At 68.8% G+C, this 56966-nt stretch carries 53 protein-coding genes (2 of these 53 running past the window's edge); 28 read left to right on the top strand and 25 right to left on the bottom strand.

The features are described 5' to 3' along the window. Both ACV22W_RS17550 and ggt read left to right on the top strand, forming a co-directional pair. Window positions 1–306 carry the 3' portion of a LysR family transcriptional regulator gene (locus tag ACV22W_RS17550; protein WP_448020743.1) on the top strand. Its footprint begins 657 nt before the window's first position, so the window shows 306 of its 963 coding nt (coding positions 658–963); its start codon lies off the left edge, out of view; it ends in the stop codon at window positions 304–306. 70 nt (window positions 307–376) lie between these two features. Beyond that, complete coding sequence (gene ggt / locus ACV22W_RS17545) at window positions 377–2260, top strand: gamma-glutamyltransferase (RefSeq protein WP_448020741.1); 1884 nt, start codon at window positions 377–379, stop codon at window positions 2258–2260. A gap of 43 nt (window positions 2261–2303) precedes the next feature. Here ggt and ACV22W_RS17540 read toward each other — a convergent pair whose 3' ends face one another. The 6 genes from ACV22W_RS17540 to ACV22W_RS17515 form a co-directional block, all read right to left on the bottom strand. Continuing rightward, the gene (locus tag ACV22W_RS17540) at window positions 2304–3257 is read right to left on the bottom strand and encodes an ABC transporter permease subunit (RefSeq protein WP_448020829.1); all 954 of its coding nucleotides are present in this window, start codon (window positions 3255–3257) and stop codon (window positions 2304–2306) included. Next, on the bottom strand, window positions 3257–4054 hold the full coding sequence (locus tag ACV22W_RS17535; protein WP_059524014.1) for a taurine ABC transporter ATP-binding protein: 798 nt from the start codon (window positions 4052–4054) through the stop codon (window positions 3257–3259). Before ACV22W_RS17535 ends, ACV22W_RS17540 begins: the two co-directional genes overlap by 1 nt. 48 nt (window positions 4055–4102) lie before the next feature. After that, window positions 4103–5119 (bottom strand): taurine ABC transporter substrate-binding protein, encoded by a 1017-nt coding sequence (gene tauA / locus ACV22W_RS17530; RefSeq protein ID WP_448020739.1) that lies wholly within the window; start codon window positions 5117–5119, stop codon window positions 4103–4105. A gap of 257 nt (window positions 5120–5376) precedes the next feature. Next, a complete protein-coding gene (lipA, locus tag ACV22W_RS17525; protein ID WP_448020738.1) occupies window positions 5377–6369 on the bottom strand; it encodes a lipoyl synthase in 993 nt (330 codons plus the stop codon). After that, window positions 6362–7117, bottom strand: a complete 756-nt coding sequence (gene lipB / locus ACV22W_RS17520) for a lipoyl(octanoyl) transferase LipB (protein ID WP_448020736.1) — start codon at window positions 7115–7117, stop codon at window positions 6362–6364. Before lipB ends, lipA begins: the two co-directional genes overlap by 8 nt. Window positions 7118–7200: 83 nt before the next feature. Further along, window positions 7201–7527: a DUF2917 domain-containing protein gene (locus tag ACV22W_RS17515; RefSeq protein ID WP_059524043.1), complete on the bottom strand. Its 327-nt coding sequence runs from the start codon at window positions 7525–7527 to the stop codon at window positions 7201–7203. Between the two features lie 102 nt (window positions 7528–7629). Here ACV22W_RS17515 and ACV22W_RS17510 point away from each other — a divergent pair, with 102 nt between their 5' ends. Beyond that, window positions 7630–8619 (top strand): transcriptional regulator GcvA, encoded by a 990-nt coding sequence (locus ACV22W_RS17510; RefSeq protein ID WP_448020734.1) that lies wholly within the window; start codon window positions 7630–7632, stop codon window positions 8617–8619. On the opposite strand, the gene ACV22W_RS17505 is transcribed toward ACV22W_RS17510, so the two are convergent. From ACV22W_RS17505 to ACV22W_RS17460, 10 genes are all read right to left on the bottom strand, one after another. Further along, entirely contained in the window at window positions 8603–8911 is a 309-nt protein-coding gene (locus ACV22W_RS17505) for an HP0495 family protein (RefSeq protein ID WP_059524041.1), read from the bottom strand. The genes ACV22W_RS17510 and ACV22W_RS17505 overlap by 17 nt on opposite strands. Further along, window positions 8911–9837, bottom strand: a complete 927-nt coding sequence (locus ACV22W_RS17500) for a D-amino acid aminotransferase (protein ID WP_448020732.1) — start codon at window positions 9835–9837, stop codon at window positions 8911–8913. The genes ACV22W_RS17505 and ACV22W_RS17500 overlap by 1 nt, the downstream gene beginning before the upstream one ends. A 48-nt stretch (window positions 9838–9885) precedes the next feature. Beyond that, window positions 9886–11202: a D-alanyl-D-alanine carboxypeptidase family protein gene (locus ACV22W_RS17495; RefSeq protein WP_448020730.1), complete on the bottom strand. Its 1317-nt coding sequence runs from the start codon at window positions 11200–11202 to the stop codon at window positions 9886–9888. 483 nt (window positions 11203–11685) lie between these two features. Continuing rightward, on the bottom strand, window positions 11686–12330 hold the full coding sequence (locus ACV22W_RS17490; RefSeq protein ID WP_448020728.1) for an alpha/beta hydrolase: 645 nt from the start codon (window positions 12328–12330) through the stop codon (window positions 11686–11688). Window positions 12331–12343: 13 nt separating this feature from the next. After that, window positions 12344–12661 (bottom strand): (2Fe-2S) ferredoxin domain-containing protein, encoded by a 318-nt coding sequence (locus ACV22W_RS17485; protein WP_011694422.1) that lies wholly within the window; start codon window positions 12659–12661, stop codon window positions 12344–12346. Between the two features lie 159 nt (window positions 12662–12820). After that, entirely contained in the window at window positions 12821–13972 is a 1152-nt protein-coding gene (locus ACV22W_RS17480; protein WP_448020726.1) for a VanZ family protein, read from the bottom strand. A gap of 19 nt (window positions 13973–13991) precedes the next feature. Next, entirely contained in the window at window positions 13992–14615 is a 624-nt protein-coding gene (locus tag ACV22W_RS17475) for an ABC-type transport auxiliary lipoprotein family protein (RefSeq protein ID WP_448020725.1), read from the bottom strand. 95 nt (window positions 14616–14710) lie between these two features. Beyond that, window positions 14711–15646 (bottom strand): MlaD family protein, encoded by a 936-nt coding sequence (locus ACV22W_RS17470; protein ID WP_448020723.1) that lies wholly within the window; start codon window positions 15644–15646, stop codon window positions 14711–14713. A gap of 27 nt (window positions 15647–15673) precedes the next feature. Beyond that, window positions 15674–16618, bottom strand: coding sequence for an ABC transporter ATP-binding protein (locus ACV22W_RS17465; RefSeq protein WP_448020722.1), 945 nt, complete (start codon window positions 16616–16618; stop codon window positions 15674–15676). Beyond that, window positions 16615–17739 carry an MlaE family ABC transporter permease gene (locus ACV22W_RS17460; protein ID WP_448020721.1) on the bottom strand — a complete coding sequence of 375 codons (1125 nt, stop codon included), beginning with the start codon at window positions 17737–17739 and terminating at the stop codon, window positions 16615–16617. Before ACV22W_RS17460 ends, ACV22W_RS17465 begins: the two co-directional genes overlap by 4 nt. A 319-nt stretch (window positions 17740–18058) precedes the next feature. Between ACV22W_RS17460 and ACV22W_RS17455 the strand changes: the two genes are divergently transcribed. From ACV22W_RS17455 to ACV22W_RS17435, 5 genes are all read left to right on the top strand, one after another. Continuing rightward, window positions 18059–20122: a bifunctional 2',3'-cyclic-nucleotide 2'-phosphodiesterase/3'-nucleotidase gene (locus ACV22W_RS17455; protein ID WP_448020719.1), complete on the top strand. Its 2064-nt coding sequence runs from the start codon at window positions 18059–18061 to the stop codon at window positions 20120–20122. 14 nt (window positions 20123–20136) lie between these two features. After that, entirely contained in the window at window positions 20137–20982 is an 846-nt protein-coding gene (locus ACV22W_RS17450; RefSeq protein WP_448020718.1) for a tetratricopeptide repeat protein, read from the top strand. Between the two features lie 287 nt (window positions 20983–21269). Beyond that, on the top strand, window positions 21270–22190 hold the full coding sequence (locus ACV22W_RS17445) for a biotin--[acetyl-CoA-carboxylase] ligase (protein WP_448020717.1): 921 nt from the start codon (window positions 21270–21272) through the stop codon (window positions 22188–22190). Next, window positions 22187–22975, top strand: coding sequence for a type III pantothenate kinase (locus tag ACV22W_RS17440; protein ID WP_448020716.1), 789 nt, complete (start codon window positions 22187–22189; stop codon window positions 22973–22975). The genes ACV22W_RS17445 and ACV22W_RS17440 overlap by 4 nt, the downstream gene beginning before the upstream one ends. A gap of 232 nt (window positions 22976–23207) precedes the next feature. Continuing rightward, window positions 23208–23450 carry a hypothetical protein gene (locus ACV22W_RS17435; protein ID WP_059511893.1) on the top strand — a complete coding sequence of 81 codons (243 nt, stop codon included), beginning with the start codon at window positions 23208–23210 and terminating at the stop codon, window positions 23448–23450. 16 nt (window positions 23451–23466) lie between these two features. On the opposite strand, the gene rfaE2 is transcribed toward ACV22W_RS17435, so the two are convergent. The 6 genes from rfaE2 to ACV22W_RS17405 all read right to left on the bottom strand — a co-directional run bounded on the left by rfaE2 (window position 23467) and on the right by ACV22W_RS17405 (window position 29500). After that, entirely contained in the window at window positions 23467–23952 is a 486-nt protein-coding gene (gene rfaE2 / locus ACV22W_RS17430) for a D-glycero-beta-D-manno-heptose 1-phosphate adenylyltransferase (RefSeq protein WP_448020715.1), read from the bottom strand. Between the two features lie 162 nt (window positions 23953–24114). Beyond that, window positions 24115–24993, bottom strand: coding sequence for a ferritin (locus ACV22W_RS17425; protein WP_059451551.1), 879 nt, complete (start codon window positions 24991–24993; stop codon window positions 24115–24117). 484 nt (window positions 24994–25477) lie between these two features. Then, window positions 25478–26701 (bottom strand): patatin-like phospholipase family protein, encoded by a 1224-nt coding sequence (locus ACV22W_RS17420; RefSeq protein ID WP_448020714.1) that lies wholly within the window; start codon window positions 26699–26701, stop codon window positions 25478–25480. Between the two features lie 24 nt (window positions 26702–26725). Beyond that, window positions 26726–27478 carry a PhaM family polyhydroxyalkanoate granule multifunctional regulatory protein gene (locus ACV22W_RS17415; protein WP_448020713.1) on the bottom strand — a complete coding sequence of 251 codons (753 nt, stop codon included), beginning with the start codon at window positions 27476–27478 and terminating at the stop codon, window positions 26726–26728. 85 nt (window positions 27479–27563) lie between these two features. Then, window positions 27564–28391 carry an enoyl-CoA hydratase/isomerase family protein gene (locus tag ACV22W_RS17410; protein ID WP_448020711.1) on the bottom strand — a complete coding sequence of 276 codons (828 nt, stop codon included), beginning with the start codon at window positions 28389–28391 and terminating at the stop codon, window positions 27564–27566. A 116-nt stretch (window positions 28392–28507) separates the two neighbouring features. After that, on the bottom strand, window positions 28508–29500 hold the full coding sequence (locus ACV22W_RS17405) for a fumarylacetoacetate hydrolase family protein (protein WP_448020709.1): 993 nt from the start codon (window positions 29498–29500) through the stop codon (window positions 28508–28510). 126 nt (window positions 29501–29626) lie between these two features. Between ACV22W_RS17405 and ACV22W_RS17400 the strand changes: the two genes are divergently transcribed. The 5 genes from ACV22W_RS17400 to metH all read left to right on the top strand — a co-directional run bounded on the left by ACV22W_RS17400 (window position 29627) and on the right by metH (window position 36367). Further along, complete coding sequence (locus tag ACV22W_RS17400) at window positions 29627–30502, top strand: IclR family transcriptional regulator (protein WP_448020708.1); 876 nt, start codon at window positions 29627–29629, stop codon at window positions 30500–30502. A gap of 118 nt (window positions 30503–30620) precedes the next feature. Next, window positions 30621–31853 carry a DUF3108 domain-containing protein gene (locus tag ACV22W_RS17395; protein WP_448020706.1) on the top strand — a complete coding sequence of 411 codons (1233 nt, stop codon included), beginning with the start codon at window positions 30621–30623 and terminating at the stop codon, window positions 31851–31853. Between the two features lie 244 nt (window positions 31854–32097). Beyond that, window positions 32098–32355, top strand: a complete 258-nt coding sequence (locus ACV22W_RS17390) for a BTH_I0359 family protein (protein WP_006477667.1) — start codon at window positions 32098–32100, stop codon at window positions 32353–32355. A gap of 180 nt (window positions 32356–32535) precedes the next feature. Then, window positions 32536–33603: a homocysteine S-methyltransferase family protein gene (locus ACV22W_RS17385; RefSeq protein WP_448020704.1), complete on the top strand. Its 1068-nt coding sequence runs from the start codon at window positions 32536–32538 to the stop codon at window positions 33601–33603. Between the two features lie 46 nt (window positions 33604–33649). After that, entirely contained in the window at window positions 33650–36367 is a 2718-nt protein-coding gene (gene metH, locus ACV22W_RS17380) for a methionine synthase (protein ID WP_448020703.1), read from the top strand. Between the two features lie 117 nt (window positions 36368–36484). Here metH and ACV22W_RS17375 read toward each other — a convergent pair whose 3' ends face one another. Further along, on the bottom strand, window positions 36485–36808 hold the full coding sequence (locus ACV22W_RS17375) for a DUF1840 domain-containing protein (protein WP_059523970.1): 324 nt from the start codon (window positions 36806–36808) through the stop codon (window positions 36485–36487). A 200-nt stretch (window positions 36809–37008) separates the two neighbouring features. On the opposite strand from ACV22W_RS17375, the gene argS reads away from it, so the two are divergent. The 6 genes from argS (at window position 37009) to ACV22W_RS17345 (ending at window position 45154) form a co-directional block, all read left to right on the top strand. Then, complete coding sequence (gene argS, locus ACV22W_RS17370; RefSeq protein ID WP_448020701.1) at window positions 37009–38790, top strand: arginine--tRNA ligase; 1782 nt, start codon at window positions 37009–37011, stop codon at window positions 38788–38790. A 95-nt stretch (window positions 38791–38885) separates the two neighbouring features. Continuing rightward, entirely contained in the window at window positions 38886–39767 is an 882-nt protein-coding gene (locus ACV22W_RS17365; protein ID WP_448020699.1) for an SPOR domain-containing protein, read from the top strand. A gap of 69 nt (window positions 39768–39836) precedes the next feature. Beyond that, window positions 39837–40478 carry a thiol:disulfide interchange protein DsbA/DsbL gene (locus ACV22W_RS17360; protein ID WP_059523964.1) on the top strand — a complete coding sequence of 214 codons (642 nt, stop codon included), beginning with the start codon at window positions 39837–39839 and terminating at the stop codon, window positions 40476–40478. A 19-nt stretch (window positions 40479–40497) separates the two neighbouring features. After that, a complete protein-coding gene (locus tag ACV22W_RS17355) occupies window positions 40498–41271 on the top strand; it encodes an SDR family oxidoreductase (RefSeq protein ID WP_321806772.1) in 774 nt (257 codons plus the stop codon). A 456-nt stretch (window positions 41272–41727) separates the two neighbouring features. Continuing rightward, window positions 41728–43323, top strand: a complete 1596-nt coding sequence (locus tag ACV22W_RS17350; RefSeq protein ID WP_448020697.1) for an ABC transporter substrate-binding protein — start codon at window positions 41728–41730, stop codon at window positions 43321–43323. Window positions 43324–43513: 190 nt separating this feature from the next. Next, window positions 43514–45154 carry an ABC-F family ATP-binding cassette domain-containing protein gene (locus ACV22W_RS17345; RefSeq protein ID WP_448020696.1) on the top strand — a complete coding sequence of 547 codons (1641 nt, stop codon included), beginning with the start codon at window positions 43514–43516 and terminating at the stop codon, window positions 45152–45154. A 16-nt stretch (window positions 45155–45170) separates the two neighbouring features. Here the strand turns inward: ACV22W_RS17345 and ACV22W_RS17340 are convergent, their stop codons facing one another. Continuing rightward, window positions 45171–46250, bottom strand: coding sequence for an MBL fold metallo-hydrolase (locus ACV22W_RS17340; RefSeq protein WP_448020694.1), 1080 nt, complete (start codon window positions 46248–46250; stop codon window positions 45171–45173). A gap of 331 nt (window positions 46251–46581) precedes the next feature. On the opposite strand from ACV22W_RS17340, the gene aceK reads away from it, so the two are divergent. The 9 genes from aceK (at window position 46582) to bioB (ending at window position 56771) form a co-directional block, all read left to right on the top strand. Further along, a complete protein-coding gene (aceK, locus tag ACV22W_RS17335) occupies window positions 46582–48402 on the top strand; it encodes a bifunctional isocitrate dehydrogenase kinase/phosphatase (RefSeq protein WP_448020692.1) in 1821 nt (606 codons plus the stop codon). A 67-nt stretch (window positions 48403–48469) separates the two neighbouring features. Beyond that, window positions 48470–49237, top strand: coding sequence for a carbonate dehydratase (gene can / locus ACV22W_RS17330; protein WP_059691403.1), 768 nt, complete (start codon window positions 48470–48472; stop codon window positions 49235–49237). Between the two features lie 116 nt (window positions 49238–49353). Next, a complete protein-coding gene (locus ACV22W_RS17325; RefSeq protein WP_448020691.1) occupies window positions 49354–50031 on the top strand; it encodes an SDR family oxidoreductase in 678 nt (225 codons plus the stop codon). A 39-nt stretch (window positions 50032–50070) separates the two neighbouring features. Continuing rightward, complete coding sequence (locus ACV22W_RS17320) at window positions 50071–50508, top strand: YchJ family protein (RefSeq protein WP_448020690.1); 438 nt, start codon at window positions 50071–50073, stop codon at window positions 50506–50508. 107 nt (window positions 50509–50615) lie between these two features. Further along, entirely contained in the window at window positions 50616–51875 is a 1260-nt protein-coding gene (locus ACV22W_RS17315) for a dienelactone hydrolase family protein (RefSeq protein WP_448020689.1), read from the top strand. A gap of 521 nt (window positions 51876–52396) precedes the next feature. Then, window positions 52397–53743, top strand: a complete 1347-nt coding sequence (gene bioA, locus ACV22W_RS17310; protein WP_448020688.1) for an adenosylmethionine--8-amino-7-oxononanoate transaminase — start codon at window positions 52397–52399, stop codon at window positions 53741–53743. Window positions 53744–53766: 23 nt separating this feature from the next. After that, entirely contained in the window at window positions 53767–54999 is a 1233-nt protein-coding gene (bioF, locus tag ACV22W_RS17305) for an 8-amino-7-oxononanoate synthase (protein ID WP_448020687.1), read from the top strand. Further along, window positions 54996–55715: a dethiobiotin synthase gene (bioD, locus tag ACV22W_RS17300; RefSeq protein ID WP_448020686.1), complete on the top strand. Its 720-nt coding sequence runs from the start codon at window positions 54996–54998 to the stop codon at window positions 55713–55715. The genes bioF and bioD overlap by 4 nt, the downstream gene beginning before the upstream one ends. Before the next feature lie 36 nt (window positions 55716–55751). Further along, window positions 55752–56771, top strand: coding sequence for a biotin synthase BioB (gene bioB, locus ACV22W_RS17295; RefSeq protein ID WP_059523944.1), 1020 nt, complete (start codon window positions 55752–55754; stop codon window positions 56769–56771). Between the two features lie 96 nt (window positions 56772–56867). On the opposite strand, the gene ACV22W_RS17290 is transcribed toward bioB, so the two are convergent. Further along, window positions 56868–56966 carry the final stretch of a copper homeostasis protein CutC gene (locus tag ACV22W_RS17290; protein WP_059523942.1) on the bottom strand. Its footprint extends 627 nt past the window's final position, so only the last 99 of its 726 coding nucleotides appear in the window; the start codon falls outside the window, past its right edge; the stop codon is at window positions 56868–56870.

Below are 56966 nucleotides of genomic sequence, written 5' to 3'. Positions count from 1 at the left end.
GAGAACTTCCTGTTCCTGCGCCAGGCGATCCTCGCCGGGATCGGCGTCGGCATCGTGCCCGACTACGTGATGCAGGACGACATGCGGCGCGGCACGGTCGTCACCTCGCTCGACGCGTACCGGCTCAGCATCTTCGGCACGCACATGTACATGCTCTACATGCCGAACCGGCACCACACGCGCGCGACCGCGACCTTCATAGAGTTCATCCTCGAACAGGCCGGGAAGACCGGCCGGGGCGGGCCCGACGGGATGCGTCAGGGTTTCCTGTCGGGTGACAACCCGCCGGCCGCGCGGCGACAATAGCGCGCCGCCCGTGCGGAGCGCGTGCCGCGCATACGCCGCCGCCTTCGAATTCACCGTTGCCGAGGGTTCAATGTTCGACCGGATTCGTCCGTATTCGCGTCCCTGGACGCCCTTCGCCGCGCTCACGCTCGTCGCGCTCGCCACGTTCAGCGCCGGCTGCACGTCCCCGTCCGCGCCGTCGGGCGGCGTCGTCCCGGTTGCCGCCGCGTCGGGCGCCGCGGTGCCGCTGCCCGGCGTTCACGCGCCCGAACGGTCGTCCGGCTGGACCGACAAGCCGGGCTGGACCTCGCAGCACTTCATGATCGCGGCCGCGAACCCGCTCGCGACGCAGGCCGGATACGACATGCTGAAGGCAGGCGGCACGGCGATCGACGCGGCGATCGCGACGCAGATGGTGCTCACGCTCGTCGAGCCGCAATCGTCGGGGCTCGGCGGCGGCGCGTTCATGCTGTATTCCGACGGCAAGACGACGCAGGCATACGACGGCCGCGAAACCGCGCCGGCCGCCGCGACCGACCGCCTGTTCTACGGCCCGACCGGCCAGCCGATGGGCTTCTACGAAGGCGTCGTCGGCGGGCGTTCGGTCGGCACGCCGGGCGTGCTGCGCATGCTCGACGCCGCGCACCGCGCGCACGGCAAGCTGCCGTGGCGCCGGCTGTTCCAGCCCGCGATCCGGCTCGCCGAGCACGGCTTCACGATCAGCCCGCGCCTGGCGATGCTGATCGCGAACGACAAGTACCTGATGAACGACCCGGCCGCGCGCGCGTACTTCTACAACAACGACGGCACGCCGAAGGCGGCCGGCACGGTGCTGAAGAACCCCGCGCTCGCGACCGTGCTGCGCCAGGTCGCCGACCGCGGCGCGAATGCGTTCTACACCGGCACGATCGCGCGCGACATCGTCGCGAAGGTGCGCAAGCACCCGACCAACCCGGGCCTGCTGACGCTGCAGGATCTCGCACGCTACAAGGCGAAGGTGCGCGAGCCGCTGTGCGCCGACTACCGGCGCTCGGTGGTGTGCGGGATGCCGCCGCCGTCGTCGGGCGGGCTCGCGATCGCGCAGATGCTCGGCATCCTCGAGGCGATGCCCGACTGGCAGCAGATCGGCGCGCAGAAGCCGGTGCGGACCGAGCTCGGCTACGAGCCGACGCCGTTCGCCGCGCACCTGTTCAGCGAGGCCGGGCGCCTCGCGTATGCGGACCGCGCGCGCTACGTCGCCGATCCCGATTTCGCGCCGCTGCCTGGCGGCAGCTGGGCGAGCCTCACCGACAGGACCTATCTCGCGCAGCGCGCGCGCCTGATCGGCGACACGAGCATGGGCGTCGCGCAGGCCGGCACGCCGCAGGGCGCGACGCTCGCACTGGCCGACGACCGCAGCCCCGAATTGCCGTCGACGTCCGACATTGCGATCGTCGACCGCTACGGCCAGGCGCTGTCGATGACGACCAGCGTCGAGGACGCGTTCGGTTCGCGGATGATGGTGCGCGGCTTCATGCTGAACAACCAGCTCACCGATTTCTCGTTCGTGGCGAGCGAGAACGGCCGGCCCGTCGCGAACCGCGTGCAGCCGGGCAAGCGACCGCGCTCGTCGATGGCGCCGGAACTCGTGTTCGACAAGAAGACGAAGCAGGTGACGATGATCGTCGGCTCGGCCGGCGGCCCCGCGATCATCAACCATGTCGCGAAGACGCTGGTCGGCGTGATGGACTGGGGGATGACGATGCAGCAGGCGATCGCGCTGCCGAACGTCGGGTCGATGAACGGGCCGACGCAGCTCGAGCGCGGCCGCGTGTCGGACGCGCTCGTCGACGGGCTGAAGGGACGCGGGCACGACGTGCAGGTCGTCGAGATGAATTCCGGACTGCAGGGGATCCAGCGGCTGAACGTGCAGGGGCAGACGGTGTGGTTCGGCGGGGCCGACCCGCGGCGGGAAGGGGTCGCGATGGGGGATTGAAGGCACCCGGCAGAGGCGGCGCGCATGCGCCGCCTGCTGCGTGTCATCCGCGCCCTTTCCACGGCACGATCCGCCGCTCGACCCGGCGCATCGCGAGATCGAACAGCCACGCGATCGCGCCGATGATCAGGATGCCCATCACGACGATATCGGTGCGCAGGAAGCTCGACGCATTGAGCACCATCTGCCCGAGCCCGGCCGTGGCGGCGACCATCTCGGCCGCGACGAGCGTCGTCCAGCCGAACCCGATCGCGATCCGCAGGCCGGTGAGGATTTCCGGCAGCGCGGCCGGCAGCACGACGTGGCGCACGATCTGCGCGAAGCTGCCGCCGAGCGAATATGCGGCGTTGATCTGCTCGACCGTCGCCGCGCGCACGCCCGCACGGGCGGCCATTGCGATCGGCGCGAAGCACGCGAGGAAGATCACGACCAGCTTCGCCGTCTCGTCGATGCCGAACCAGATCACGACGAGCGGCAGGTACGCCAGCGGCGGCAGCGGCCGGTAGAACTCCAGCAGCGGATCGAGCACGCCGCGCGCGACACGGCTCACGCCCATCAGGACGCCGGCCGGCACGCCGATCGCGGTGGCGAGCAGGAATGCGCCGAACACGCGCGCGGCGCTCCACAGCAGATGCTCGGACAGCGGCAGGCCGCCCTGGATGCGGCCGTGCCACGCATCGACGAATGCCGCCCACACCGCTTCCGGCGCGGGCAGGAACAGCGGCGGCAACCACTGCCAATGCGTCGCGCTCCACCACAGCACGGCCAGCGCCGCGACCGTCGCCGCGCTGAGCCCTGCGGTTTTTCCCTGGCCTGGCAAGCGGTAGCGGCGCGACGGCCGCGCCGCCTTGCGCCGCGTCGTGCGCTCGTCCTGCTCGACCCTCCCGGCCGCTCGATCGGCCGCCCAGGAATCCTGCGTGCTCATGTCGTCCTGCCTGTGCAAAGTACTGATCCGCCCGCGCCCCGCGGACGCGCCCTGCCGCGCGAACTCGTGCATCACGTGACCTCCGCGACCGCCTCGTCGCGATGCAGATACGCGATCAGCCGCTCGCGCCATGCGATGAATTCCGGGGACGACTTCACCGCGCGCGCATCGCGCGATTCGACGTAGCGCCGCGCGAACGGCAGCTCGAAAGTCTCCGCGATGCGGCCGGGGCCGGGCGTCATCACGACGAGACGCGTCGCGAGGAACAGCGCCTCCTCGACGTCGTGCGTGATGAAGAACACCGTCTTGCCCGTGCGCGCCCATACGTCGAGGACGAGCGCCTGCATCGTGCCGCGCGTCATCGCGTCGAGCGCGCCCATCGGCTCGTCCATCAACAGCACACGCGGGTCGCTCGCGAGCGCACGCGCGATGCCGACGCGCTGCTGCATCCCGCCCGACAGTTCGTACACGCGCGCATGCGCATGGCGCTCGAGGCCGACGAGCGCGAGCATCTCCGTCGCGCGCGCTTCGCGCTCCGCCTTCGACACGCGCGCGAAGCGCAGCCCGAGCGCGACGTTCTCGAGCACGTCGAGCCATGGCAGCAACGCATATTTCTGGAACACGACGCCGCGATCGGCGCCGGGGCCCGCGACCGGCACGCCGTCGACGCGCACGTCGCCCGTCGTCGGCGCGACGAAGCCGGCCATGCAGTTCAGCAGCGTCGTCTTCCCGCACCCGGACGCGCCGAGCGCGACGACGAATTCACCGGAATCGATGCGCAGGTCGACGCGCGCGAGCGCCTGCGTCGTCGGCCGACCGCGTTCGCCCGGATAGGCGACCGATACCTGACGGACTTCCAGCGTGCTCATGATCGAGGGCTCCGCGATGAGTGGCCTGAGTCGCCTGATGCGCCGCGCTCAGCGCGCGGCCTTCTGCACGAACTGCGGATCGACGCCGACCGAGTAGTCGGCGAGCACCGTCTGGATCGTGCCCTGCGATTTCAGGAACGCGGCGGTGGCCGCGAGCGACTTCGCGGCGCCGGACTGCGCACCGCCGCCGAGCCAGGTCGGCGACGCTTGCTCGGCCGGCGTCGGGAACGCGTAGAGCGCGAGGCTCGCGGGCACGTCCTGCACGTTCGCGCCCGACACCTTCGCGACCGCCGCGACCTGCGGCGAACCGGCCTTCCACGCGGCCGCATGCGCGCGGTAATCGGCATCGGCGGACGCAAGCACCTTCACGAAGCGCGCGACGAACTCGGGGTTCTCGCGCGCGAACTTGCGGCTCACGACGAAGCCGTCGAAGGTCGCCTTGCCGCTTTGCTTCCCGACCTGGCCCGACGTCGTCAGCACCGTGCCCGACTGCTTGACCTTCGCGAGCACCGGATCCCAGATGTAGGTCGCGTCGATGTCGCCGCGCGTCCACGCGGCCGCGACCTCGGGCGGACGCAGGTTGACGATCTTCACGTCGTTCGGATTCACGCCGGCGGCCTGCAGCGCGACGAGCGTATGGAAATGCGACGTCGACACGAACGGCACGCCGATCTTCCTGCCCTTCAGCGCGGCGAGGCTGGTCACGCCCGAGCCGTTGCGCGCGACGAGCGCCTCGGCGTCGTTGATGTTGTCGAGCACCCAGAACAGCGAGATGTCGAGCCCCTGCGACAGGCCGGCCGCGATCGGGCTCGACCCGGCCTCGCCGAGCTGCACGGAGCCCGACGCGAGCGCGCGGATCACGTCGGCGCCGCTGTCGAGCTTGCGGAACGTGACCTTGTAGCCGGTCGCCTTTTCGACTTCACCGCTCGCCTGCGCGTAGCGCCACGGCACGACCATGTCCTGGTACGCGATCACGACTTCGCGCGATTCGGCGTGCGCCGCGCCCAGCGCGGCAAAGGCGGTCAGCGCGACGACGGCGCGGCGGACGAAGCTGAAACGGGACATGCGGCTCTCCTTCGAATGCGGGCATTGCTGCGGGAGAGCCGACTTTACGAGCTTTGCGCGCGGCGGGAGCGAACTTATCCTGCGAAGCTATCGATGCCGTTTCAGCTTTGCTTTCCACGTTCCACCGGAACGCGCGTCCGGTCGGATGGCGATTGTCGTGCGAACGCGCAGGCGGCGGCCGCACCAACGAAAAAGCCCGCATCGCTGCGGGCTTCTTCAACTGCATGAGATGTGAGGCTGTTGCGCGAACGCGGCGCTCAGACCACCCCGGCCCCGTGCGCCTGCAGATCGGCGTGATAGCTCGACCGCACCATCGCGCCGACGGCCGCGTGCGTGAAGCCCATCTTGTATGCCTCTTCCTCGTACATCTTGAACGTGTCCGGATGCACGTACGCACGCACCGGCAGGTGGTGCTCGGACGGCTGCAGGTACTGGCCGATCGTCAGCATGTCGACGTCGTGCGCGCGCAGGTCGCGCATCACCTGCAGGATTTCCTCTTCGGTCTCGCCGAGGCCGACCATCAGGCCCGACTTCGTCGCCACGTCCGGATGCTGCGCCTTGAAGTCCTTCAGCAGCTTCAGCGAGTGCGCGTAGTCCGAACCCGGGCGCGCTTCCTTGTACAGGCGCGGCACCGTTTCGAGGTTGTGGTTCATCACGTCGGGCGGTGCCGCGTTCAGGATCGAGATCGCGCGGTCGAGACGGCCGCGGAAGTCCGGCGTCAGGATTTCGATGCGCGTTTCCGGCGACTGCGCGCGCACTTCGCGGATGCACTCGACGAAGTGGGCGGCGCCGCCGTCGCGCAGGTCGTCGCGGTCGACGCTCGTGATCACCACGTACTTGAGCTTCAGCGCGGCGATCGTGCGGGCCAGGTTCTTCGGTTCGTCCGCGTCGAGCGGATCGGGACGGCCGTGGCCGACGTCGCAGAACGGGCAGCGGCGCGTGCACTTGTCGCCCATGATCATGAACGTCGCGGTGCCCTTGCCGAAGCATTCGCCGATGTTCGGGCAGCTCGCTTCCTCGCACACGGTATGCAGGTTGTGCTCGCGCAGGATCGTCTTGATCTCGTTGAAGCGCGAACTGCCGGTGGCCGCCTTCACGCGGATCCATTCCGGCTTCTTCAGCTTCTCGATCGGAATGACCTTGATCGGGATGCGCGCCGTCTTCGCCTGCGCCTTCTGCTTGGCGGTCGGATCGTAGGCCGGGGTCGCGGCCGAATCGGCCGGTGCGGGGGAAGCGGTAACGTCAGTCATTCGAATGTTCCAGTGCCTGCGGCTTGTCGGCGGCCGCGGATTCGCCGTCGAGGTTGGCGATCAGACGCCCCACCAGCGTGTGGGCGACGTCGTTCCAGTCGGCGGCAACCTCGAGGCTCGCCATGTCGACGGTTTCCAGTCCGGCATAGCCGCACGGGTTGATCGCGAGAAACGGGCGCAGATCCATCTTCACGTTCAGGCTCAGCCCGTGATAGCTGCAGCCGTTGCGGATCTTCAGGCCGAGGGCCGCGATCTTCGCGCCTTCGTGCACGCCGGATGCCACGTAGATTCCCGGCGCGCCCGCCTTGCGGACCGAAGCGAGATTATACGCCGCGAGGGTTTCGATCACGGCTTCCTCGATCTTCGTCACGAGCGTGCGCACCATCAGCTTGCGCCGGCGCAGGTCCAGCAGCAGGTAGACGACGATCTGGCCGGGGCCGTGGTAGGTGATTTGTCCGCCGCGGTCGACCTTCACCAGCGGCACGCCGCTGTCGGCAACGAGCAGATGGGCCGGATCGCCGGCCTGGCCGAGCGTGTAGACGGGCGGATGCTCGACGACCCAGATTTCGTCGCCGGTGTCGGTCGTGCGCGTGTCGGTGAACGCGCGCATCGCGTCGAAGCTCGTCTCGTAGGCCTCGCTGCCCCGCCAGCGCACGGTGACCGGCGCGACGGGCTGAACCGGAGACCCGGCGGGCGATTCGGAAACAGCGACAGGCGTGGACACGATGGCAACCGGCGAGACGGACATGGGCGGTAGTTTACCGAAAACCCATGCGTCTCGCCGGCTATGGAAGGGGACGGATCGCGCGTATCCGTCGGAGGAAAGGCCCGTCAGACGGTGCGCCAGCCGTCGTGGAGCAGCGCATTCACGCGATCGCGCAGCCGTGCGAGCGCGCCGCGCGCGATCTCCCCGGCCGGCCGCGACACCGAGAACGCGACATGCGCGCCCTGCCGGCCTTCCGCGCTGAGCCACAGCCGCTCGCCGCGGCGCAGCCGGAGCGTCTCGCCGTCGACCAGGAAGTAGTCTTCGACGTCATTGCTGCGCGTCGCCCACACCGGCCCGCACTGCACCGTCAGACGGGTGCTGCGCTGCACCTTCATCGGCACGGTTTCGCCCGCGGGAATTTCGAACGTGATGCTTGAAGAAATTTCTTGCATGATCGTCTCCGCCAATAAATGCTTCGATGGCTACAATCGTAGTCACTTCAAGGCGTCCGACAAAACGACCAATTTTCACGTCGATGTGAGGAAAATTAGCAAATGGACCTCCGCCAGCTGCCTGCGCTGAACGCGATTCGCGCGTTCGAAGCCGCCGCCCGCCACGAGAATTTCTCCCGCGCCGCCGACGAGCTGTACGTCACGCACGGCGCGGTCAGCCACCAGGTTCGCGCGCTCGAGGAAGAGCTCGGCGTGCAGCTGTTCGCGCGCAACGGCAAGCGGCTGTGCCTGACCGACGCCGGCATGCGCTACGCGCAGCAGGTCCGCACCGCGCTGATGGTGATCGCCGACGCGACGCGCGAGGTGCGCGCAAGCGACCGCGGGCGACGGCTGGTGGTGTCGATGCTGTCGTCGTTCGCCGCGCGCTTCATCACGCCGCGCATTGGCACGTTCATCGAGCGGCATCCGGAAATCGACGTCGAGCTGCAGTCGACCAACTCGCTCACCGATTTCGCGCGCGACGACGTCGACCTCGCGATCCGCTTCGGCTCCGGCAGCTATCCCGGGCTGCATGTCGAACCGCTGTTCGAGGAGGTGTTCTTTCCGGCATGCTCGCCGACGCTCAACGGCGGCAAGCTACCGCAGACACCCGCCGATCTCGTGCACTACAACCTGCTGCGCTCGGACGACGAGCTGTGGCGGCCGTGGTTCGACGCGGCCGGGCTCGATACGCTGACCGAGCCGAAACGGGGGATTCTGTACCAGGATTCGTCGAACCTGCTGCTGGCCGCGATCGACGGCCAGGGTATTGCGCTGGTGCGCCGCTCGCTCGCGGTGCACGACCTGCTGGACGGGCGCCTCGTGCGCCTGTTCGACATCGACGGGCAGAGCCCGTGGCACTATTTTTTCGTGTGTCCGCCGCCGCTCCTGAACACGCCGCGCGTGCAGGCGTTCAGGACCTGGCTGCTTCAGGAAGTCGCCGAATACAAGCTGCTGTGCGACGAGCTGGACGCGCGGCGCGCGGCGGGGAAGACCCCCGCCGAGTGCGCGCAGGAAGGAGGATGGAGAACGGCGCTCAGAGCACGACCTTGACCATCGGATGGCCGGTCAGTGCACGGTAGATGGTGTCGAGCTGTTCCTGGCTCGTCGCGCGCACGGTGATCGTGAGGCCGGTGTAGTTGCCGCCGCTCGATGCACGTTCCTCGATCTTCTCGACGTCGATCTCGTTGTCGTGGACGGCCACGACCTTGAAGATCGTGTCCTTGAATTCCGGGTGCGCCTTGCCCATGATCTTGATCGGGAAATCGCACGGAAACTCCAGCAGCGACTCCTTCCGGGTATCGATCGCGCCGGTGACCTCGATGGTTTTGGTCGGTTCGCTCATCATTTTCTCCGGGTTAGGTCAAACTGTTCAAACTCGCGTGCCTTCGCACGCTGGTACGCGTCGTACAACGCTGCGAACACGGGGCCCGGCTTGCCGCCCTGCACGGGCAGATCGTCGAGCGACGTGACGGGCAAAATCTCTTTCGTGGCCGACGTGATCATGATCTCGTCCGCCGAGCGCAGCTCGACCTCGCTGATTTCGCGCGCGACGAACCGAATGCCGCATTCCTCGGCCAGCTGCTCGACCAGCGCGTAGCGGATCCCTTCGAGGATCCTGTTGCTGCGCGGCGGCGCCATCAGCTCGCCGTTCTTCACGATCCATACGTTCGACGACGAACCTTCGGTCACGTTGTCGTCGCGCAGCTGAATCGTCTCGAACGCATCGCGTTCGGCCGCATGCTGCGCCATCAGCACGTTGCCGAGCAGCGAAATCGACTTGATGTCGCAATGCAGCCAGCGACGATCCTCGGCCGTCACGCAGCGCACGCCCCGCGCGCGCTCCTCGTCCGACGGCAGGCGCAGCGGGCTCGTCATCGCGAACACCGTCGGCACCGCGTTCGCCGGGAACGCATGGCCGCGCTTCGCGACGCCGCGCGTCACCTGCAGGTAGACGAGCGCATTGCCGTCGCCGAGGCCTTCCGCGTTCGCGGCGACCACGCGCTCGATCAGCGCGCGCCAGCCGGCCGCGTCATGCGGATCGTCGATGCCGATCTTCTTCAGGCTGCGCGCGAGCCGCTCCAGATGCTGTTCGATCCGGAACGGCACGTGCGCGCCGTCGTGCGCATAAACGGGGACGACTTCATACACGCCATCGCCGAAGATGAACCCGCGGTCGAGCACCGGGACCCGGGCTTGCGACAGCGGCCCCAGCTCCTCCTGCGACGACACGCTGAGGTAGACGATCGGTTCGAATTCGGCTTGGCTCATGGCTATACCAGGTGGGGATGAAGTCGTGAAAACAAAGGCCCGTCGTGCTTACTTCTTCTTGCTGAACATCAGCAGGATCGAGTCCCAGATACGACCGAAGATACCCGCTTCCGGCACCGCCTGCAGCGCGACGACCGGGAACTCCGACAGCGTCTTGCCGTCGGCGACGATCTTCACGGTACCGACCTGCTGGCCTTCCGCGAGCGGCGCGATCAGCGGCGCGTTGACCTCGACTTCCGGCTTCACCTTGTCGCCCAGGCCGCGCGGCACGGTCACCCACTGGTCGCCCTTCACGCCGACCTGCACGGTGTTTTCCTTGCCCTTGTAGATGCGCGGGGTCGACATCGCCTGGCCGCCCTTGAACAGGCGCACCGCGTCGAACGCGCTATAACCGTAGTTCAGCATCTTCATGCTGTCCTGCGTGCGCTCGCCTTCCTTCTGCTCGCCCATCATCACCGACACGAGACGGCGCTGGCTGTCGACACCCGGGATCGCGCGCTTGGCCGACGCGATCAGGCAATAGCCGGCCGCTTGCGTATGGCCCGTCTTCAGGCCGTCGACCGTCGGATCCAGCCACAGCAGGCGGTTGCGGTTGCCCTGGCGGATGTTGTTGTACTTGAATTCCTTCTCCGAGAAGATGCTGTAGTACTGCGGAAAATCGCGGATCAGGTGCGCGGACAGCTTCGCGAGGTCGCCGGCCGTCGTGTAGTGGTTCGGGTCGGGCATGCCGTTCACGTCGGCGAAGTGCGTGCCCTTCATGCCGAGGCGCGCCGCCTCGTCGTTCATCAGCGTGACGAACTGCCCTTCGCTGCCGCCGACCAGTTCGGCCAGCGCGATCGCGGCGTCGTTGCCCGACTGGATGATCATCCCGTACACGAGGTCGTGCACCGACACCGGCTTGTTCGCCTCGATGAACATGCGCGACTCGTCGGTGCCGACACGGCGCACCGCTACGCTCGGCGTGACGATCTGCTCCATCGAGATCTTCTTCTTGTCGAGCGCTTCGAACACCAGGTAGGCCGTCATCAGCTTCGTCAGCGACGCGGGCTCGACGCGTTCGTCCGCGTTGCCCGATGCGAGCACGGTGTTGCTCGTCGCATCGACGAGCACCCACGAGCGCGCGTTCACGCCCGGCGGCGGCACCGCGCCCGGCATGAAGGTCGCGGGCGCGCCGGTGAACTGCTCGGTGGCGGCGGCCGGCGCGGCATGCGCGGCCTTGGCCTTGGCGGCCGGCTTCGCCTCGGCGACGACGATCGTCGACGCGAGTGCGACGGGCAGCATCACGCCCAGCGCGACGTTGCGCGCGGCGGTGCCGAAGGCGATGGAAGAAGCGAGGGACTTGAGGCCTTGGGGAGACAGACGCATGATCGATTCAGGCTGGTGGCAGAAAGTGCGGCGCGAAACGCGCAGGGGTTGAACGGCAAGGCGGCGAGCGTTCCGGCATTCGTCCGACTGCGTCGGACGGCGCGAAACGCGCCGGTTGGACTCGTGCGGACGCGTTCGGTTCGCGGCCGTCGCGAGCGGGCGGACAGGCGGCGAAACGAGCGCCGCATGGGCCCGGCCGGGCCGCGGGCGACGCGAAATGCGGCCATTATACGTGGCCGCGAACGGCGTTTTCGCGAACCAGGGCTCAGGTGGCCACACACAGGCTTCGGGAGGATAGCGCGGCTTCGCTGTGGAGAATCGTGCTCGAAGCCGCGCGAAAGGCGTGCGCAGGCGCCGTGCAAGCCGGGTTGCGCCGCGCTGGAGCGGGCATGTGCGATCGTGTCGGAACACGATGCGGCGCGATGTCGCGCGCGGCGACATCGCGGTCGTGCGGCAGCGGCGCCGCACGCCGTGTTCAGCGGATCAGCGCCACGCGTCGACGATGATGCGCTTCAGCACGTGCAGCTTGCGATGCAGGAAATGCTCGGCACCGGGGATCACGACGACCGGCAGTTCCTGCGGCCGCGCCCAGTCGTAGACCGATCCGATCGGCACCGTGTCGTCGGTTTCGCCGTGGATCACGAGCGTGTTCTCCGGCACGTCGGCGACCTGCCAGCGGCTCGCGGCCGTGCCGACGAACACCATCCGCTCGATCGTCTCGCCCGCGTCACGCAACCGCTTCGCGACGTGCGACAGCACGAAGGTGCCGAACGAGAAGCCCGCGAGCACGAGCGGCAGGTCCGCATAGGCGGGCTGCGCGCGCATGTGCGCGAGCACGGCGAGCAGGTCGTCGGCCTCGCCGACGCCGTTGTCGTGCACGCCCTCGGTCGCGCCGACGCCGCGGAAGTTCGACCGGTACACCACGTAGTCGAGCTGGACCAGCGTGCGCGCGAGCGTTTGCGCGACCTTGTTGTCCATCGTGCCGCCGAACAGCGGATGCGGGTGCGCGACGAGCGCGATGCCGCGCGGCGCGGCGCCGCCTTCGCGCACGGCGTCGGGCACGTCGACCGCGATCTCGATCTGCCCGACCGGGCCGGGGATCAGCGACTTCTGCGTATGAACGTTCATTCGGCCGGCCCGCTCAGATCTTCAGGCGGTCGACGACCTTGCCGTCGCGCAGGTGCGATTCGACGATCTCGTCGATGTCGGCCTGGTCGACGTACGTGTACCACGTGCCTTCCGGATACACGACCATCACCGGCCCTTCCTCGCAGCGGTCGAGGCAGCCGGCCTTGTTGATGCGCACCTTGCCCGGCCCCGCGAGGCCGAGTTCCTTCACGCGCTTTTTCGCGTACTCCTGCATGGTCTGCGCGTCGCATTGCGCGCAGCTCGGGCGCTCGGCGCCCGGTTCGCGCTGGTTCAGGCAGAAGAAGACGTGGTGCTGGTAGTAGGAATCCATGATGGTGACGTGCGGCCCGGCGCGGCGCCGGGCGGAAAGAGGGGCGATTGCCGTTGCGCGCGGCAACGGATGTGCGGACGATTATAGCGACCGGCGCACGCGGCTGCCCGGGACCCACGCGAGGCGCGGCCGCGCCGCCCCGTTGCCTCTCCCGCCGCGTCAGCGCCGCCGCGCGGCCGGCAGCCACGCGTGCTCGACCCGCTGGCCGAGCCAGATCAGCGCCGCGTAGGGCCAGATCCACGCCAGCCAGCGCGCGATGCTGTTGAAGTGCACGTAGCGGCCCTGCCGCCAGCCCGACAGCGTGAAGTCGAAGAACGGGTTGACGGGCAGCAGGTTGACGAGCGCCACACCGGCCAGCAGCGCGAGCGCCGCGAGCAGCGCACGCCACGCGGCCGGCACGCGCAATGCGAGCAGCGCCGCCGCGAAGCCGAGCTCGATGCCGAGCCGCGCGCCGGGCGTCGCCCACACGACGACGAGGCCGGTGCTCGACTGCATGAAGGTCGCGGCCGCCTTCAGCGCGAGCGTCGCGGCGACGAACGCGATCAGGAGCCGCACGCGCGGCGCGCGGGCGCGCATCGCGAGCGACGCGATCGCCAGCGCGGCGAACAGCATCAACCCGCCGAGCGCGGCTTCCCACGCGGAGTCGGACAGCCAGCCGTCGACGCGCTCGGGCCATTCGCTCACGCGCCACGCGGCCGGCAGCCATGCGAGCAGCGCGTCCTGCATCGAGCCGTCGGCGCGCTCCCACAGCGCGGCCGGCCAGTCGCCGATACCGAACAGGAACGGCGACGGAAACAGGATCGCGAACGGCCACAGCCCGGCGAGCAGCAGCGGTGTCGCGCCGTCGGTCTCGAACCACGCGAAGCGCAGCCGGCGCAATGCGCCGCGGTCGAGCAGCGCGCCGGTGGCCGGTGCCGCGAGCGCCGCGCCCAGCAGCGCACCAAGCGCGTTGGCCGCGAGATCGAGATTCGACGCGACGCGCGTCGGCAGGTAGGTCTGCAGCGCCTCCATCGATCCCGACAGCAGCACGCCGAGGCCGCCCACGATCAGCGTCGCGGCCACGCCGCGCCAGCGCGGATGCAGCGCGAGCACGCCGAGTGCGCCGAACGGCATGTAGCCGAGCACGTTGGTGACCACGTCGAACGCGGTCACATAACGCTGCATCGGCGCGAACAGATAGTCGAACGGCCCGATGCCGAGCGATACCCAGCCGTCGAACGGATACAGCGATGCATAGACGATGAGCGCCGCATACGCGGCGAACGCCTGCCGCGCCAGCGACGACGCGCGCGACGTGCCCGGCGCGCTCATCGCGGCTGCGCGCGGTGCGTCACGGGTTGCCCGCGTACGCCTGCACGCCGACCCACGCGGCGATCTGCGACACGAGCTCGTCGCTCGCGGCCGCGAGCGCGCGCGCGCCGCCGGCCGCGTCGGGCGTGCTCGACGGCGCGCGCGCGACGAACGTGCGCTGGCCGAGCACCTTGCCGTCCTGCATCAGCGTCGCGCGCGCGGTGACCGCGCCGTGGCTCTGCGACTGCCCGTCGAACACCTGCTCGAATTCGTTCAGGTCGACCTTCAGCGTCGGCGCGCGCACGCCGTCGGAGCCTTCGAGCACCGCGCCGCGCGACGACAGCGCGCCGCGCAGCCGCTGCGTGAGCAGTTGCGCGGGCGGCGCGGTCCAGCGGCTGTCGCGATAGACGGCCGTGCGCTGCGCATCCGCATACGCGAGGCGGTAGACGAACTTGTCCGTGTCGAGCGCGTCGGGCGCGGCGACGTCGAGCACCTTCAGCGCGGGGCCCGTGCCGGCCGTGACGGTCGATCCGGCCGGCCCGAGGTCGTAGCGGACGTTCGACAGCGCCGCGCCGTTGCCGGCGCAGCCGGCGGCGAACACGAGCGTCAGCATCGCGAGCGCGGTCGCGGCGGGACGCAGCGCGCGATCAAGGATTCGTGGCATGGCATGTTCCTGCATGATGTTTCCGGTTTCGATGGCGTCGTGGCCCGGTCTGGCCCAGGGCCGGTCGATCGACGTCGATGGGCTGGCGATCTGCTTCATTTCCCGGCGGCGGCCCCTGCCCCCGGCCAGACGAAGCCCGCTTCGCCGGGGCCGGGCGCGGAGCCGGGCGAACCGAACAACAGACTGCTCGGGTTGCGGCCGAGTTCACCGGCGACGTCCTTCAATTGCCGCGACGCATCGCCAACGCTGCCGGCCAGTGCGTTGAACCGCGGCAGCGTGTCGTACTGGACCCGCGCGTTCAGGTCGTTCAGCGCGACGCCGACCTGCTCGGCCGCCGAGCCTGCCTTGTTCAGGTTCGACACGAGCGGCCCGTTCGGCTGCAGCAGCGTGTTCGCCGACGCCATCGCGCGATCGACCTGGTGCATCGTTTCCGGCAGCGCGGCCACCGCCGGCGCGAGCTGCTTCGACAGCGTCGTCGCGCCGTCCGCCGCGTGCTGCAGGCTTTCGGCCGTCGCGCGCAACTGCTCGCGCATCTCCGGCGACATCAGCGCGTTCGCGCTTTTCGCCGCCAGTTCGAGCTGCCGCAGCAGCACGTCGCCGCGCTCCTGGATCTGGTCGAACAGGCTCGGCCGCATCGGGATCTGCGCGATCGCCTTCGGCGACGACGGCAGCGGCGCCAGGTCGCGGCCCGTGTCCTCGAGCTGCACGAACGCGATGCCCGTCACGCCCTGGAAGCCGAGGCTGCCGTAGGTCGACTGCGTGATCGGCGCGTCGTGGTCGACGAGGATCCGGATCCGGATCTGGCCCGGATGCGAGCGGTCGAAGCCGATCGACTGCACCTTGCCGACGTCGAGGCCGCGAAAGCGCACGGCCGCATCGGGGAACAGGCCCGTCACGTTGGTGCGCGCGAGCAGGTCGTACGGCACGCGCACGGTGCGGTCGACGTTGAACCAGAACACGGCGCCCGCGATCGCCAGCGTCAGCGCGATCGTGAACAGGCCGGCCCAGAACGCATGAGATTTGTTTTCCATTCGCGGGTTCCTTGCTTCTTGCCTTTCCTACAAGTCGACGCTCGACAGCGCCGGTTCGAGGGCCGCCTTCGGCAGCTTCGCGCGCCGCTCGGGCGGCAGCGCCTGCAGTGCGCGGCGCCCGCGCAGCCCCAGGAAATATTCGTGGATGAACGGATGGTCGACGTTCGCGGCCTCCTCGACCGGCGCCGCGACCAGCACCTTGCGATCGGCCAGCACCGCGACGCGCGTCGACAACGCGACCATCGTGTCGAGATCGTGCGTCACCATCACGACGGTCAGCCCGAGCGTGCGGTGCAGCGTCGCGATCAGCTCGACGAATTCGTCGGACGCCTGTGGGTCGAGGCCCGCGGTCGGCTCGTCGAGGAACAGCAGCTCGGGCTCGAGCGCGATCGCGCGCGCGATGCCGACCCGCTTCACCATCCCGCCCGACAGCGCGGCCGGCATCTTCGACGCGTGCTTGCACGGCAGCCCGACCATCTCGAGCTTCAGCATCACGATGTCGTGCAGCAAGTCGGGCGGTACGCGGCCGAGCTCGCGCAGCGGCTGCGCGACGTTGTCGAACACCGTCATCGACGAGAACAGCGCGCCCTGCTGGAACAGCATCCCCGAACGCGTGCGCATCGTCCGCGCGCTCGCGTCGTCGATCTTCGACGTGTCTTCGCCGAACACCTTGATCGTGCCCGACGTCGGCCGCTCGAGGCCGAGGATCTGCCGCACGAGCGTCGTCTTGCCCGAGCCCGAGCCACCGACGATCGCGACGATCTCGCCGCGCCGCACGTCGAAATCGAGCTTCTGGTGAATGATGTTGCGCCCGTAGCGCTTCGTCAGGTTGCGCACCTCGATCACGAGGTCGCCGCCGTGCGCGGCCGGCGCCGGCGGCGTGCCGACCGTGCCCGCGCCGACTGCCGCGGCATGTGCGCTGGCGGCATCGGCCGGCACGGCACCGGCCGCCGGTTCTTTCGACGCGTTCATCCGAGCCCCACGTTCTGGAACAGTATCGCGAACACCGCGTCGGCGAGGATCACGACCGTGATCGACGACACGACCGACGTCGTCGTGCCTTCGCCGAGGCTCTGCGAGTTCGCCTTGATCCTGAAGCCGAAATGACATGCGACCAGCGCGATCAGCATGCCGAACACGACGCCCTTGCCGAGGCCGATGTACAGGTTCGCGATCGGCACGACGCCCGGCAGCGAGCGCACGAAATAGTTGACGTCGATCCCGAGCACGAACTTCGCGGCGAGCGCGCCGCCCGTCAGCGCGACGATGTTGGTCCACATCACCAGCAGCGGCATCGCGACGCCGAGCGCGAGCACGCGCGGCAGGATCAGCCGCAGCCCGTGCGGAATGCCCATCACGCGCATCGCGTCGAGCTCCTCGGTCACGCGCATCACGCCGATCTGCGCGGTGATCGCCGAGCCCGAGCGGCCCGCGACGAGGATCGCCGACAGCACGGGCCCGAGTTCGCGAATCACCGACAGCCCGAGGATGTTCACGATGTAGCGGTTCGCGCCGAACATCTGCAACTGCTGCGCGGACAGATAGCTGAGCACGATGCCGATCAGGAATGCGACCAGCGCGGTGATCGGCAGCGCCTGCGCGCCGGCGCTGTAGATGTTCGCCGAGGTTTCCTTCCACGGCATCGTCTGCGGCCGGCGCAGCACCGACAGCGCGTCGAGGATCACGAGGCCGAACATCGCGATGCCGCCCTGCAGGTGTTCGCCGAACGCGAAGATCGCCTGGCCGAGGCGCGTGACGGGATCGAAGCGCACGACGGGCTCGGGCGCCTCGCGCTGGCTGTCGAGGCGTTCGATCCGCTCGAAGATCGTGCGCTGCGTGGCGGTCAGCTCGACGCCGGCCGGCAGCTTGCGGCCCCATACGCGCCACAGTGCCTGGCCGCCGACGTGGTCGAGCCGCTCGATGCCGGACAGATCCCATTCGTTCACGCGCCCGGACGCGATGCCCGCGATGCGGCGCGCGACCTCGCCGCGATTGCGCGCGAGCGCGAGCGCGGTCCACTGGCCGGTCAGGCGCACCGTCTGGCCCTGGCCGCCGGCGTCGACCGACAGGCCGGGAGGTGTGTCGAAGTCCAAGGGCGGGTTGTTTGCAAAAGGATGACAGCGGCCATTGTATCGAACCGTCCGGCGCCGCGACGTGAGGATTGCCGCCGGGGCGCGCAGCCGGGCGCGCCCGGCGCCGACGCCGGGCCAGAGGCGCTCCGTCGAGGGCGCCCGGCCCGCCATGGCGCGGCGTTCGCCGCCGCAACGGCGTGCCGGGCACGCGACCTTTCATTCTTCCGTCACGTTTCCTTTCGATACTCTCACGCGCCGCACGTCAGGCCGTCGGCGCCCGCGCCGCCATTTCGCTGCGCTCCTCGCGATTCATAGAACAGAACACCAAACAGGACAATCGATGCGTCTCCCCCCGCTTTCCCGCCGCCGCGTGACCGCCGCCGCCGCGCTCGCCAGCCTCGCCGTCGCCCTCGCCGGTTGCGGCGGCGACGACGTCACCGCTCCGCCGTCGTCGCAGACGCAGGCGCCCGCCGGCACGACGGCCACGCTCGCGCTGCTCGAAACGACCGACCTGCACACCAACGTGCTGTCGTACGACTATTTCAAGCTCGCCACCGACAAGTCGCTCGGCTTCGAGCGCGTGTCGACGCTGATCGCGCAGGCGCGCGCGCAGTACCCGAACACGCTGCTGCTCGACAACGGCGACACGATCCAGGGCACCGCGCTGTCGGATTACCAGGCGCTCGTGAACCCGATCGGCTGCGACCAGACGCTCGCGATCTACAAGGTGATGAACGCGGCGAAGTTCGACGGCGGCGGGATCGGCAACCACGAGTTCAACTACGGGCTGCCGTACCTGTCGCAGGTGACCGGCAACACGTTCGACGTCGACGGGCTGCCAGCCCCCGCGCAGCAGAAGAAGTGCGCGGGCCCGAACTTCCCGCAGGTGCTCGCGAACGTGATCAGCGCGCGGACCAACGCGCCGCTGTTCACGCCGTACACGATCCTGACCCGCACCGTGACCGCCGTCGCGCCCGACGGCAAGACCGTCAGCGCGCCGGTGAAGATCGGCATCATCGGCTTCACGCCGCCCGCGATCATGAGCTGGGACAAGCGCTGGCTCGACGGCAAGGTCTACACGACCGGCCTGAAGGAAGCGGCCGAGAAGTACATTCCGGAGATGCGCGCGAAGGGCGCCGATCTCGTCGTCGCGATCTCGCACGGCGGCCTCGACAATGCCGCGTATTCGCCGACCATGGAAAACGGCAGCTGGTGGCTGTCGACGGTGCCCGGCATCGACGCGATGCTGATCGGCCACTCGCACCAGGTGTTCCCGGACGCGAACAGCACCGTGGCGCAGTTCAACCTGCCGGGCGTCGACAAGGCGAAGGGCACCGTCAACGGCGTGCCGACCGTGATGGCCAACTACTGGGGCAAGCATCTCGGCGTGATCAAGCTCGGCCTGACGTTCGACGGCAAGACGTGGAGCGTCGACAAGTCGCAGACGACAGTCGAGGCGCGGCCGATCCAGAACGCGGACAAGAGCTACGTCGCCGCCGATCCGTCGGTGTCCGCCGCGATCGCCGCCGAACACCAGGCGACGATCGACTACGTGAAGACGCCGATCGGCTCGACCGACTACCGGATGAACTCGTACTTCGCGGACGTCGGCGATCCGGGCGCGATCCAGATCGTCAACGAGGCGCAGGCCGATTACGTGAAGACCTACGTGCAGGCGAACCTGCCGCAATACGCGTCGCTGCCGGTGCTGTCGGTCAGCGCGCCGTTCAAGAGCGGCTTCGGCGGCGGCAGCGACTACACGGACGTCGCGCCCGGCGCCCTCGCGATCAACAACGCGGCCGACCTGTACCTGTATCCGAACACCGTGTACGCGGTGAAGGTGAGCGGCAGCGACGTGAAGAACTGGCTCGAGACGGCCGCGAAGCGCTTCAACACGATCGATCCGACCAAGGCGACCGTGCAGCCGCTCGTCAGCAGCTTCCCCGGCTACAACTTCGACATGTTCACGTCAGCGGATCTGGCGTACGAGATCGACGTCACGCAGCCGGTCGGCAGCCGGATCAGGAACCTGACGTACAAGGGCGCGCCGATCGACCCGAACGCGCAGTTCATCGTCGCGACCAACAACTACCGCGCGAGCGGCGGCGGCAACTTCCCGGGCCTCGACGGCAGCAAGACGATCTTCGCGTCGCCCGACGCGAACCGCGACGTGCTGATCGCGTTCATCAAGAAGCGCGGCGCGATCACGCGCGCGGCGGACGGCGCGCAGCGCAGCTGGCGCTTCACGAAGCTGGCGGGCTCGGTCGCGCACGTGCAGTTCACGTCCGCGCCGAACCGGCTCGGCGACGCGGCGGCAGCCGGCCTGACCGGCCTCACGCAGGTCGCGGCCGACGACGGCTCGGGCAAGAACCTCGCCATCTACGAGATCGACCTCACGCAATGACCACGAGACCTGCGATGCAACCGATCCGGGCGATGCGGCCCGCCGAGGCCGGCTTCGCCGCCGCCGCGCGGCGCCTGCTGCGCGCGAAACTCCCGCCGGCCGCGCTGCTCGCGGCGGCGGCCGTGACCGTTGCGGCCGTCGTCGCGGCGACGGGCTGGCGCGCCGCCGGCCCCGCGCCGAGCGCCGCGCAGCTCGACGAATGGCAGGCGATGGTCGCGCAGGCCGTCGAGCCTCACGCGCTCGCGCAATTGCGCACCCTCGCGCGGCGCGGCTCGGGCGACGCGCAGGCGGCGCTCGGCATCGCGCTCGTCGATGCGCGCGAGCCGGGGCTGCGCGACGAGGGACGCGGCTGGCTCGAAACCGCCGCGCAGGCGGACCCGAAAGCCGACACGCCGGCCGCGCGGCGTGCGCAGCTGGCGCTCGGCAAGGCGCTGTTGCTCGGCAGCGGCGACCTCCCGAAGGACTACGCACGCGCCCGCACGCTGCTCGGCGAAGCGGCCGGCCACGGCGATCCGGCCGCCGCGTATTACCTCGGGCTGATCTATCGCAGCGGCTACGGCATCGCAGCCGACCCGGTGCAGGCCGCGCACTGGTTCGGGATCGCGTCGCGCGCGGACATCCCGGCCGCGGACTTCATGCTCGCGAACGCGTACCGCGAAGGCAGCGGCGTGCCGCGCGACGAAGCGCGCGCGCTCGCGCTGTATCGCCGTGCCGCGGAACATGAGCTGCCGGAGGCCGTGCAGACCCTCGCGATGGCGTATCGCAACGGCGAGCTGGGGCTCAAGCCCGACGCGGACGAGTTCCACGCGCAGTGGATCGAGACCGCGCATGCGTTGAAGCATCCGGTCGTCGCGCCGTGACGGTGCGTCGGCCGCGCAGGCACGAACGCGCGGCGGCGGAGCGAGCTGACGCCCCGCGCATCGACCGCCCGCAACGGGAATCGGCCCGCCACGCCGGCCCTGAAGGGCAGGACGCTGCTTGCCCGCGAAAACGTCCGAAGGGGGCGTCAAAGCGCTGGTGCAGCTCGAGAAGCATCAAGCCGCGCGGGCGGCGGCTTTGCGCAGGTCGCGTGCGGGCCGCCGCCCCGGCCTCGCCCGTCGTGCGCGCCGCCCGTCACGCACGGCCCCCTGTCGCTACAATAGGCGCCATGAACGCCCCCACCTCCTCCGACGCGCCCGATTCCGGCGACGCGCACATCGCGCGCAACCGGCTCGAGGCCCACCTGGACGCCGCGCCGCGCGCGTGGCCGCTCGACATCGTCGCCGCCACCGGCTCGACCAACGCCGACGTCGCGACGCGCCTCAAGGCGCTGCCGCGCACCGCGAACGCGCTGCCCGCGCCGCTCGTGCGCGTCGCGTTCGAGCAGACGGCGGGCCGCGGCCGGCAAGGCCGTCCCTGGTTCGCGCAGCCCGGCAACGCGCTGCTGTGCTCGGTCGGCTGCATCGTGCCGCGCCCCGTCGACGCGCTCGGCGGCCTCAGCATCGCGATCGGCGTCGCGCTCGCGGAAGGGCTCGCCACGCTGCCGCTCGACGCCCGCACGCGCGTCGCGCTCAAATGGCCGAACGACCTGCTGCTGACGACCGCCGGCGACGGCACGTCGCGCATCGTCGGCAAGCTTGCCGGGATCCTGATCGAAACCGTCTGGACCACCGCCGACGCGACCGCCGTCGTGATCGGCTTCGGCATCAACGTGCGCGGCGCGGAAGCCGTCGCCGCGCAGGTCGATGCGCTGCGCGCGCGCGAAGCGACGCTCGCGAGCGGGCTGCCGCCGGCGGCGCTGTCGGCCGCGTGCGCATCGGCGAACCTCACCGATACGCTCGCCGCGGCGCTGAACGCGCTCACGCCCGCACTCGCGCAGTTCGGCACCGACGGGCTCGCGCCGTTCCTGCCGCGCTGGCACGCGCTGCACGCATACGCGGGGCGCGAAGTCGTGCTGCTCGAACAGGGCGTCGAACGCGTGCGCGGCATCGCGACGGGCATCGACGCGACCGGCCAGCTGCTGCTCGACACGCCCGACGGCATCCAGGCGATCGCGGCCGGCGACGTATCGCTGCGCGAAGCGCAATGAACGAACCGCATCTGCTGATCGACGCCGGCAACAGCCGGATCAAGTGGGCGCTCGCCGACGCGCAGCGCACGCTCGTCGACACCGGCGCGTTCGGCCATACGCGCGACGGCGGTGCCGATCCCGACTGGTCGGCCCTGCCGCGTCCGCGCGGCGCATGGATCTCGAACGTCGCGGGCGCCGACGTGGCCGCGCGGCTCGACGCGCTGCTCGATGCCCGTTGGCCGGGCCTGGCGCGCACGACGATCCGCTCGCGGCCCGCGCAATGCGGCGTGACGAACGGCTATACGACGCCCGAGCAGCTCGGCAGCGATCGCTGGGCCGGTCTGATCGGGGCACGGGCGGCGTTTCCGGGCGAGCATCTGCTGATCGCGACGTTCGGCACCGCGACGACCCTCGAAGCGTTGCGCGCGGACGGCCGTTTCACCGGCGGGCTGATCGCGCCGGGCTGGGCACTGATGATGCGCGCGCTCGGCACGCACACCGCGCAGTTGCCGACGCTGACCACCGACATCGCGAGCGGGCTGCTCGCGGGCACGCAGGCCGAGCCGTTCCAGGTCGATACGCCGCGCTCGCTGTCGGCGGGCTGCCTCTACGCGCAAGCGGGGCTGATCGAGCGCGCATGGCGCGATCTCGCCGATGCGTGGCAGGCACCCGTGCGACTCGTGCTGGCAGGCGGTGCGGCGGACGACGTCGCGCGCGCGCTGACACTGCCGCATACGCGGCACGACGCGCTGATTCTGTCGGGGCTTGCGTTGATCGCCGCGGAAGCGGCGGCGCAGAATTGACGAAAAACCGGTCGGCATTGCGCCGGCCACGTCGACGGAGGCCCGAGTGTGGACTTCGTCACGGTGGGGATGGAAAACGGGCGCCGGCGCGTGCGCCCGTGCAGACAGCCGGCCGCACATGCATGCGGGGCCCGCCCGATGCGCACGATCGCCGGCGGCAACGACCGCGCGTGCCGTGCGGCCGGCCCGACCGAACGGTTGAACGACTGAACCACGACGAGGAGTGTCGACGATGCTGCGCTGGCTGATCGCTGTTCTCATTCTCGCGAACCTGCTTGCGTTCGTCGCCGTGCGCGGCGTGTTCGGGCCGCTGCCGGCGGCCGGCCCGCGCGAACCGGGCGTGCTGTCCCGGCAGGTTCGGCCCGATGCGTTGCATGCAATGCCGCTCGCGCAGGCGAGCGATCAGCCCGTGATCGGCGGTCCGATCGGCGCGCCGGCCGTAACGGCCGAGCCGCTCGCGGCATCCGCGCCCTGACGGCGCGGAGCCCGCATCAGGACTGCTGCGCGCGCACCTTCTTCAGCAGCGCGGTGGTCGAGCGATCGTGCTCGAACGGAATCGCGAGCGCACGCCCGCCCCAGCCGCGCACGATGGCCGATTCCGGCAGCGCGTCCATGTCGTAGTCGCCGCCCTTCACGAGGACGTCCGGACGGACGGCCTCGATCAGCGACACCGGCGTCTTTTCCTCGAATTTCACGACCCAGTCGACGCTTTCCAGCGCCGCGAGCAACGCCATCCGGTCTTCCTCGCGGTTGATCGGACGGTCGTCACCCTTGCCGAGCATGCGCACCGACGCATCGCTGTTCACGCCGACGATCAGGCACGCGCCGAGCGCCTTCGCATCGGCGAGATACGTGACGTGGCCACGGTGCAGGATGTCGAACACGCCGTTCGTGAACACGACGGGCGACGGCAGCGAAGCGCGCAGGGCAACGAGGGCGTCGCGGGTGATCAGCTTGCGTTCGAAGGTAGCGGACATGATGAATTTCGGATGGCGTGAGCGGCGCGCGGTGCACGTCGCGACGGAACACGGCGGCGCCAGACAAAAAGCCCGCCGGATGGCCGGGCGGGCTTCATGCGGGAATACAGTGCGGCGATCGCGACCGGCGGCGCTTCACGCCGGCTGCGATGCCGCGCGGCCTCAGGCCGGTTGCGCGGCCGACGACGGGCCGCTTTCGGACTGCAGGCGGCCGGTGACTTCCTTGCGGTAGCGGTTCAGCTCCTGGGCGGTCGCGAAGGTGCGCTCGAACAGGATCGACAGGTTATGCAGGATCCGCTCGACGACCTTCTTTTCCCACTCGCCGTCGAAGCGAATCTGCTCGTCGAGCCAGCGCTCGAGCCATTCCGGATCGGGCAGGCGCGACTGCACGGTGTCGCGCGGGAACAGGGCCTGGTTCACGTGCAGGTTGGTCGGGTGCAGCGGCTTCTCGGTGCGGCGCGCCGACGCCATCAACACGCCGATTTTCGCGAACGCCGCGCGCGCGACGTCGCCGCAATTGTTCAGCGCCTTCTTCATGTAGCGCAGGTATGCACCGCCATGGCGCGCTTCATCGCGCGAAATCGTTTCGTAGATGTGCTTGATGACCGGCTCGGTGTGCCAGTCGGCCGCGCAGCGATACCAGTGGTTCAGGCGAATCTCGCCGCAGAAGTGCAGCATCAGCGTCTCGAGCGGCGGCGCCGGATCGAACTCGAAGCGCACCGCGTGCAGTTCCTCTTCGGTCGGCACCATTTCCGGCCGGAAGCGGCGCAGGTATTCCATCAGCACGAGCGAATGCTTCTGCTCCTCGAAGAACCACACGCTCATGAACGCGGAAAAGTCGCTGTCGTGCTGGTTGTCGCGCAGGAACATCTCCGTCGCGGGCAGCGCCGACCATTCGGTGATCGCGTTCATCTTGATCGTCTTCGCCTGCTCGTCGGTGAGCAGCGAAGCGTCGAACTTGTCCCACGGAATGTCCTTCTCCATGTCCCAGCGGACAGCTTCGAGCGACCTGTAAAGTTCCGGATAAAGCATGGTGTTCATGATGGTCCCACCCCTGTTCTGCGCAATGCGACTTCTCTAAACGTGACTGTTGCCGCGTCGGCGCGCTAGCGCGCCTTTTGCAGCCAAGACTTTAATTTTACGCGTGTATCCAGCCGCCGGACGCAGATTCCGCGCCGGTAGCCGGGCGGCCGCGCCGCCGCCTTGAAGCACGCCGCGACCCCGCTCCGCTCGAACGGAACCGGCCGCGCGTGCCTGATGTGGGGGCCGGCGCAGGCCGGCTCGGTGGCGAGCCCGCCCGGCGCCGCGCGGTTCCCGGAAGGGTTCCCGTGCGACCGCCGGACCGGCGGGCTGCTCGATATGGTGTATACGGCGGCGGCCATGATAGCACGCGCGCATGACGGTTCCGAGACGTGGAACCGGTCGCGCGCCGCCAACGACGGTGCGGCGATCGGTCGCGGGGCGGCCGTCGCGAAAACGCAACCGAGATGTAAGGTTCATCGGTTTCGGCCCTGCCCCGCTCGCGTCAGACCCGAATTCCGGTCGCGCGGCCGCTCTCCGGCGGCATGCCGGATGCCGGCGCGCTGCCGCCGTCGGCCCCCGCGATCCAGTTCACCAGCGTGTCGCGCTGCGCGCGCCCATCGCGATAGCCCAGCTCGATCAGCTCGCGCGTGAAGGCCTCCTCGAACAGCAGGTAGCTCGCGAACGACGCGCCGGCCGGCTGGCTGCCGCCGATCGCGCCGAGCAGCCCGCGCATCGTCGCCGGCATCTGCTTCAGGTGTTTTGCGGCGATCAGCTCGATACGCTCGGACGGCGCGATCGCGAGCACGTCGACGTGCCGCCAGCCACTGTCCACTTCGACCTGGTGCGGCAGGTGCTCGATCATTTGATTGATGTGCTCGATCCGCTCGATGTCCGAGCCGATCGAGTCGAGAAACACGCTCGCGAGCACCTGCTGGCCGATCTGCGCGAGCGTCGGGTAGCCGCGCACCCGTCCCGAGCCGTTCGCGGCCGGAATCTCCGGCCGCGGGTCGGCCGCGCCGACGACGACGATCCGGTTCGCGCCGAAGTGGATCGCCGGCGACAGTGGCGCGACCTGCCGGATCGACCCGTCGCCGAAATATTCGATCTGGCCGTCGAGCACGAGCGGCACGGCCGGAAACACGAACGGAATGGCCGACGACGCAAGCAGGTGCGATGCCGACAGGTCGACGAGCCGCGCAGTGCGCTGCGCACGCCGCCATGACTGGATCGGCTCGGCGGCCTGGTAGAACGTCAGGTGCCGGCCGCTCGAATAGCTGAGCGCCGTCACCGAGAGCGCGTGCAGGACCCTGCTCTCGAGCATCTGCTCGATTCGGTGAAAGCTCAGCTCGCGCTGCAGCAAGTGCGCGAGCGGCGCGTTGTCGAGCAGCCCGCGCGGCGAGCGGCGCGCCGCCCAGCCGAAGGTCATCGTCGCGAGCCAGCGTGCGCCCGCCGCCGCGATGCCGAGCCAGTCGGTGCGATACACGTAGTCCGCGCGCAGCGGCTCCCAGAATTCGAGCAGACGGCGCACGCCGTGCGAAAAGTCGTCCGCGTGGCTCGCGATCGACGTCGCGTTGATCGCGCCGGCCGACGAGCCGCAGACAACCGTGAACGGCACGGTGTGCCGGTTCGGATCGGCCTCGCGCGCGATCTCGGCCAGCGCCTTCAGCACGCCGACCTGATAGGCGGCACGTGCGCCGCCCCCCATCAGCACGAGCGCGAGCCGCATGATCGAACTGCTATCCGGTTCGCGTCACGTCGAGCGCTTCGGCGGACGCGTTTCGGGCGACGAGGCGGCCGCCGCGCGCGCCGCGGCCGAGCCGGCCGGCTTCGCACGCTTCGCGGCCGGCTTGCGCGGCGCGGCGGCCGCGGCCGGTGCGGGCGGCTCCGCCCGCGCCGTCGATGCGGCCTGCCCCGACGGTGCGGCGCCAGCCTCCGCGGGCTGCGCGCCCGGCTGCGTCATCGCGAGGCTCGCGAGCTGGTTGAACTGCGCCTGCAGCAGGTTCCACCAGCCGGCCGGATCGAACGCCTGCTGCGCGGCGTCGCCTGCCGGCGGTGCGTCAGCCGCGGCTGCGGCATCCGGTGCTTGAGGCGCATCGGCGCGCGGCGCGGATGCCGCTTGCGCGGCCGCGACCGCCGCCTCCTCGGCCGCCGACATCGAGCTTTGCGCGAACGCGCCGAACGCGCGCAGCGTCGCGAGCGTGGCGCGCTGCACCTCGAGCGCCTGGATCGCGGACTGCAGCATGCCGAGATTGAGCTTGAGCCACTGCTCGACCGCGCGCAGATCGGTGATCCGCTTGTCGAGCTCCTCGACGCTCGTGAGCGGCGCCATCATGTCGGACATGCTCGACAGCGACGGCGGCAGCCCCGACGCGGCGCCGGGAAACGGCGCCATCCCGCCGAACGGCGACATCCGCATCATGTCCCACATCCGGTCGAGCATGTCGGCAGGCTTGAAACCGGCAAAGCCGGCGAAAGGATTGGAGCCGGAGGCATCGGTCGTCATACGGGCATCCTGGTTGACTGGGTGGGCGATGCGGCCGGCACGAGTCGCGCGGCCGCCCTTGATCCTGATCCGATCATAACGCGCGTCAGAACGGTGCGTCGCCGGGGAAGTCGGGCGGGCGCCGCTCGCGCAGCGAGCGGATGCCTTCCTGCACGTCGGGCCCCGAGAAGCCCATGAATTCGAGCGCGAGCGACGTATCGAAGGTCGGCCCGGCGCTGCGCAGCCAGTTGTTCAGCGCGTACTTGGTCCAGCGGATCGCCGACTGCGATCCGTGCGCGAGCCGCTCCGCGACCTCGTACGCCTTCGGCAGCAGGTCGGCCGGCTCGACCGCGAGCGACACGAGGCCGATCCGCTCGGCCTCCTCGCCGCTCACCGCTTCGCACAGCAACAGGTAGTACTTCGCCTTCGCCATCCCGCACAACAGCGGCCACACGATCGCCGCATGATCGCCGGCCGCGACGCCGAGCCGCGTATGGCCATCGATGATGCGCGCATCCTTCGCGGCGATCGAGATGTCGGCGAGCAGCCCGGCCACGAGCCCCGCGCCGACGGCCGGGCCGTGCATCGCGGACACGATCGGCTTGCTGCAGTTGATCACGTTGTAGACGAGGTCGCGCGCCTCGCGCCACACGCGGGCGCGCACGTCGAAGTCGTTCGCCATCGCCTCGACGAGCGCGAGATCGCCGCCCGCCGAAAAGCCCTTGCCCTCGCCGCGGATCACCGCAACGCGCGTGTCGGGATCGCGGTCGACGTCGCGCCAGATGTCGGCGAGCTCGCGATGCATGCGCTCGTTCGCGGTCGCCAGGCCGCTGCGGTTCGCGCCCTCGCCGCTCATCACGATGTCGAGCACGCCATGATCGCGACGCGTCACCTTCAATGCTTCGTAACCGCCATACGCGGCGAGATCGGTCATGCGCAGCTCCCGGGTTCTTGAAATGCTGAAACGCCTGAATCGAGTGTAGCCAAGCCCGCGCGGGCAAACATCAGGCGAAACCCGGCGCGCGGGCCGTGCCGGGTTTCGCGCAGACGTCAGGCCGCGCCGTCGGGCGGCGCGACCGCCTGCTCGATCGCACCGAAGATCGACTTGCCGGCCGCGTCGAACATCTCGATGCGCACGGTATCGCCGTAGCGCATGAATTCGGTCTGCGGCGCGCCGTGCTCGATCGTCTCGAGGCAGCGCTTCTCGGCGATACAGCAGTAGCCGCGCTTCGCGTCCTTGTTCGACACCGTGCCCGAGCCGACGATCGAGCCGGCACGCAGGTTGCGCGTCTTCGCCGCATGCGCGATCAGCTGGCCGAAGTGGAACACCATGTCGGTGCCCGCGTCGGGCTGGCCGACCTTCCTGCCGTTCCAGTGGACGATCATCGGCCGGTGCACGCGGCCCTCGCGCCAATCGTCGCCGAGCTCGTCGAGCGTCACCGCGACCGGTGCGAACGCGGTGGCAGGCTTGCTCTGGAAGAAGCCGAAGCCCTTCGCGAGTTCGGCCGGAATCAGGTTGCGCAGCGACACGTCGTTCACGAGCGTGACGAGCCGCACGGCCTTCAGCGCGTCGTCGGGCGAGGCGCTCATCGGCACGTCGCCGGTGATCACCGCGACCTCGGCCTCGAAGTCGATGCCCCATTCCTCGGACGGGCACACGATGTCGTCGCGCGCGCCGAGGAAATCGTCGCTGCCGCCCTGGTACATCAGCGGATCGGTCCAGAACTCAGGCGGCATCTCGGCGCCGCGCGCGCGGCGCACGAGCTCGACGTGGTTCACGTACGCGGAGCCGTCGGCCCACTGGAACGCGCGCGGCAGCGGCGCCATGCAGTTCGCCGGGTCGAACGCGAACGCGTTGCGCGCGCGGCCGTGGTTCAGCGCGTCGTACAGATCGCGCAGCTGCGGCGCGTAGAACGCCCAGTCGTCGAGGACGCGCTGCAGCGTCGGTGCGATCGCATCGGCGATCGCCGCGGTGTGCAGGTCGCGCGACACGACGATCAGCTGGCCGTCGCGCGTGCCGTCCTTCAGCGATGCAAGTTTCATGGGGTATCTGCCGTTGTAGTGACGATGGAGGGAATCTATTTTACGATGGTGAATCCGTGCGGCGCGCCACGATCGTGCGCGCCGTTTTCGTCCCGACCCTTGCCGCCTTGTCGCGCCCCGTTGCCCATGCCCGCCAGCCCGCTTCCCGACGACGATCTCGCCGATTCCGACACCGACGACACCGGCTCCGGCGAGCACGGCGAAGGCGGCGAGAAAGTCCGCTCCGGCATCCAGTCGATCGAGGTCGGCTTCCGCCTGCTCGACGTGCTGACGAGCGAGCCGCGCGCGATGATGCTGCGCGATCTCGCGCAGCGCGCGGGCATGAGCCCGGCGAAGGCGCACCGCTATCTGGTCAGCTTCTCGCGGCTCGGCGTCGTGTCGCAGGATCCCGTGTCGGGCCGCTACGAACTCGGCGGCTTCGCGCTGCAGATGGGGCTCGCGCGGCTCGCGCGCGTCGACGGCGTGAAGCTCGCGCGGATCGCGCTGACCGAGCTGCGCGACCGCGTCGACCAAACCGTCGGCATCGCGGTATGGGGCAACCAGGGGCCGACGATCGTGCACTGGATGGAATCGAGCCACCCCGCGAAGGCGTCGCTGAAGCTCGGCGACGTGATGCCGCTGCTCGGCTCCGCGACGGGCCTGCTGTTCGCCGCGTACCTGCCGCGCAGCAAGACCACGGCGATGCTCGAGCGCGAGCTCGCCGATACGCGCCGCTCGCCGCATCACGGCGGCCCGCGCACGCTCGACGAGGTCGAGGCAGTGCTCGCCGACGTGCGCGCGCATCAGGCCGCGCGCGTCGAAGGGATGCTGCTGCCGACGATCCATGCGTTCTGCATGCCGGTGTTCGATGCGGTCGGCGAACTCGCGCTCGCGATCGTCGCGCTCGGCCAGGAAGGCACGTTCGACATCGCGTGGGGCGGCGAGATGGACACCGCGCTGCGTGCATGCGCGCAGAAACTGTCTTACGAACTCGGCTATAGTCCGGACGCACGCGACGCCTGACACGCCGGGTGTGCGACACATCGCGCGATGTACCGCGAACGCGCGGCGCACCCGGCGGTCCGATGGCTGTGACGCGCGCCGCGCGCCGCGACCGCCCCAACCCTGTTCCGTTTCGCCGATGCCGCCTGCCGACACCCGTCCTCGTCACGCCCTGCCCCGCCACTGGCTGCGCGTGGGCGTCGCGCTCGTCGTCGTGCTGGTGCTGCACGCGCTTGCGGCGTTGTGGCTGACGCACAACCGCGACGCATTCACGCCGCCCGCGCCCGCCGAGATACCGGTGCAGATCGAGCTGCTGAAGCCGCGGCCGATCGAGCGCCAGCCCGCGCCGAAGCCGGCCGAACAACCGGCCGAGCCGGCGCCGGCGAAGCCGGCCCCCGCCGCGCCGAAGCCTGCGGCGAAACCCGCGCCGTCGCCCGAGCCGGTCCTCACGTCGACTCAGACGGCCGAGCAAGGCGAGCCGCCGCCGGCCGCCGCCTCCGCGGCCTCTGCTGCGAGCAGCGCGGCAAGCGCATCCGGCACGCAGGCGGCATCGGCCGGCGAAACCGGCGGTGCCGCGACGCCGGGCCCCGCGACGAGTGGCGTGAAGTTTGCGGCGCCGCCGCCCGGCGACCTGCAGTACGACACGTTCTACAACGGGATGCAGAACATGATCGGCACGATCCACTGGCGCACCGACGGCCGCACCTACGACCTGTCGGTGTCCATGCCCGTGCCGTTCGTCGGCCCGTTCAGCTACCGAAGCGAAGGCCGCATCGACGCATTCGGCGTCGCACCCGACCGCTATGTCGAAAAGCGCGGCAAACGGCCCGAGGACATCGCGATCTTCAACCGCGAGATCCGCCAGGTCGTCTTCACGCGCACGCCGAACAACGCACCGCTGCCCGACGGCGTGCAGGACCGCTTCAGCATGCTGATGCAGCTGTCGGGGCTCGTGCGCGGCAATCCGTCCGCCTACCAGCCGGGCGTCACGCAGCAGTTCTTCGTGATCGACAACAACAACGGCGAGACCTGGCCGATCACGGTGATCGGCGACGAGGACGTGCAGACGCAGGCCGGCATCGTCCGCGCCCGCCACTTCATGCGGCTGCCGCGCCGCGACGGCGACACGCGCCGCATCGACATGTGGCTCGCGCCGTCGCTCGGCTGGCTGCCCGCGAGGCTCGTACAATCGGAACCGAACGGCTCGCAGATCGAGCTGCTGTGGCACGGCCGGCTCGCCCCGCCCGATGCGCCTGCCGATGGCGCAACGAACGCGCCCGCCAGCACACCGGCCATGGAGCCCGCACAATCCGCGCCGCCGCCCGCCGAGCAGGCGCCCGGGCCAGCGGCTGCGTCACAGCCCGTGCAATGACGATCGACCAATCGGCAATTTCGACCGATTAAAGCTCTCGCCAAAATGGCCGATGACACTCTTTAACAACTATTTCGGTGCACCGGATCAAAATAAGAAACGTTTGATAGTCATCGGCTTCTAACCGATACACCCCACGCAAACGGGAGAACGGGGTGTGCAGCGCAAGCCCCTTGAAACCGGCAAGGCCTGCCCCACCTACGGGACAACAAGGCCAGATGCCACTGCGAAGAGGAGTGCCGCCATGCAAATGATCTACAACAGCCCCAACTACTGCGTCGTCGAATTCGCGCCGCAGGCCGGCCACCATCTGATGAATGCCGGCGGATACGAAATCGTCGACAAGAACGCGCAGCGCGAGATCTTCATCGACGGCGAGCTCGCCGAGCGATTCCGCGCACACGTGAAGCAACTGATCGAGGATGAACCGTCGCTCGACGAAGTGGACGAATTCCTCGGACAGTTCGACAGTCTGATGATGATGCCCGTCGTCCTGCACTGACGACCCGCGGCCCGGCGCATCGCCGGGCCATTCGCCGCGTTCGAGCGGCGCCGCGAGCACTCCGATCCAAGCCCCCGTCCGGTTCGCCGGGCGGGGGTTTTCGTTTGTTGGTGCGGGCCGGGCGGCGCCCCGGCGCACCGGCTACAATGACGGTTTTCCCGTCTTCGCCGCTCTTCCGCCATGTCCGCGACCCCTCTCGCCGCTTCCGCCCCGCTCGACGCGCCCTACACGCGCGGCGCCGACCTGCCCGCGCTGCTGAAATCGCGCATCCTGATCCTCGACGGCGCGATGGGCACGATGATCCAGCGCTACAAGCTCGACGAGGCCGCGTATCGCGGCGAGCGTTTCAAGGATTTCCCGCGCGACATCAAGGGCAACAACGAACTGCTGTCGCTCACGCAGCCGCAGATCATCAGCGAGATCCACGACCAGTACTTCGCGGCCGGCGCGGACATCGTCGAAACCAACACGTTCGGCGCGACGACGGTCGCGCAGGCCGACTACGGGATGGAAGATCTCGTCGTCGAGATGAACGTCGAATCGGCGCGGCTCGCGCGCGAATCCGCCGTCCGCTACACCACGCCCGACAAACCGCGCTTCGTCGCTGGCGCGATCGGGCCGACGCCGAAAACGGCGAGCATCTCGCCGGACGTCAACGACCCGGGCGCGCGCAACGTCACGTTCGACGAGCTGCGCGCTGCGTATTACCAGCAGGCGAAGGCGCTGCTCGACGGCGGCGTCGACCTGTTCCTCGTCGAGACGATCTTCGACACGCTGAATGCAAAGGCCGCGCTCTTCGCGCTCGACGAACTGTTCGAGGACACCGGCGAGCGCCTGCCGATCATGATCTCGGGCACCGTGACCGACGCGTCGGGCCGCATCCTGTCGGGCCAGACGGTCGAGGCGTTCTGGAATTCGCTGCGTCACGCGAAGCCGCTCACGTTCGGCCTGAACTGCGCGCTCGGCGCGGCGCTGATGCGCCCGTACATCGCCGAGCTCGCGAAGCTGTGCGACACCTACGTGTCGTGCTACCCGAACGCGGGCCTGCCGAACCCGATGAGCGACACCGGCTTCGACGAGACGCCGGACGTCACGTCGGGCCTGCTGAAGGAATTCGCGCAGGCCGGGCTCGTGAACCTCGCGGGCGGCTGCTGCGGCACGACGCCCGAGCACATCGCCGAGATCGCGAAAGCGCTCGCCGACGTGAAACCGCGCCGCTGGCCGAGCCAGTACAGCGACGCCGCCTGACCGACCGCCCCAACGCCCGCCCTACATCACACGAATTCGCACCGCCATGACCGATCACATGATGCGCCTTGCCGGCCTCGAGCCGTTCAACGTCACGTCCGGAACGCTCTTCATCAACGTCGGTGAACGCACCAACGTCACCGGCTCGAAGGCATTCGCGCGGATGATCCTCAACGGCCAGTTCGACGAGGCGCTCGCCGTCGCGCGCCAGCAGGTCGAGAACGGCGCGCAGGTGATCGACATCAACATGGACGAGGCGATGCTCGATTCGAAGGCGGCGATGGTGCGCTTCCTGAACCTGATCGCATCCGAGCCGGACATCGCGCGCGTGCCGATCATGATCGACTCGTCGAAGTGGGAAGTCATCGAGGCGGGCCTCAAGTGCGTGCAGGGCAAGGCGATCGTGAACTCGATCTCGCTGAAGGAAGGCGAGGAAGCGTTCCGCCACCACGCGAACCTGATCCGCCGCTACGGCGCGGCCGCAGTCGTGATGGCGTTCGACGAGACGGGCCAGGCCGACACCTACGAGCGCAAGACCGAGATCTGCAAGCGCTCGTACGACTTCCTCGTGAACGAAGTCGGCTTCCCGCCGGAAGACATCATCTTCGACCCGAACATCTTCGCGGTCGCGACCGGCATCGAGGAACACAACAACTACGCGGTCGACTTCATCGAGGCGACCCGCTGGATCAAGCAGAACCTGCCGTACGCGAAGGTGAGCGGCGGCGTGTCGAACGTGTCGTTCTCGTTCCGCGGCAACGACCCGGTGCGCGAGGCGATCCACACCGTGTTCCTGTATCACGCGATCCAGGCGGGCATGGACATGGGCATCGTGAACGCGGGGCAGCTCGGCGTGTATGCCGATCTCGACCCGGAACTGCGCGAGCGCGTCGAGGACGTGATCCTGAACCGCCGCGCGGATTCCACCGACCGCCTGCTCGAGATCGCCGACAAGTTCAAGACCGGCGCCGCGAAGAAGGAGGAGAACCTCGAGTGGCGCAACCAGCCGGTCGAGAAGCGCCTCGCGCACGCGCTCGTGCACGGCATCACGAACTTCATCGTCGAAGATACGGAAGAAGCGCGCGCGGCGATCGCCGCGGCCGGCGGCCGCCCGATCAACGTGATCGAAGGCCCGCTGATGGACGGGATGAACATCGTCGGCGACCTGTTCGGCCAGGGCAAGATGTTCCTGCCGCAGGTGGTGAAATCGGCGCGCGTGATGAAGCAGGCGGTCGCGCACCTGATCCCGTTCATCGAGGAAGAGAAGCGCCTGCTCGCGGAAGCGGGCGGCGACGTGCGTGCGAAGGGCAAGATCGTCATCGCGACCGTGAAGGGCGACGTGCACGACATCGGCAAGAACATCGTGTCGGTCGTGCTCCAGTGCAACAACTTCGAAGTGGTCAACATGGGCGTGATGGTCCCGTGCAACGAGATCCTCGCGAAGGCGAAGGTCGAGGGCGCGGACATCATCGGGCTGTCGGGTCTCATCACGCCGAGCCTCGAGGAAATGGCGTACGTCGCGTCCGAGATGCAGCGCGACGACTACTTCCGCGTGAAGAAGATTCCGCTGTTGATCGGTGGCGCAACGACCTCGCGCGTGCATACGGCCGTGAAGATCGCGCCGCACTACGAAGGCCCGGTCGTCTACGTGCCGGACGCCTCGCGCTCGGTGTCGGTCGCGTCGAACCTGCTGTCGGACGAAGGCGCGGCGAAGTACCTCGACGAACTGAAGTCCGACTACGAACGGATCCGCGACCAGCACGCGAACCGCAAGGCGCAGCCGATGGTCACGCTCGCCGAAGCGCGCGCGAACAAGACGAAGATCGACTGGGCGGGCTACCAGCCCGTGAAGCCGAAGTTCATCGGCCGTCGCGTGTTCAGGAACTACGACCTGAACGAGCTTGCGAACTACATCGACTGGGGCCCGTTCTTCCAGACGTGGGATCTCGCGGGCCCGTACCCGGCGATCCTGAACGACGAGATCGTCGGCGAATCGGCGCGGCGCGTGTTCTCGGACGCGAAATCGATGCTCGCGCGCCTGATCCAGGGCCGCTGGCTGACCGCGAACGGCGTGATCTCGCTGCTGCCGGCGAACACGGTCAACGACGACGACATCGAGATCTACACCGACGAATCGCGCTCGGAAGTGCTGATGACGTGGCGCAACCTGCGCCAGCAGAGCGTGCGTCCGGTGGTCGACGGCGTGATGCGCCCGAACCGCTCGCTCGCCGACTTCATCGCGCCGAAGGAATCGGGCGTCGCCGACTACATCGGGATGTTCGCGGTGACGGCCGGGCTCGGTGTCGACGTGAAGGAAAAGCAATTCGAAGCCGACCACGACGACTACAGCGCGATCATGCTGAAGGCGCTCGCCGACCGCTTCGCGGAAGCGTTCGCCGAGGCGATGCACGCGCGCGTGCGCCGCGAGCTGTGGGGCTATGCGAGCGGCGAAACGCTCGACAACGATGCGCTGATCGCCGAAAAGTACGCGGGCATCCGCCCGGCGCCCGGCTATCCGGCGTGCCCCGACCACCTGGTGAAGCGCGACATGTTCGACGTGCTGCAGGCGAACGAGATCGGCATGAGCGTGACCGATTCGCTGGCGATGCTGCCGGCGGCCAGCGTGTCGGGTTTCTACCTCGCGCACCCGGACAGCACGTATTTCTCGGTCGGGAAAATCGGTCAGGATCAGCTCGAGGACTACGCGCGACGCATGGCGCTGTCGCTCGACGACGCGCGCCGCGCGCTCGCGCCGCAACTCTGATCGACGGGTGACCGGGGCGGCCTCGCCGCCTTTTGATCAGACAAATAAAAAGCCCGCGTCGCGCGGGCTTTTTATTGCCTGACCAGGCTTGCGGCCGCGTCGGCCGGGCAACGAAGCTCAGAAGCCCCAGTGCACGTCGGCCTCGCCGGCCTTCGCTTCGCGCAGCATCGTGAGGAACGGGGCAACGCGCTGCGCCAGGCTCGGCGGCACTTCGTGGTGCGCGTGGTCGTCTTCGTCCTCGTGGAAATGGCCCGCGTGCTCGGCGCGCTCCTGCTTCGCCTGCGCGACGGCGCCTTCCAGCTTGGCGATCGCGTGGTCCAGTTCGTCGTGCGTAATGACGCCGCGTTCGCCCAGCTGCTTGCCGACGAGGCCCAGCACGTATACGGCGAAGTCCTTCAGCACGTCGAGATCCTGTGCCGCCTTGCTCTTGAACGTAATCATGACAATTCCCTTTTCATCTTGTTGTGCCTGCGCGGCGTGGTTGGGGGACACCGGCAGGCCGGCGTCCGGCCTCGCGGACGCGGGGCGCCTGAGCGGCATATTAGCACCTGTTAAAATTCCGCGATCCCTGAAACGCGCGCTTAAAAAGCGCGCCGGCCGGCCGGCGTTTCCGGCCGCCACCAACGAAGCCTTCTACCAGCATGCTGCCAGCTCACAAACAGACCCTCGAAGCCCTGCTCGCGGATAGCGTCACGCAGGTCGCACACGCACTGAAAGGCGCCGACGCGGCATTCGTCAACCCGGCCATCACGCTGGAGCGCCCGAAGGTCGCCGCGCACGGCGACGTCGCGTGCAACGTCGCGATGCAGCTCGCCAAGCCGCTCGGCACGAACCCGCGCCAGCTCGCCGAGAAGATCGTCGCCGCCCTCACGGCCCAGCCGGCCGCGCAAGGGCTCGTCGACGCGGCCGAAATCGCCGGCCCCGGCTTCATCAACCTGCGTCTGACGGCCGCCGCGAAACAGGCGGTGATCGCCGCCGTGTTCGACCAGGGCCGCGCGTTCGGCACGTCGGAGCGCGAAAAGGGCAAGCAGGTGCTGCTCGAATTCGTGTCGGCCAACCCGACCGGCCCGCTGCACGTCGGCCACGGCCGTCAGGCGGCGCTCGGCGACGTGCTCGCGAACGTGATCGCGAGCCAGGGCTACGCGGTGCACCGCGAGTTCTACTACAACGACGCCGGCGTGCAGATCGGCAACCTCGCGATCTCGACGCAGGCGCGCGCGCGCGGCCTGAAGCCGGGCGACGCGGGCTGGCCGGAAGCCGCATACAACGGCGAATACATCGCCGACATCGCACGCGACTACCTGAACCGCGAGACGGTGGCCGCGAAGGACGGCGAGCCGGTTACCGGCGCGGGCGACATCGAGGATCTCGACGCAATCCGCAAGTTCGCGGTCGCGTACCTGCGTCACGAGCAGGACATGGACCTGCAGGCGTTCGGCGTGAAATTCGACCAGTACTACCTCGAGTCGTCGCTATACAGCGAAGGCCGGGTCGAGAAGACGGTCGACGCGCTGATCAAGGCCGGCATGACCTACGAGCAGGACGGCGCGCTGTGGCTGCGCACGACCGACGAAGGCGACGACAAGGATCGCGTGATGCGCAAGTCGGACGGCACGTATACGTATTTCGTGCCGGACGTCGCGTACCACGTGACGAAATGGGAGCGCGGCTTCACGAAGGTGATCAACATCCAGGGCTCGGACCACCACGGCACGATCGCGCGCGTGCGCGCCGGCCTGCAGGGCCTGCACGTCGGCATTCCGAAGGGCTATCCCGACTACGTGCTGCACAAGATGGTCACCGTGATGCGCGACGGCCAGGAAGTGAAGCTGTCGAAGCGGGCGGGCAGCTACGTGACGGTCCGTGACCTGATTGAATGGTCGGGCGGCGCGGCGCCGGGCCAGGAAGCGGCGCCCGACCTGATCGACGAGGCGACCATCACGCGCGGCCGCGACGCGGTCCGCTTCTTCCTGATCTCCCGCAAGGCCGACACCGAATTCGTGTTCGACATCGACCTCGCGCTGAAACAGAACGACGAGAACCCGGTCTATTACGTCCAGTACGCGCATGCGCGGATCTGCTCGGTGCTCAACGAACTGAAGTCGCGCTACAACGTCGAGGCGGCGCAGCTGCCCGGCGCCGACCTGTCGCAGCTCACGAGCCCGCAGGCCGTGTCGCTGATGCAGAAGCTCGCAGAGTATCCGGACATGCTCACGCACGCGGCGAACGAACTGGCGCCGCACGCGGTCGCGTTCTACCTGCGCGATCTCGCTGGTGAATTCCACTCGTTCTACAATGCGGAGCGCGTGCTGGTCGACGACGAAGCGCCGCGCAACGCGCGCGCCGCGCTCCTCGCCGCGACCCGGCAGGTGCTCGAGAATGGTCTGGCGGTGCTCGGCGTGTCTGCGCCCGCCAAGATGTAAGCGGCCCGAACCGGGCTGCGAATGGCCGCGGCGGGCGCCGCCGTCGGATGCCCGCCGCGGCCTTTTCACGATTCTTTTTGCAGGTGACTCAAGCAATGGCACAACCACGCCGAACTTCGAAGCAATCGAAACAAGCCGGAGGGACATTTCTTGGAATCGTGCTGGGCCTGATCGTCGGCCTCGCGATCGCGGTGGTGGTGGCGCTCTACATCACGCGCTCGCCGTCGCCGTTCGTGTCGAAGGTCGCGCCGCCGCCCGCCGACAACGGCGCGAGCCAGCCGCAGCAGTTCGACCCGAACCGCGCGCTGCAGGGCAAGACGCCCGGCCAGCCGGTGCCGCAGGCCGCGCAGCCCGCGCCGCCCAATACCGCACCGGGCCAGGCCGCGAACCAGACCCAGGGCGGGCTGCTGCCCGAGCCGCAGATCGTCGAAGTGCCGCCGTCGGGCAACACGAACGGCTCGAGCAACACCACAGCGTCGAACAATGCGTCGTCGGGCAACGGCGTCGCCGTCGCGCCGAAGCCGGCCGACAACACGCCGCCGCCGAAGAAGACGCAGCAGGCGCAGCAACAGCAGCAAGGCGGCGAGGACGACCTCGCGCGCTTCGCCGCGCAGAAGCAGGCGCAGCAGGCCGCCGCGCAGAAACAGCAGCAACAGCAACAGGCCGCGAACACGCCGAAGCCGGCGCCGTCCGCGACCTCCTCCGTGGCAGCGAAGCCGCCGACCGCGAACGACGCGAACACCGGCTATTTCCTGCAGGTCGGCGCGTACAAGACGGAAGGCGATGCCGAGCAGCAGCGCGCGCGCCTGGGCTTCCAGGGCTTCGAGTCGAAGGTGTCGAAGCGCGATGTCAGCGGCGTGACCTATTTCCGCGTGCGTGTCGGCCCGTTCTCGAAATTCGAGGATATGAACTCGGCCCGTCAGCGCCTGTCCGATGCAGGTGTCGACACGGCGGTGATCCGTTTCACGAAGCAGTAAGCAACCGGCCGCGCCCACGCAGAACCCGTTACGTTTCGTAACCCGAGCAACTGATTCGACGTCTACAACATGAAAAAACTGCTTAGCACGCTCCTTCTGTCCCTGGGACTGGCCGCCGCCGGCTTCGCCCAGGCAACGCCTGCCGCACCCGTGTCCGGCAAGGACTTCGAGGTGATGAAGTCGCCGCAGCCGGTGTCCGCGCCGGCCGGCAAGGTCGAGGTCATCGAGTTCTTCTGGTACGGCTGCCCGCACTGCTACGAATTCGAGCCGACGATCGAGGCCTGGGTGAAGAAGCAGGGCAACAACATCGACTTCAAGCGCGTGCCGGTCGCCTTCCGCGACGATTTCGTCCCGCACTCGAAGCTGTTCTACGCGGTGTCGGCGCTCGGCATCTCGGAGAAGGTCACGCCGGCGATCTTCAACGCGATCCACAAGCAGAAGAACTACCTGCTGACGCCGCAGGCGCAGGCCGACTTCCTGGCGACGCAAGGCGTCGACAAGAAGCAGTTCATGGACGCGTACAACTCGTTCAGCGTGCAGGGCCAGGTCAAGCAGTCGGCCGAACTGCTGAAGAACTACGCGATCGACGGCGTGCCGACGGTCATCGTCCAGGGCAAGTACAAGACGGGCCCGGCTTACACGAACAGCATTCCGGGTACCGCGCAGGTGCTCGATTACCTCGTGAAGCAGGTTCAGGACAAGAAGCTCTGATCCCCGCCCACGCGCCGGCATGACAACTCCGCTGAAGGTCTTCATCACCGGCGCGTCGAGCGGCCTCGGCCTCGCGATGGCCGAGGAATACGCCCGCCAAGGCGCCACGCTCGCACTCGTCGCGCGCCGCACCGATGCCCTCGATGCGTTCGCGCGACGCTTTCCCAAGCTGTCCGTCTCCATCTACTCCGCCGACGTGCGCGACGCCGATGCGCTCGCCACGGCCGCCGCGTCGTTCATCGCCGCGCACGGCTGCCCCGACGTCGTGATCGCGAACGCGGGCATCAGCCAGGGCGCCGTCACGGGACAGGGCGATCTCGCCACGTTCCGCAACGTGATGGACATCAACTATTACGGGATGGTCGCGACGTTCGAGCCGTTCGTCGGCCCGATGACGGCCGCGCGCCACGGCACGCTGGTCGGCGTCGCGAGCGTCGCCGGCGTGCGCGGCCTGCCCGGTTCCGGCGCGTACAGCGCGTCCAAGTCGGCCGCGATCAAGTATCTCGAGGCGCTGCGCGTCGAGCTGCGCCCGGCCGGCGTCGGCGTCGTGACGATCGCGCCCGGCTACATCCGCACGCCGATGACCGCGCACAACCCGTACCGGATGCCGTTCCTGATGGACGCCGACCGCTTCGCGGCCCGCGCCGCGCGCGCGATCGCCCGGCAGCACGCGTTCCGCGTGATTCCATGGCAAATGGGCGTCGTCGCGAAGGTGCTGCACGTGCTGCCGCGCTGGCTCTACGACCGTCTGTTCGAAAAGGCGCCGCGCAAGCCGAAGGCCGGCGCGCACTGAGCGCATCGATGCATCGGGTGTCCGGAGCGTCTCTCGCGCCGTGCACGCCGCGGCGGGACGGCATCGGCCTCGCGGTCCGGTGCCAACGCCGCGTGCGCCGCTTCGTTCTGTCGGCCGTATCACGGATCGCACGCGGCGATCCTTCCGCTTCTCCCTTCCGCCGCCCCGGTAAATTCGCGCCGGCCCGTCTCAATTTGCAGTCTCCCCGCAACAGCCCCGCCCGCCCGCCATTCACTGCCGCACCTGCCTCGCCTCCCCACTGCTGCGCCGCCCCAACACGCATTCCGTCGCGAACGCAGCCGTTTTTCGCTCAACTCGCCGCGTTCCGGCGCCCTTTATCACGCGCGGCGCGCTTTGACGGTATGCTATCCGCCAGCCGCGCCGGCCCTGCCCGCTGCCAGGCCGCGCCCGCATTCCGACACCCGGCAAAAAATCACAAGTCACGTGGGAGAACCCATGCAGGTCAAGCTGTTCGCCGCGGCCGCGCTCGCCGCCGCCCTCGCCGCCCCCGGCCTCGCCGCCGCCAAGCCGCTCACCGTCTGCACGGAATCGAGCCCGGACGGCTTCGACGTCGTGCAGTACAACTCGCTCGTCACGACCAACGCATCGGCCGACGTGATCTTCAACACGCTCGTGTCGTACGACGAAGCCGCGAAGAAGGTCGTACCCGCGCTCGCCGACAAATGGGAAGCGAGCGCCGACGGCCTCACGTACACGTTCCACCTGCGCCCGAACGTCGCATTCCAGACCACCGATTACTTCAAGCCGGGCCGCCAGCTGAACGCGGATGACGTCGTGTTCACGTTCTCGCGGATGCTCGACGATGCGAACCCGTGGCACAAGGTAGCCGGCGCGAGCGGCTTCCCGCACGCGCAATCGATGGGGCTCGTGAAGCTCGTGAAGTCGGTCACGAAGGTCGACGACAGCACGGTGAAGTTCGTGCTGAACGAGCCGAACGCGACGTTCGTGCCGATCCTGACGATGGGCTTCGCGTCGATCTACTCCGCCGAATACGCGGACCAGCTGCTGAAGGCCGGCAAGCAGGCCGACCTGAACGCGAAGCCGATCGGCACCGGCCCGTTCGTGCTGAAGAGCTACACGAAGGACGCGCTGATCCGCTACGACGTGAACCCGGCCTACTGGGGCACGAAGCCGAAGGTCGACCGGCTGATCTACGCGATCACGCCCGACGCGTCGGTGCGCATGCAGAAGGTGAAGGCCGGCGAATGCCAGATCGCGTTGTCGCCGAAGCCGCAGGACGTGCTCGCGGCCAAGGGCGAAAGCGCGCTGAAGGTCGTGCAGACGCCCGCGTTCATGACCGCGTTCGTCGCGCTGAACACGCAGAAGAAGCCGCTCGACAACGACAAGGTGCGCGAGGCGCTGAACCTCGCGTTCGATCGCGCGACCTACCTGAAGGTGGTGTTCGACAACACGGCGACGGCCGCGAACAACCCGTATCCGCCGAACACGTGGAGCTATGCAAAGGACGTCGCGCCATATGCGTACGATCCCGCGAAGGCGAAGCAGTTGCTCGCGCAGGCCGGTTTCCCGAACGGCTTCTCGACGACGATCTGGACGCGCCCGACGGGCAGCGTGCTGAACCCGAACCCGAAGGCCGGCGCGGAACTGCTGCAGGCCGACCTCGCGAAGATCGGCGTGAAGGCCGAGGTGAAGGTGATCGAATGGGGCGAGCTGATCAAGCAGGCGAAGCTCGGTCAGCATGACATGCTGTTCATGGGCTGGGCCGGCGACAACGGCGATCCGGACAACTACCTGTCGCCGCTGTTCAGCTGCAACGCGGTGAAGTCGGGCATCAACTTCGCGCGCTTCTGCGACGCGCAACTCGACAAGCTGATCGCCGACGGCAAATCGACCGCCGATCAGGCCAGGCGCGCAAAGCTGTATGAATCCGCGCAGAAGATCATCCACGACCAGGCGCTGTGGATTCCGCTCGGCTACCCGACCGCGGCCGCGCTCACGCGTGCGAACGTGAGCGGCTATCACGTCAGCCCGTTCGGTCGTCAGAACTTCGCGGCGGTCGTCGTGCAGTAACCGCGCGTGGCGCGCAAGCGACGGCACGCTCGCCCGTCGCTTGCGGCCCGCGCGTCGCGCTTGCTACACTGCGCGCTCACTCCTCATACCGGACGCCAGCCAAAGTGAACAACTAAGCCTTCCAAAAAATGTTGTCGCCGCCGTGCCACGCACGTCGCGCGAAGGGTTTCACGCATTTTCGGAGGTGCTTATGGCTGCTGCCACGCCAACCGGCGCGCTCGTCGCGCTTCATCACGTTTCTTTCCGCTTCGACGACGGCGTCACGCTGTTCGATTCGCTCGACCTTTCCATCGATCGCACGCCGACGGGCATCGTCGGCCGCAATGGCGTCGGCAAGAGCCTGCTTGCGCAACTGATCGCGGGCCGGCGCACGCCGACCGCGGGCACGATCGATCGGCAGACGCCGGTCGTCTACGTCGCGCAGCAGCACGACGACGCGCCGGCCGGCACGCAGACCGTCGCGGAAATCGCCGGGCTCGACGCGCCGCTCACGGCCCTCGCGCGCCTCGCGGACGGGCGCGCGACGGCGCACGACTTCGACCTGATCAGCGATCGCTGGGACCTGGCCGAGCGGCTGCGCGCGGCGCTCGACGGGGCCGGCCTGCACGACGTGCGCGCCGACACGCCGGCGCATGCGTTGAGCGGCGGCCAGATGGCCCGCGTCGCGCTGATCGGCGCGTTGCTGTCGGAGGCCGGGCTGCTGGTGCTCGACGAACCGACCAACCACCTCGATGCATCGGGCCGTGCATGGCTACGCGGCGCGCTCGACGGCTGGCGCGGCGGTGTCGTCGCCGTCAGCCACGATCGTGCGTTGCTCGCGCACGTGCAACGCATCGTCGAGCTGACGCCGCACGGCGTGCGCGCATACGGCGGGAACTACGCGTTGTATCGCGCGCAACGCGACGCGGAGCACGATGCCGCGCAGGCGGCGCTCGAGCATGCGCGCACCGAGCGCGGGCGGGTGCGGCGCCGGCTCGAACAGGAACACGACACGATCCAGCGCCACGCGGCCGGCTCGCTGCGCGATGCGAAGACGGCCAACCTGTCGTCGATGGCGCGACAGAGCCGCAAGGGGGCGGCTCGCAGCATCATGGGGACGGTCCGCCGTCACCAGAGCGAATTCAAGGCGACGCTCGATGCGCGCGTGCAGGAAGCGGCCGCGCGCGTCGAAGCCGACGCGCCGGTGCTCGTGTCGCTGCCGGGCACGGAAGTGGGCGCGCGCCGCCAACTGTTCGCGCTCGAGCGCGCGCAATTGCCGTGGCGCACCGCGGGCCGCACGGACGCGATCACGTGGTCGGCCAGCGGCCCCGTTCGCATCGCGCTGACGGGCCCGAACGGCTGCGGAAAATCGACGCTGCTGCGCATGCTCGCCGGCGAACTCGCACCGCGCGCCGGTACGTGCACGACGCACGTGAGCGCCGCGTATCTCGATCAGCGGCTCGCGCTGCTCGATCCCGAACGCTCGATCGTCGAGCAGTTGGGACTCCTCGATACGCCGCTCGCCGAAGGCGATCTGCGCAGCCGGCTCGCGCTGCTGCAGCTCGATGCCGCGCGCGCGACGCAGCCGGCGCACCGCCTGAGCGGCGGCGAACGGTTGAAGGCCGCGCTCGCGTGTGCGCTGTGGCGCGGCACGCCCGCGCAGTTGCTGCTGCTCGACGAGCCGACCAATCACCTCGATCTCGAATCGGTGCGCGCGATCGAAGCCGCGCTGGCCGGCTTCCCCGGCGCGCTCGTGGTCGCGTCGCACGACGCCGCGTTTCTCGCGGCGCTCGCACCGACGCACACGATGCAATGGCAGCGCGACGGGTGGCGTTACGAACCCGTCGCGTGACGGCGACGACGCGCGCTCAGCGTGCGGAACGGAAGCGCAACACGCCGTCGTCGCCCTGCTCGCGCACGAGCTCGCCTGCGAGCCACAGCAGGTTCAGGTGCGCAAGCGCCTCGCCGAGCGCGAAGGTCATCTGGTGGATGTCGAGCTCGCGGCGGCGGAACATGATCGGCACGATATCGGCCGCGCTCGACGGCTTTTCCGCGCAGGCGACGCGCACTTCGTCGAGCCGCGCGTCGTGATGCGAGCGCAGTTGCGCGATGCGCGTGCGCACGCCGCGGAACGGCTTGCCGTGCGACGGCAGCACGAGCGTATCGGGCTCCATCGTCTCGTAGCGGCCGAGCGATTCCAGATACAGCGCGAGCGGGTTGGCTTCCGGTTCGAGGTCGAACACGGACACGTTGGTCGAGATGCGCGGCAGCACCATGTCACCGGAGATCAGCACGCCGTCCGCTTCACTGTGAAGCGCGCAATGTTCAGGTGAATGACCGTAGCCGGTGACGACGCGCCACGTGCGCGCGCCGATCTTCACCGCGTCGCCTTCGCGCAGGCGCCGGTAGCGTGGCGGCACGGCCGGCACCAGGTCCGAGTAGTAGCTTCGGCGGCTGCGCAGTTTCTCCAGCGCGACCGGGTCCGTCAGGCCGTGGCGCGCGAAGTGATCGGCCGCGGCCGCGCCGCCGGCGTTCGAACCGTTGCCGGCCGCCATCAGGCAGCCGAACATGTATTCGCCGAGCGTCATCCACAGCCGCACGTTCCAGCGGCCCTTGTCGCCGCCTTCGCAGAGCCAGTTCGCGAGGCCGAAGTGATCGGGATGGCAATGCGTGACGAGCACGCGCAGCACCGGCAGCCCGTCGAGATGCGTGTCGAAAATCCGTTCCCAGTGCGTACGAATCGCGTCCGACGCGATCCCGCAGTCGACGATCGTCCAGCCGGCCTGCCCGTCGATCTCGTCGCGCAGCAGCCAGAGGTTGATGTGGTCCAGCGAAAACGGCAGCGGCATGCGCAGCCAGCGCACGCCGGGCGCGACCTCGAACGTGTCGCCCGCGGCGGGCAGCGTGTCGGCGAAGGGGTAGTCGAGTTGGTGTTCCAGTGCGTTCATCGGTGCTGTGTCTCGTCGTTATCAGGGCAAATGCAAATGCCAGTGCGAATGCGGGGCAGGCGCGCGGGCGGCAGGCCGCGGCAGGCTTCGCGTCGATTCTATCGCCGTCGCGCGAAACGCGTGCCCTGCGGGCGCCGGAGGGTCAAAAAAAGTTCGTGCCAGAATCGATTCCGTACCCGTATCTTTACGCGAAGATGCACCGAACGGCATGTAACGGCGAACAACCAGCGCATTGACGGTGCTTGGTGCCGGCCCCGAAAGTCATTGAAACGCCGACTTGGGCGCTAAAATGGCGAGTGCTTACAGTCCCTCTCGAACGAGCCTGCACGCGATGAATCACTTCCCCAAACTGCTGTCGTCGCAGATCGGTTTCGACGTCGCGCAGACGATGCTCGAATACTTCGACCGCCACTACCGGATCTTCCGGGAAGCCGCCGTCGAGGCCAAGACGCTATACGAGCGCACCGACTGGCACGGCCTGCAGCGACTGGCGCGCGAGCGGATCACGTCGTACGACGATCGCGTGCAGGAATGCGTCGAGGTGCTGGAGGACGAATACGACGCGGAAAACATCGACGACGAGGTGTGGCAGCAGATCAAGCTGCACTACATCGGCCTGCTCACGTCGCACCGCCAGCCCGAGTGCGCGGAGACGTTCTTCAATTCGGTGTGCTGCAAGATCCTGCACCGCTCGTATTTCAGCAACGATTTCATCTTCGTGCGCCCCGCGATCTCGACCGAATACCTCGAGAACGACGAGCCGGCCGCGAAGCCGACCTATCGCGCGTACTACCCGGGCACCGACGGGCTCGCGGCCACGCTCGAGCGCATCGTCACGAACTTCCAGCTCGAGCCACCGTTCGAGGATCTCACGCGCGACATCGGCTGCGTGATGCAGGCGATCACCGACGAATTCGGCGAGTTCGACGCCGCGCCGAATTTCCAGATCCACGTGCTGTCGTCGCTCTTCTTCCGCAACAAGAGCGCGTACATCGTCGGCCGCATCATCAACGCCGATCGCGTGCTGCCGTTCGCGGTGCCGATCCGCCACGTGCGCCCGGGCCTGCTCGCGCTCGACACCGTGCTGCTGCGCCGCGACCTGCTGCAGATCATCTTCAGCTTCTCGCATTCGTATTTCCTCGTCGACATGGGCGTGCCGTCCGCATACGTGGACTTCCTCTGCACGATCATGCCGGGCAAGCCGAAGGCCGAGATCTACACGTCGGTCGGCCTGCAGAAGCAGGGCAAGAACCTGTTCTACCGCGACCTGCTGCACCATCTGTCGCATTCGAGCGACCGCTTCATCATCGCGCCCGGGATCAAGGGCCTCGTGATGCTCGTGTTCACGCTGCCGTCGTTCCCGTACGTGTTCAAGATCATCAAGGATCACTTCCCGCCGCCGAAGGAAACGACGCGCGCGCAGATCATGGAGAAGTACCAGCTCGTGAAGCGCCACGACCGTCTCGGGCGGATGGCCGACACGCTCGAGTATTCGAGCGTCGCGCTGCCGCTGTCGCGGCTCGACCATGCGCTCGTGCGCGAGCTGGAGAAGGAGGTGCCGTCGCTGCTCGAATACGAGGACGACAACCTCGTGATCAAGCATTTGTACATCGAGCGCCGGATGACGCCGCTCAACCTGTACCTGCAGAACGGCACCGACGCGGACATCGAGCACGGCGTGAAGGAATACGGCAACGCGGTGAAGGAGCTGATGAAGGCCAACATCTTCCCGGGCGACATGCTGTACAAGAACTTCGGCGTCACGCGCCACGGCCGCGTCGTGTTCTACGACTACGACGAGATCGAATACCTGACCGACTGCAACGTGCGGCGTGTGCCGCCGCCGCGCAACGAGGAAGACGAACTGTCCGGCGAGCCGTGGTATACCGTCGGCCCGCACGACATCTTTCCGGAAACCTACGGACCGTTCCTGCTCGGCGACCCGCGCGTGCGGGCAGTCTTCATGAAGCATCACGCGGACTTTTTCGAACCCGCGCTGTGGCAGGCGAGCAAGGACAAGCTGCTGCAGGGCGAGTTGCCCGATTTTTTCCCGTACGACGCGTCGCTGCGCTTCAGCGTGCGTTACCCCGCGCGCTTCGACGCGACGCCGGACGCCGGTGACGATGCAGGCGACGCGCAGCGCGCCGCCTGATACGCGACCGGATCCAATCGAATCGAACCCGTTATCGACCCGCTTTCCGCCAACGGAATCCACACCGATGAATACCCAAGACAATCCGCTTTCACATCTGTTCGACAACAACGACGCCTGGGTCAAGCGCCAGCTCGCCGACGATCCCGACTTCTTCGCGCGTCTCGCCGACCAGCAGGCGCCGGAATATCTGTGGATCGGCTGTTCGGATTCGCGCGTGCCCGCGAACCAGATCATCGGCCTGCCGCCTGGCGAAGTGTTCGTGCACCGCAACATCGCGAACGTCGTCGTCCATAGCGACCTGAACTGCCTGTCGGTGATCCAGTTCGCGGTCGACATCCTGCGCGTGAAGCACATCATGGTCGTCGGCCACTACGGCTGCTCGGGCGTGAACGCGGCGCTCCACAACCGCCGCGTCGGCCTCGCGGACAACTGGCTGCATCACGTGCAGGACGTGCGCGAGCGCCACGCGGCGCTGCTCGACGAATGGCCGGTCGGCGAGGCGCGCTATCGCCGCCTGATCGAGCTGAACTCGATCGAGCAGGTCGTCAACGTGTGCCGCACGACGATCGTCAACGACGCGTGGGCGCGCGGCCAGTCGCTCACCGTGCACGGGCTCGTATACGGCGTGCACGACGGGCGGATGCGCAACCTCGGGATGTCCGTGTCGAACTTCGACGCGCTCGATGCGACCTACAAGCGCTGCGTCGCGGCGCTGACCGCGCGGGGCCAGCACGCGCCCGACAACGACATGGTCGCGGCGGATGCCGCGCGGCTCGACGACGTCGCGCAGGCGGTCGCCGACACGCTGAAGCCGTGCGACGACGCGAAGTAACGTGCGCCCGCGCCATTGCGGCCGAACCCGCATCACACGCTCGGCCGCGACAGGCATCGAACTGATCTGACACCGACACTGCCGCGACGGCGGTGCACTGCGAAGGAGCGGCGAACATGAAAACCGTATTGATCGTCGGCGCATCGCGCGGCCTCGGACGCGAATTCGTCCGGCAATACCGGCGCGATGGCTGGAACGTGATCGCGACCGCGCGCGACGACGCGTCGCTCGCCGCGCTGCGCGCACTCGGCGCGCACGCGCACGCGCTCGACATCGCGCAGCCCGAACAGATCGCGGCGCTCGGCTGGAAGCTCGACGGCGAGCGGCTCGACGCCGCGGTGATCGTATCGGGTGTGTACGGGCCGCGCACCGAAGGCGTCGAAACCATCGACGCCGGGGATTTCGACGCGGTGATGCATACGAACGTGCGCGGGCCGATGCAGTTGCTGCCGATCCTGCTGCCGCTCGTCGAGGACGCGCGCGGCGTGCTGGCCGTCGTCTCGAGCCGGATGGGCAGCATCGCCGAGGCGACCGGCACGACCGGCTGGCTGTACCGCGCGAGCAAGGCCGCGCTGAACGACGTGCTGCGCATCGCGTCGCTGCAGACGCGCCACGCCGCCTGCATCTCGCTGCATCCCGGCTGGGTGCGCACCGACATGGGCGGCGCGCAGGCCGCGATCGATCCGGAAACCAGCGTGACCGGCATGCGCCGCGTGATCGCGGAAGCAGGCGCGGACGTTTCGCAGTCCAACGGCCGTTTCTTCCAGTACGACGGCGTCGAGCTCAGCTGGTGAGCCGACATCACAACCCGACGTCGTTAATTCACGATTCGCATGATTTTGAACCGACCTGACGCGTGCCCGTGCGGCGGCGCGTCGCCCGCACCTGCGGGCAAAGCCCCGGCACCGCGCTATGCGGCCTGCTGCGGCCGCTTCATCGACGGCGGCGAAGCCGCGCCGACCGCGCTCGAGTTGATGCGCTCGCGGTACAGCGCGTACGTGCTCGGCGCAACCGACTACCTGCGCGCGACCTGGGACGCGCGCACCTGCCCGGCCGATCTCGACGCGGACCCGGATGCGCCCGACGCGCCGCGCTGGCTCGGCCTCGCGATCAAGCGCCATGCGCCGCTCGACGAACGGCACGCGGAGGTCGAATTCGTGGCCCGCTACAAGGTCGGCGGGCGGGCGTACCGGCTTCACGAGACGAGCCGGTTCACCCGCGACGAGCGCGGTTTCTGGCGCTATGTCGACGGCGAAGTAAGTGAACGCTGACAAATAGTTGCTGTGTCAGACGCCGGGTAATTCCCGCATTGCACAACCGGAATTTGTCGGGCTAGGATGGCCCTCAGATTGGTCATGTTGCATGGCAGGGCTTACGAATGGCGTTCAGCAAGGTATTGGTGGGATGGATGGCGGCCTGTGCGCTGTCGGCCGCTCAGGCCGGTGCGCTGCCGAACGCACACGCCGGCGCGGCCACGGCCAGCGGCTCGCTCGCCCACGCCGAGCGCTTCGATTACGGCGATTCGGGCCTCCCGCAAGTCGCCGCCAACCTCAACGAACAAATCGTCAGCATTCCGGCCGATGCCTCGGGCTCCGTGATGCTCGAGGCCACACTGTTCAAGCCGAACGGCCCCGGCCCCTTCCCGCTCGTCGTCTTCAACCACGGCAAGAACACCGGTGACCTCCATCAGCAGCCGCGCAGCCGGCCGCTCGCGTTCGCGCGCGAATTCGTGCGCCGCGGCTATGCGGTGATCGCCCCGAACCGCCAGGGCTTCGCCGGGTCGGGTGGCTCGTACCAGCAGGAAGGCTGCAACGTCGGCAAGAACGGGCTCACGCAGGCCGCCGACGTCGACGCGACGGTTCGCTACATGTCGCGCCAGTCGTACATCGATGCGTCGCGCATCGTCGTCGCGGGCACGTCGCACGGCGGCCTCGTGTCGGTCGCGTACGGCACCGAAGCAGCGCCCGGCGTGCGCGGCATCATCAACTTCTCAGGCGGGCTGCGCCAGGATCTCTGCGACGGCTGGCAGCGCAATCTCGTCGATGCGTTCGACCAGTACGGCGCGCATACCGCCGTACGTTCTCTGTGGCTGTATGGCGACAACGATTCGGTGTGGACGCCCGCGCTCGTCGCGCAGATGCACGACGCATACGTGTCGCACGGCACGCAGGCGCAGTTCATCGATTTCGGCCGCTACAAGGACGACGCGCACCGGCTGATCGTCGACCGCGACGGCGTGCCCGTGTGGTGGCCGGCCGTGAATGCGTTCCTCGCGGAACTGAACCTGCCGACCTCGGTGCGCTACGCGGTCGCCAACCCGCACGAACCGAATGCGACCGGCTATGCGTCGATCGATGCGGTCGACGCGGTGCCGTTCCTCGACGAGGCCGGCCGCGAAGGCTACCGCCGCTTCCTGAACCAGCATCCGAGCCGTGCATTCGCCGTGTCCGCTGAAGGCGCATGGTCGTGGGCCGAAGGCGGCGACGATCCGATGGCGCTCGCGCTCGACAACTGCTCGAAGCAGGGTGCGGGCGCATGCCGGCTGTATGCGGTCAACGACCGCGTCGTGTGGAACGCGAACGCCACGCAGACGGCCGACGACGGCACCGCCGACTCGCACGCACTGGCTTCGCGCTGACGCGCGAGCCGCAGCGCTCCGGGGCGGGCCCTGCCCGCGTCTCCCCCTTCTCCCTTCTCCGTTTCATGAACGCGCGCGGCCCGCAGCTGCGTTCGCACGCCCGTTCACGCGGCCGCATGAGCCGCCGAACAGCGCCTGGCCCGCAACGCCCTCCGGGGTCGTTTTCGGGCGTTTCCTGAACCGCGGCCGGGCCGGGGTCCGCGCGCCATTCGCCTGCGACCGTGCGCGTCGCGTCGCGCTTCGCGCCCCGATTTTTCGGCCGCCGGCATCCGGCTGCCCGTGATTTTTTTCTGTCGGGGGGTGTCACTCGAACGTCGTCATCTGCGGTCATTTCTGGGCATCTGGCGCGTACCGCCCCGAGCACCCCGGATCTGCGCCGAACTCCCGTCCGGCAAGGCTTTGCGGTGTTTGTAACCGGTAGTGCAACGTGCGGCGGAACACGCTAATCTCAGCGCGTTTTCCGTCAGTCGCCGCGCGGTATCCCGTTCGATGCCCGCCGCCGTTTTATCCCCGGAGTTGCCTTGAGTACGCCAGCCACCGACGACTGGGTCGCGCGCAGCCTGCGCGCGGTCTGGCATCCCTGCACCCAGATGAAGCACCACGAGCGCCTGCCGCTCATTCCCGTCGCGCGCGGCGCGGGGCTGTGGCTGTACGACCGCGACGGGCGCCGCTACTTCGACGCAATCAGCTCGTGGTGGGTGAACCTGTTCGGCCATGCGAACCCGGACATCAACGCGGCGCTGAAGGACCAGCTCGACACGCTCGAGCACGCGATGCTCGCCGGCTGCACGCACGAGCCGGCGATCGAGCTCGCGGAGCGGCTGCACGCGCTCACCGCGCGCACGCTCGGCCATGCGTTCTTCGCGTCGGACGGCGCGTCGGCGGTCGAGATCGCGCTGAAGATGAGCTTCCACGCGTGGCGCAACCGCGGCCGCGCGGACAAGCGCGAATTTGTATGCGTCGCGAACAGCTATCACGGCGAGACCATCGGCGCGCTAGGCGTGACCGACGTCGCGCTGTTCAAGGATGCGTACGACCCGCTGATCCGCCATGCACACGTGGTCGCGTCGCCCGACGCGCGCGGCGCGCTGCCGGGCGAGACGGCCGCCGACGTCGCGGGCCGCGCGCTCAACGACGTGCGGCGCCTGTTCGCCGAACGCGCCGACCGGATCGCCGCGCTGATCGTCGAGCCGCTCGTGCAATGCGCGGCCGGCATGGCGATGCACGATCCGTCCTACGTGCGCGGGCTGCGCGCGCTGTGCGACGAATTCGGCGTGCACCTGATCGCCGACGAGATCGCGGTCGGCTGCGGCCGCACCGGCACCTTCTTCGCCTGCGAGCAGGCCGGCGTGTGGCCCGATTTCCTGTGCCTGTCGAAGGGCATCAGCGGCGGCTACCTGCCGCTGTCGCTCGTGCTCACGCGCGACGACGTGTTCGCGGCCTTCTACGACGACGACACGATGCGCGGCTTCCTGCATTCGCATTCGTACACCGGCAACCCGCTCGCGTGCCGCGCGGCGGTCGCGACGCTCGACCTGTTCGCGCGCGACGACGTGCTCGCGAGCAACGCGCGCAAGTCGGCCGCGATGCGCGCCGCGCTCGCGCCGCTCGATGCGCACCCGCAAATGCGCCACCTGCGCGAGCGCGGCACGCTGTTCGCCTTCGACGTCGCGCTCGACGGCGACGCGGCACGCGGCTTCTCGCGGCGCTTCTTCGAACGCGCGCTGGAACGCGAACTGCTGCTGCGCCCCATCGGCACGACCGTATACCTGATGCCGCCATACGTGATGAGCGACGACGACATCGCGTGGCTCGCGCAACGCACGCGCGACACGCTCGACGCGACGCTCGCGGAGGTGGCGCGATGATGCAATCCTCACCGGAAACGACCATGCCCCTGCTCGACACGCTGCAGCGCGGCCTCGCCGAACTCGACGCGCAGGGCCTGCGACGCGTGCGCCGCACCGCCGACACCGCGTGCGACGCGCACATGCGCGTCGACGGTCGCGACATCGTCGGCTTCGCGAGCAACGATTACCTCGGCCTCGCCGCGCATCCCGCGCTCGTCGCCGCGTTCGCCGAAGGCGCGCAGCGCTACGGCTCCGGCAGCGGCGGCTCGCATCTGCTCGGCGGCCATTCGCGTGCGCACGCGACGCTGGAGGACGAACTCGCCGCCTTCGCGGGCGGCTTCTCCGATGCACCGCGCGCGTTGTACTTCAGCACCGGCTACATGGCGAACCTCGCCGCGATGACGGCCCTCACCGGCAAACACGCGACGATCTTCTCGGACGCGCTGAACCATGCGTCGCTGATCGACGGGATCCGGCTGTCGCGTGCGACCGTGCAGGTCTACCCGCATGCGGACATGGCCGCGCTCGCCGCGCTGCTCGATGCGTCGGAGGCCGAAACGAAACTGATCGTCAGCGATACCGTGTTCAGCATGGACGGCGACGTCTCGCCGCTCGCCGAACTCGTCGCGCTGGCCGAACGCCACGGCGCGTGGCTCGTCGTCGACGACGCGCACGGCTTCGGCGTGCTCGGCCCGCAGGGCCGCGGCGCGCTCGCGGCCGCCGCGCTGCGCTCGCCGAACCTCGTGTACGTCGGCACGCTCGGCAAGGCTGCCGGCGTCGCGGGCGCGTTCGTCATCGCGCACGAGACCGTGATCGAATGGATGATCCAGCGCGCGCGCAGCTACATCTTCACGACGGCCGCGCCGCCGGCCGTCGCGCATGCGGTCTCGGCGAGCCTGAAGGTGATCGGCGGCGACGAAGGCGATGCGCGACGCGCGCACCTCGCCGCGCTGATCGCGCGCACGCGCGCGCTGCTGCGCATGACGCGCTGGCAGCCGGTCGACTCGAACACGGCCGTGCAGCCGCTCGTGATCGGCAGCAACGACGCGACGCTCGCGGCGATGCGCTCGCTCGACACGCGCGGCCTGTGGGTGCCCGCGATCCGGCCGCCGACGGTGCCCGCCGGCACGTCGCGGCTGCGCATCTCGCTGTCGGCCGCGCATTCGTTCGACGATCTCGCGCGGCTCGAAACCGCGCTGATCGAGGCCAGCGAGGGGGCGGACCACCCCGACGCTCACGCGCGTTCGCTGCCCCCCGAGGAAGCCGCGGCATGACGGCCCCCCTTTCCCTCTTCGTCACCGGCACCGACACCGAGATCGGCAAGACCTTCGTATCGGCCGCGATGCTGCACGGCTTCGCGCGGCACGGCCTGCGCGCGGCCGCGTTGAAGCCCGTCGCCGCCGGCGCATATGAACGCGACGGCGTCTGGCGCAACGAGGACGCCGACCAGCTCGACGCGGCCGCGAACGTCGCGCTGCCGCCCGAGCTGCGCACGCCGTTCCTGCTGAAGGCGCCCGCCGCACCGCACATCGTCGCCGCGCAGGAAGGCGTGACGCTCGACCTCGACACGATCGTCGCGAGCCACCGCGAAGCGCTGACGCGCGCGGACGTCGTCGTCGTCGAAGGCGTCGGCGGCTTCCGCGTGCCGCTGAACGACACACAGGACACGGCCGATCTCGCGGTCGCGCTCGGCCTGCCCGTCGTGCTCGTCGTCGGCATGCGGCTCGGCTGCATCAGCCACGCGCTGCTCACGGCCGACGCGATTCGCCAGCGCGGCCTCACGCTCGCCGGCTGGGTCGCGAACCACGTCGACCCGGCCATGTCGTACGGCGACGAGAACGTCGCGACGATCCGCGACTGGCTCGCGCGCGAGCACCGCGCGCCGCTCCTCGGCCGCATCGCGCACTTGGCGCCGGCCGCCCCCGAATCCGCGGCGGCGATGCTCGACATCGCCACGCTCGTCGACACGCTGCGCCACGCGCGGCATTGACCTCCCGATCCCCGCATCCACGACAGGAAAACCACCATGACCCAAGCCCAGACCGCCGCCGTGCAACCCGACGCGATCCCTGTGGCCGCTCCGGCGCCGCAGCGCTGGCGCGTCGCCGACGTCGTCGCGCTGTTCGAGCTGCCGTTCAACGACCTGATGTTCCGCGCGCAGCAGGTGCATCGCGAGCACTTCGACGCGAACGCGGTGCAGCTGTCGACGCTGCTGTCGATCAAGACGGGCGGCTGCGAGGAAGATTGCGGCTACTGCTCGCAATCGTCGCATCACGAAACGGGCCTGAAGGCCGAGAAGCTGATGGACGTCGACACGGTGCTCGACGCCGCGCGCGCGGCGAAGGCGAACGGCGCGAGCCGCTTCTGCATGGGCGCCGCCTGGCGCAACCCGAAGGAGCGCCACATGCCGGCGCTGACCGAGATGGTGCGCGGCGTGAAGGAACTGGGCCTCGAGACCTGCATGACGCTCGGCATGCTGGAAAACGAGCAGGCGCAGCAGCTCGCCGACGCGGGCCTCGACTACTACAACCACAACCTCGACACGTCGCCGGAGTTCTACGGCCAGGTGATTTCGACGCGCACGTACCAGGATCGTCTCGACACGCTCGACCGCGTGCGCGATGCGGGCATCAACGTGTGTTGCGGCGGCATCATCGGGATGGGCGAATCGCGCCGCGAACGCGCGGGCCTGATTTCGCAGCTCGCGAACCTGAACCCGTATCCGGAGTCGGTGCCGATCAACAACCTCGTCGCGATCGAAGGCACGCCGCTCGAAGGCACCGCACCGCTCGACCCGTTCGAGTTCGTGCGCACGATCGCGGTGGCGCGCATCACGATGCCCAAGGCCGTCGTGCGCCTGTCGGCCGGCCGCGAGCAGCTCGACGACGCGATGCAGGCGATGTGCTTCCTCGCGGGCGCGAACTCGATGTTCTACGGCGACCAGCTGCTGACCACGAGCAACCCGCAGACGCAGCGCGACCGCGCGCTGTTCGAGCGCCTCGGCATCCGCGCGAGCCAGGCCGACGCGCTGGCGGAGAACGCGTAAGCGACTGCTGCGCGTGTGGCGTGCAGACGAAAAAGCCGGGGCATGCCCCGGCTTTTTTTCGCCCGCTCGTCGGCGCGCGGCTTTCAGCGCCGCCCGTCACACATGCGCCGCCGCGCCGTCGAGCGCCGCGCGCACGCGCTCGACGCGCTGTTCGTCCACGGGCGCCAGCACTTCGCCGCGCGGCCGCACGCCCGA

It is taken from the genome of Burkholderia sp. AW49-1 (genome assembly GCF_053427845.1).
This window is presented reverse-complemented; position numbering and strand designations above follow the sequence as displayed.

Coding starts and splice junctions, on each gene's coding strand:
- metH (WP_448020703.1), top strand. CDS start 33,650: ATGACCGATCACATGATGCGCCTTGCCGGCCTCGAGCCGTTCAACGTC.
- ACV22W_RS17440 (WP_448020716.1), top strand. CDS start 22,187: ATGAACGAACCGCATCTGCTGATCGACGCCGGCAACAGCCGGATCAAG.
- ACV22W_RS17495 (WP_448020730.1), bottom strand. CDS start 11,202: ATGCGTCTGTCTCCCCAAGGCCTCAAGTCCCTCGCTTCTTCCATCGCC.
- ACV22W_RS17350 (WP_448020697.1), top strand. CDS start 41,728: ATGCAGGTCAAGCTGTTCGCCGCGGCCGCGCTCGCCGCCGCCCTCGCC.
- ACV22W_RS17500 (WP_448020732.1), bottom strand. CDS start 9,837: ATGAGCCAAGCCGAATTCGAACCGATCGTCTACCTCAGCGTGTCGTCG.
- ACV22W_RS17445 (WP_448020717.1), top strand. CDS start 21,270: ATGAACGCCCCCACCTCCTCCGACGCGCCCGATTCCGGCGACGCGCAC.
- ACV22W_RS17455 (WP_448020719.1), top strand. CDS start 18,059: ATGCGTCTCCCCCCGCTTTCCCGCCGCCGCGTGACCGCCGCCGCCGCG.
- ACV22W_RS17320 (WP_448020690.1), top strand. CDS start 50,071: ATGATTTTGAACCGACCTGACGCGTGCCCGTGCGGCGGCGCGTCGCCC.
- ACV22W_RS17480 (WP_448020726.1), bottom strand. CDS start 13,972: ATGAGCGCGCCGGGCACGTCGCGCGCGTCGTCGCTGGCGCGGCAGGCG.
- ggt (WP_448020741.1), top strand. CDS start 377: ATGTTCGACCGGATTCGTCCGTATTCGCGTCCCTGGACGCCCTTCGCC.
- lipB (WP_448020736.1), bottom strand. CDS start 7,117: ATGTCCGTCTCGCCGGTTGCCATCGTGTCCACGCCTGTCGCTGTTTCC.
- ACV22W_RS17475 (WP_448020725.1), bottom strand. CDS start 14,615: ATGCCACGAATCCTTGATCGCGCGCTGCGTCCCGCCGCGACCGCGCTC.
- ACV22W_RS17355 (WP_321806772.1), top strand. CDS start 40,498: ATGACAACTCCGCTGAAGGTCTTCATCACCGGCGCGTCGAGCGGCCTC.
- ACV22W_RS17420 (WP_448020714.1), bottom strand. CDS start 26,701: ATGCGGCTCGCGCTCGTGCTGATGGGGGGCGGCGCACGTGCCGCCTAT.
- bioB (WP_059523944.1), top strand. CDS start 55,752: ATGACCCAAGCCCAGACCGCCGCCGTGCAACCCGACGCGATCCCTGTG.
- lipA (WP_448020738.1), bottom strand. CDS start 6,369: ATGACTGACGTTACCGCTTCCCCCGCACCGGCCGATTCGGCCGCGACC.
- ACV22W_RS17540 (WP_448020829.1), bottom strand. CDS start 3,257: ATGCACGAGTTCGCGCGGCAGGGCGCGTCCGCGGGGCGCGGGCGGATC.
- ACV22W_RS17390 (WP_006477667.1), top strand. CDS start 32,098: ATGCAAATGATCTACAACAGCCCCAACTACTGCGTCGTCGAATTCGCG.
- ACV22W_RS17510 (WP_448020734.1), top strand. CDS start 7,630: ATGGACCTCCGCCAGCTGCCTGCGCTGAACGCGATTCGCGCGTTCGAA.
- ACV22W_RS17410 (WP_448020711.1), bottom strand. CDS start 28,391: ATGACCGATCTCGCCGCGTATGGCGGTTACGAAGCATTGAAGGTGACG.
- bioD (WP_448020686.1), top strand. CDS start 54,996: ATGACGGCCCCCCTTTCCCTCTTCGTCACCGGCACCGACACCGAGATC.
- tauA (WP_448020739.1), bottom strand. CDS start 5,119: ATGTCCCGTTTCAGCTTCGTCCGCCGCGCCGTCGTCGCGCTGACCGCC.
- ACV22W_RS17435 (WP_059511893.1), top strand. CDS start 23,208: ATGCTGCGCTGGCTGATCGCTGTTCTCATTCTCGCGAACCTGCTTGCG.
- ACV22W_RS17485 (WP_011694422.1), bottom strand. CDS start 12,661: ATGGATTCCTACTACCAGCACCACGTCTTCTTCTGCCTGAACCAGCGC.
- ACV22W_RS17400 (WP_448020708.1), top strand. CDS start 29,627: ATGCCCGCCAGCCCGCTTCCCGACGACGATCTCGCCGATTCCGACACC.
- rfaE2 (WP_448020715.1), bottom strand. CDS start 23,952: ATGTCCGCTACCTTCGAACGCAAGCTGATCACCCGCGACGCCCTCGTT.
- bioF (WP_448020687.1), top strand. CDS start 53,767: ATGCCCCTGCTCGACACGCTGCAGCGCGGCCTCGCCGAACTCGACGCG.
- ACV22W_RS17340 (WP_448020694.1), bottom strand. CDS start 46,250: ATGAACGCACTGGAACACCAACTCGACTACCCCTTCGCCGACACGCTG.
- ACV22W_RS17415 (WP_448020713.1), bottom strand. CDS start 27,478: ATGACGACCGATGCCTCCGGCTCCAATCCTTTCGCCGGCTTTGCCGGT.
- aceK (WP_448020692.1), top strand. CDS start 46,582: ATGAATCACTTCCCCAAACTGCTGTCGTCGCAGATCGGTTTCGACGTC.
- ACV22W_RS17425 (WP_059451551.1), bottom strand. CDS start 24,993: ATGAACACCATGCTTTATCCGGAACTTTACAGGTCGCTCGAAGCTGTC.
- argS (WP_448020701.1), top strand. CDS start 37,009: ATGCTGCCAGCTCACAAACAGACCCTCGAAGCCCTGCTCGCGGATAGC.
- ACV22W_RS17385 (WP_448020704.1), top strand. CDS start 32,536: ATGTCCGCGACCCCTCTCGCCGCTTCCGCCCCGCTCGACGCGCCCTAC.
- ACV22W_RS17365 (WP_448020699.1), top strand. CDS start 38,886: ATGGCACAACCACGCCGAACTTCGAAGCAATCGAAACAAGCCGGAGGG.
- ACV22W_RS17515 (WP_059524043.1), bottom strand. CDS start 7,527: ATGCAAGAAATTTCTTCAAGCATCACGTTCGAAATTCCCGCGGGCGAA.
- ACV22W_RS17490 (WP_448020728.1), bottom strand. CDS start 12,330: ATGAACGTTCATACGCAGAAGTCGCTGATCCCCGGCCCGGTCGGGCAG.
- ACV22W_RS17375 (WP_059523970.1), bottom strand. CDS start 36,808: ATGATTACGTTCAAGAGCAAGGCGGCACAGGATCTCGACGTGCTGAAG.
- can (WP_059691403.1), top strand. CDS start 48,470: ATGAATACCCAAGACAATCCGCTTTCACATCTGTTCGACAACAACGAC.
- ACV22W_RS17325 (WP_448020691.1), top strand. CDS start 49,354: ATGAAAACCGTATTGATCGTCGGCGCATCGCGCGGCCTCGGACGCGAA.
- ACV22W_RS17315 (WP_448020689.1), top strand. CDS start 50,616: ATGGCGTTCAGCAAGGTATTGGTGGGATGGATGGCGGCCTGTGCGCTG.
- ACV22W_RS17535 (WP_059524014.1), bottom strand. CDS start 4,054: ATGAGCACGCTGGAAGTCCGTCAGGTATCGGTCGCCTATCCGGGCGAA.
- ACV22W_RS17345 (WP_448020696.1), top strand. CDS start 43,514: ATGGCTGCTGCCACGCCAACCGGCGCGCTCGTCGCGCTTCATCACGTT.
- ACV22W_RS17465 (WP_448020722.1), bottom strand. CDS start 16,618: ATGAACGCGTCGAAAGAACCGGCGGCCGGTGCCGTGCCGGCCGATGCC.
- ACV22W_RS17470 (WP_448020723.1), bottom strand. CDS start 15,646: ATGGAAAACAAATCTCATGCGTTCTGGGCCGGCCTGTTCACGATCGCG.
- ACV22W_RS17450 (WP_448020718.1), top strand. CDS start 20,137: ATGCAACCGATCCGGGCGATGCGGCCCGCCGAGGCCGGCTTCGCCGCC.
- ACV22W_RS17405 (WP_448020709.1), bottom strand. CDS start 29,500: ATGAAACTTGCATCGCTGAAGGACGGCACGCGCGACGGCCAGCTGATC.
- ACV22W_RS17395 (WP_448020706.1), top strand. CDS start 30,621: ATGCCGCCTGCCGACACCCGTCCTCGTCACGCCCTGCCCCGCCACTGG.
- ACV22W_RS17360 (WP_059523964.1), top strand. CDS start 39,837: ATGAAAAAACTGCTTAGCACGCTCCTTCTGTCCCTGGGACTGGCCGCC.
- ACV22W_RS17505 (WP_059524041.1), bottom strand. CDS start 8,911: ATGAGCGAACCGACCAAAACCATCGAGGTCACCGGCGCGATCGATACC.